This window comes from Labrys sp. (in: a-proteobacteria) (assembly GCF_047605565.1).
Lineage (GTDB): Bacteria > Pseudomonadota > Alphaproteobacteria > Rhizobiales > Labraceae > Labrys > Labrys neptuniae.
This window is the reverse complement of sequence record NZ_JASGFM010000012.1, coordinates 113,401-156,536: the sequence shown is the minus strand read 5'-3', so window position 1 is coordinate 156,536 and position 43,136 is coordinate 113,401. Positions and strand designations below refer to the sequence as shown.

Genomic DNA, 43,136 nt, shown 5'->3' with positions numbered 1-43,136 from the left:
CCACCGGCGACGGCCTGGTCGCCGCCTTGCAGGTGCTGGCGGTGCTCAAGAAGGCAGACCGTCCCGTCAGCGAGGTCTGCCACCGCTTCGACCCGCTGCCGCAGATCCTCAAGAATGTGCGCACGGGTGGCGGCAAGGTGCTTGATGATCCCAAGGTCGCCAAGGCAATCGAGGGCGCGCGCAAGCAGCTCGGAGACAGCGGCCGCCTGGTCATCCGTCCTTCCGGCACCGAACCGGTCATCCGCGTCATGGCCGAAGGCGACGACCGCGTCAGCGTCGAGACTGCCGTGGACGAGGTGATCGAGGCCATTACCAAGGCAGCGTGAGTCGGGGAGCGGGTCTTCCGACCCGCTCGAAACATCGCGTTCACGAAACATCGCGTTCACCGGAAAGGCGGGTCAGAAGACCCGCCCCCAAAGCGCCTTCAGGACCGGACCTGCTCCTCTTCGATGGGCAGGAACAGGCTCGACAGCAGAGTAAGCCCGGCGATCACCATGAAGAGCAGCGACAGCGGCAGCCACTGCACGCCATAGGTCTTGACCAGCCAGACCCCGACGACGGGCGTCAGGCCGCTGAAGATGGCACCGCTCAGCGACGAGCTCAGGGAAATGCCGGTATAGCGCAGATGCACCGGGAAGGCGCGTGTCAGGAAAGGCGCCATCACGGCATAATGGGCGGCGACGAAGAAGGTGCCGACCAGGATGCCGATGCGAATATTGCCGAGATCGCCGGTGACGATCAGCATCATCATCGGGATGGCGAAGACGAAGGCAGCGGCCGACATCGCCACCAGCAAAAAGCGTTCGTTGAACCGGGTGGCGATCCAGGAGCCGAACGGAAAGGCGATGAGCTCGAGCACGCCGACCCAGAAGATCACGTTCAGGATGTCGGATTTGGAGATGCCGAGCGACTCGGTGGTGAAGGTCGTCATCAGCGTGGTCAGGAAGTAGAAGCCGGCGACCCCGAGCAGGCACAGGCCCATGCCGAGCAGGAGCGTATAACCGCGCGTGCGGAAGATCTCCTTGGCCGGCACGATGTCGTCCTGCGGCGCTTCCTGCAGCCGCTTGATCAGTTCCGGGCTCTCTTTGATGCCGGCGCGGATGGCGAAGGCCACGATGATCAGCACGGCGCTGGCCAGGAAGGGAATGCGCCAGCCCCAGGCGAGAAAATCCTCGCGCGGCAGATCCGAGACCGTGCGAAAGGCGAGCGCGGCCAGCATCAGGCCGATCGGGCTGCCATATTGCGGGGCCGAGGCCAGGAAAGTCTTCCATTTCGGCGGTGCATGCTCGGCGGCGATCAGCACCGCACCGCCCCATTCGCCGCCAACCGCAACGCCCTGGATCAGGCGAAGCGCGATGAGCAGGATGGCGGCGCTGATGCCGATCGAATTATAGCCGGGCAAGAGGCCGATCAGCACGGTTGCCCCGCCCATGAGCAGGAGCGTGATGATCAGCGAGTTCTTGCGCCCGACCTTGTCGCCGAAATGGCCGAACAGCAGGGCGCCGACCGGACGGGCCACGAAGCCGATGGCGAAGGTGCCGAGCGAGGCGATGATGCCCATGAAGCGATCTTCGGACTTGAAGAAGACATCGCCGAAGACCAGCGCCGCGGCCGTGCCGTAGACGTAGAAATCGTACCATTCGATCATGGTACCGACGAAGGCGCCGAGTGCGGCACGGATCGGCTGGCGCTCGGGCGCCTGTTGGGCGCCGGCTGTCACAGTCTGTGTCATGATGGTCCTCGTCTCGATTTCTGGATCAGCGTGACGGCCGGGCCGTGCGGAACGCCGAGACGAAGCGCGGCGCAGCTTCCGACACCGCACTGAGCGAATAGCCGCCCTCCTGTACGATCACGACGGGAAGGGGCAGCGCACCCCAGACGGAACCGATCGCCTCATAGGCGGCGGTGGTCACGGCCAGCTTGGACAGCGGATCCTCGCGATGGGCATCCCAGCCGGCGGACACCACCAGCGCCTCGGCCCCGAACGCCGTCACGGCAGCGGCCAGCGCCCGGTTGGCTTCGACGAAGGCCTCGTCGCCGCTGCCTTCGGCCAAGGGCAGGTTGAGGTTGGTTCCCACGCCCGCGCCCTCACCCGTCTCGTCGGCATAGCCGGTGTAATGGGGGTAGTAGCTGGATGGGTCCGTATGGGTCGAGCCAAAGAAGACGTCGCCGCGGCTGTAGAAGATCGCCTGCGTGCCATCGCCATGATGGGTATCGAAATCGATGATGGCCACGCGCTGATAGCGGGCGCGCAGCCGCTCGGCGACGATGGCGGCATTGTTGAAGAAACAGAATCCGGCCGCGCGATCGACATAGGCGTGATGCCCCGGCGGGCGGCAAAGCGCGAAGCTGTCGAAGGCGCCGGCGATGAGATCGTCGGCGGCCGCCACGGCGCTCTGGGCCGACAGATAGGCGGAGGAGAAGGTGTGCTCCGTCATCGCATTGGACAGGCCGTTGATGTACCAGCCCGTCTGCCCGAGAATGCCCTTCGGGCGCGGGGCAGGACGCGGGCGGAAGGCCGCGTCGGCGCCCTGATAGGGGCTGACGGCCGGCAGGACTTCGGGCCCGGCATTGGGCAGTTCCTGGAAGCGCCGATAGGCCGTCTCCAGGAAGTCGACATAATGGCCGGCATGTACGGCCTCGATCGGCGCCCGACCCGCATCTTTCGGCTCCTCGAGCGTCAGACCGAGCGCCGTGAGAGACCCGACCAGGGTTTGCGCGCGCTCGGGATTTTCAAGGGCGCTGCCGATACGACCATTGATCATGTATTGGGTCGGCCGATGGGCCATCTGCCTGTCGGAAAAGAACAATTTCATCGAGCAACACTCCGGGCAACGAATGCGAGGCCCCAAAGCATTTTCCAGAAAAGCCGGCCGATCTTTCGGCTGAGAAAATGCGTCAGAACAATAAGTCAGAGGAAAAATACGATTCGGATGAATCGAACTTTGCCCCAATCTTGCAGAAGCTGGCGAGAATGCCACCCATCCGGCTGCCGGTCCTGTGAATTGGACTGGCGAAAGGAATATGCCGGAATTGCAGTCGGTGGTTCCACATTCACCGACGCCCTCGTGAATGCTGCGAGAGAGGAGCGCTGTTCTGCAGGACCTTCAATTTGCAACATTGGCGTGGTTAGCTGGCGGCGTCACAGGCAGCGGGGAACGACGATGGCCGAGATTCTGCTGTTTCACCATGCCCAGGGCCTGACCGCTGGCGTGCGAGCATTCGCCGACGCATTGCGTGCCGCCGGCCATCGCGTGCATGCACCGGACCTGTTCGGCGGGCGCATCTTCGCCAGCATCGAGGAAGGCCTCGCTCATATCAATGAGGTCGGCTTCGACGCCATGCGGGCTCGTGCCGAGCATTGCGCCGACGGCCTACCTTCGGACCTGGTCTATGCCGGCTTTTCCTTCGGCGTGGTGCCGGCCCAGAAGCTCGCGCAGACGCGCCCGGGCGCCCGAGGCGCCCTGTTCTTCTATTCCTGCCTGCCGATCAGCGGCGAATGGGCGTTCGGCCCCTGGCCGCAGGGCGTTCCGGTACAGATCCACGGCATGGACCGGGATCCCATCTTCGTCGGCGAAGGCGACATCCAGGCGGCGCGCGAGATCGTCGGGAAAGCCGAGGATGCGGAACTGTTCCTCTATGCGGGGGACCAGCATTACTTCGCCGACAATTCGCTGCCATCCTTCGACGCGGATGCAACGCGGCTGCTCACTCGGCGGGTGCTCGATTTCCTCGACCGCATCTAGAGCAAGGCGCGCCAATGGGAACGCGCCCTGCTCCAGAACCGGCCAAACCGCATCTCAGCGGGTCAGCAGCTGCTCGCTTTCCGTGATGGCCTCGCCGACATTGGGGCGACCCGCGCCGGTGGCAATCAGGTCCCGCAGGCTGCCACTGACATAAGTGTGCCAGCCGTCCGAACAGGCGTCATAACATTCATAGTCGGGCACGAGCCCCAGATGAGTGAAGGTGACCTCGGTCTGCTCGCCCTTCCTGGCGATCTCGAAAAGGATGTCGGTGCCTTTCCACTCGGACCTGTCCTGCGTGAAGCTGAAATAATTGTCGAGGACGTGCCAGACGACCCTGCGGTTCGGGATCAACTCTCGCACCTGGATCTCGCAGCGATGCAGATCCTCGTAGCGATATTTGAATTTCTCGCCGACCCGGCTGGTCTCGCCTTCGATGGTCTCCGACCACCAGCCGCGCACATTGCTGATGGCGGCGAATGCCTGCGCCGGCGTCTGGTCGACCGTGAAACTGGTGGTGTAGCTGCGATCCGTCATGGCTGTCTCCCGTTGCTTGGTTCGATGACGGGATTGTAGGAAGGCCCGGCGAACGGCGTGAGTTACAAGCATGGCGGGATTCGGCGCGTTTCAGCCCACACCCCTTCCAACGCCATGCCCGCCATTCAGGATCGGCCTGTGAAGCCCGGGTCAATCCTGGACGGCCGGCGGACAAGATGTATCGAACCGTGCGGTCATCCGATCCTAGCTATCCCACAGTGAATGGTGTACAACTCCAAAAATTGGAGCGGAGCCAGTGCGTGAGATGCTGGCCTGATTGAGACACGCTCCACGATCGGCGGATTGACCGAAGCTCTTGCAGCATCCTGCCTGCAGGCTGCGATTTTTCCAGGAAACTGCAACTCTTCTCCCGGCCCCGCCGTAGCGCGCCGTGGGATGGGTAAGTCCGTGGCTGGCAATAGGGAAAGGTGCCCGCCGCCTTCAGTCCCGACCGATCAGAACGGTTGATTGGTGCAAGACGGTTACGATTCATCTTTGGGCCGGCGATGCGTTCGGCCCTTTTGTTTTTGGTATTTGGAGTTCGTATGCTGATACTCGTTCGTGAGAACAATATTGAACAGGCGCTCAAGGCCCTGAAGCGCAAGCTGGCGCGCGAAGGCGTCCTTCGTGAGCTGAAGCTGCGCAGGGCTTATGAAAAGCCGTCCGAGCGCAAGGTGCGCGAGAAGGCGGAGGCAGTCCGCCGCGCGCGCAAGCTCGCTCGCAAGCAAGCCCAGCGCGAGGGCCTTCTGCCCGCCCCCAAACCCAAAGCTCAGTCGCGAGGACGAGGCGGCCCACCCAGAAGTGCGGCCCCGACCGTCACCAGGACCTGATTGTCGCCGGCTCGACGCGTCGCGGATCGCGATATTGGCGGCACGGCGAGCGCCTCCCGACACCTCCAGAACATCCAAGGAGGAGTGAGTGATGAAGCATGCGTTTGAGGTCGGCGATATCGTCACCCTTCATTCGTCCATCTCAAGGCACGAGGAAGGCCCTTATCAAGTAACCCGGCAAATGCCCGCAGACGGCCCCGAGCCCGCTTACAGGCTCAAGGGCGTGGCGGATTCCCGCGAAAGAGTGGCTCGGGAACATGAACTGCGGGCTTCCAGGCAAGGCGCGGGTGCGATGGCGGAGCCGGGTCAAAGTTCCTTGAGGCCCACGCGGACGAGGCCGACGCGGCGATCGCCATGAGGTAGGCTGGGAAGGGGTGCAAATCTCGGATGGTCCTCCAGGTGGAGGGCTGGCCGTCTGTGGTCTGGGCGCCGGGTCCGCGCCGAGTCCCCGAAAGAACAGGCCTCGGGCGCAGATGCCGGTATAGGCAAGGTTGGTGGCCTCACAATCCTCCACAGCCGAGATTCGGGCCCACGACCTTGATGCGTCGCCGCGACATTCGGTCGAACCGGCGATATCGGTTACGATGATGGTAAATTTGTCAGATATATCCAACGTGATCCCGTCGGAAACAGGGCGCAGCTGGCGCAACACCAAGCACGCCGCCGAATATATCCTGCTGCGCGGCCTTGTGGGCCTGCTTCACCTCTTGCCACTCGATTTCGGTTCCTGGGCCATGGGGTCCCTATGGCGCCTGGTCGCGCCGCGACTGCGCCGCCACGAGCGCGCCTTGCAGCACCTCGCCGCGGCGTATCCGGCAAAGAGCGCCGCCGAGATCGACGCATTGGCGCGTGCCATGTGGATGGATCTGGGACGAACATTCGCCGAAAGCCTGATGGTGGATCGCATCGTCAAGGCCGGACGGGTCGAGGATGCGAGCGGCCCGTTGATCGAGGCGGTGAAGGCCAGCGGCAAGGGCGTGGTTTTCGTCTCGCTCCATACCGGCAATTGGGAACTCGTGGTCATCCCGACGGTGACGAATGGCATCAAGGTCGCCGGCGTCTATCAGCGCATGAAAAATCCGAAAGTCGACGATTATGTCGCGCTGGTGCGCCGCGACCGCTATCCGCGCGGGCTTTTCGTCAAGGGCGCGGATACCGGCAAGAAGCTGCTGCGCATCGTGCGTGGCGGGGGTGCTATCGCATTGCTGGCCGATCTGCGCGACCGCAATGGGCTCTCCGTGCCATTCTTCGATCGGCCCGCCCCTTCGACCACCTTTCCGGCCTTGCTTGCCAGGGGAAGCGATGCGCTGCTGGTCGCGGCCCGCGTCATCCGTACGCGCGGCGTGCGCTTTCGGATCGAGGCCGAGATTCTCGACATGCCCCGCACCGCCGATCGGAATGCCGATATCGACGCGGCAACGCACCAGATTCATCGGCTCTTCGAAAAATGGGTGCGTGAATATCCCGAGCAATGGATGTGGGCGCACCGCCGCTGGGGCTAGACACCTGGCGCTCCTTCATCGAGGGCGGTCGCAATTGGTAGGATGGTGCAGACGCTCAATATTTCAAAGAAACCGTAAATTTATCCCGCCGCCATTCTATCTTAATTTTAGATATATAATGACAAATCTGGAATTTAGTGATAGTTTGACATATGTCAAAATTGGATTTTTGCATTCCTTCTGAGCTTTTTGTAAAATCAAAGTCCACTGGATGGACTCGAAATTCTGTAAAATATCGCCGGTTTGACAGCCTCGCCTCTGCCGTAAAATTTGCCGTGGACGAGTATGGGGCCAATCTTAACGGGGTCTCTATTCACACAGACACGAGCGAATACACAGGCTCCGCCATTCGCTCTCTCTATGACGATGAACACTATCCTCTGAAGGGAAAGCATGCCGTTCAAGCCGGTGCCAAAAACACCTCGCGTTCGGCTAGTGGGGAGCCCGGCCCGACATGTCACAAATTCGGGATCGGTGACACCGTCGTCTATTTGCGTCCCGGCCTGGTGGGGCAGAGTGGGTATTACGAGATCGTCAATATCCTTCCCGTTGAAAATGCCGAGCCGGCCTATCGCATCAGGAGCAAGAGTGAGCGGCATCTGCGCGCAGTCAAAGAGCATGAGATAGCGCGCGCCTGACGGCTTGATCCTGAACGGCCAAATCCGATCGACACAACACCGAATAGATCGAGCTTTTGGAGCAATGAACGATGTTCGAGATTGCTCCCATGTCTACCCAACCAAAAAGGAGATGACTCATTGCAGGTGCTGGTGCGGGACAACAACGTCGAACAGGCCTTACGCGTACTCAAAAAGAAGCTGCAGCGAGAGGGCCTCTTTCGCGAGATGAAGCGCCGCCGGGCCTATGAGAAACCGTCCGAAAGGAAGACTCGGGAAAAGGCCGAAGCGGTGCGCCGGGCTCGCAAGCTCGCGCGCAAACAAGCTCAGCGCGAGGGGCTTCTCCCGCCTCCGAAACCGCGTGAAAATGCGGCTAAGCGCAGCGGTCCAGCGAGAGCCCCTTCACCGGCGAAGCCCGCTCAGGTTTCCTGACATCTTTCAGTTTCCCCCTTGCGATGAACCGCGCTGTCATTGCAAGGGAATGTTTCGCAACGATTATATCGCTTTGGGCAAGTGGATCGCAGATGGCTGTTCCACTTCCCAATTCAGGCAACGCCCAGGGAAAGGCGACGGCGAAGCCTGTTACCCCTGTCGCGTGTATTGGCCATGCCCACCGCTATCGTGCCAACTGGAAGACTGGTCCTTTGATGGCAGCCTGATCGGGGAATCCTATCGGAGCGAAGCGATGGTGATCTTATGGGCTCTCGAGGAGAGAGATTGGCCGCCGGTCGGGCTCGTGGTGAGGAACGATGATCGCTACTCGATCCAATGGCCTTGCACGGGCAATGAAGCGAGCATGCACTTGGCCAAGCTCAAAGTACCCGTGACGACCGACATTCTGCTTGGCGTGGCTTATGACCAAACCAATGATGCTACCGGATGGCGGATGAGGCGCCGAGGGAGTTGATGGTCATTTTACTGGCCGATGCAAAAAAGGCCGGGTGTGAACCCGGCCTCTTCAGAGCGCCTCAACAGACCATGCCGGTACATCCGTGGTCAAAAGACTGCAGACGCTGGTTCTACACGGTCTGCAGGTTGTCTGCAGAGGCCTTGCCGCTGCGGCTGTCCGTGACGACGTCGAAACTGACTTTCTGGCCTTCGCGAAGGTCCGACATGCCAGCCCGCTCGACGGCGCTGATATGGACGAAAATGTCCCGGCTGCCATCTTCAGGAGCGATGAAGCCATATCCCTTCTGGGAGTTGAACCATTTGACAGTACCCGTGCTCACGACGATTTCCTTTCAATCGACATAGATAAACCTGCCGCGTTGATGCAGCAGGCGCTAAATTTCTACCGAAATTGTCGGAGGGAATCGTCAAAGGCAATTTGAAATTGCCTGGGAATTCATCAGCAAGATCGATAATTCTCTATATATATTGTAAATTTTCAAAAAAATATAGGCGTAAATTTATTTTTTTATTGAAAGGCCGCATGAAGGAATTATCTTGCTTTTTCGGCATGATCATCTGATTGCGGTGATCGGGCGCCCTCGCGCTATTCACCTGCCCTGCGGAAGGCAGCAAAGGCCGGCAGCCCTGCGATGTCCTTGCCAGGATTACCGCGCATGTTCGCGATGAAGCCCCAAGCACTTTTGGCATTGAAACTGGAAGGCCGATACAGGGAATGACCGTCATACAAGGGTAGCTCCGGCCAGAGGCTCAGTGGTTCGCATCCCCCTGGCCGGCTCCCACCGGGAGAGAGCGAATCCCTGCGACCAGTCCAAATACATCCATCGGATATGCGGCAGCGCGTCCGATAAATCGAGGGATTCGCTGAATGGCATTGAAATGCCCCCAGCAGGTCTATTTGGCGCGGCTGGCCCAATGGATCAGGGGGACGGCAATACGCTGAGTCGATTGACGATCTTCATGGCGCTCAATTCGGACTCCCGGACCCTCCGCTCAAAAGGCTCCCCTATGCTCTTGATCCTGTAGATGGGCTCCGATCCATCAGCTGGTAACAGCCGGATAATTTCATAAGCCTTGTCTTGCTGACGGATGGGAGCAAGCTTCAAGATAACAAGATCGCCAATTCCGAAAGTGTGTATACCCATCCCCTGTCCTTTGTTTCGGTCGTGTTCTGGAATGGATTCGACGCTGACGCCCCATCTTCTCTTGAATCGGATTTCGGCGTGCGACGAAGTAGGTCAGGAAAGTGGAATGCCTTGAGTTTTGGGGTAGAAAGACTTGCGGACGAGCTTAAGGCCCGCCGCATCATGTCTGCCTCTATTTTGATACTTTCATGCGACCGACATTCCTCGTCGCCAATGACGATGAGCAAGAATTCTCACTTGGGATGCTAGGCCTGATGAGCAATTGTCGAAGGCAATGTCATCAAGCACCCGCAGCAACCTACCGGGTTCAGCCTACCCTAAGGTCGCCGGCCGAAGATTTTCCCGTCTTGCGGTCACGAACCAACTCGAAGCTAATCTTTTGGCCTTCCGCCAATTCCCGCAAACCCGCACGCTCCACAGCGCTCACATGTACGAAAACGTCTGGTGTTCCATCGTCCGGCTGGATAAATCCATATCCCTTGGTGGAATTGAACCACTTCACAGTACCTGTGCTCATATCGTGCCCTTCTTAACTTCCTTCGCACCTTCCAGGTGGAAGACCATGCCAAATCACGTCGGTGAAAGGCTGGTTGATTCAAGGGCTTATTGGCCGCTGAAGATCGAGGTCACCGGCCATAATCGACTTCATCAGTGTGCGCCGCACGTCGGAGCCCGTCAAGCCGCAAGTGACAATGGCTTCTCACCGCACCTGAACCTGCGGCATCCATGCCCCCTTTGATCAAGAGCCTGGAAAAGGCAAGATGGCCGCTCTGCTGCCGTCGTCGCCCCGACGGCCGTGACACCCGGGAGTTTGCCATGCCCAAGGTCGACCTTGCCACCGTCCCCAAGCACCAAGGCTCAGGCTATCCGTCGCCCTTCGATGCTCCCTGCGTGGAACGGGTCCGCCAACGCCTCGGCAATGCCGGCGGTCTCCAGGACTTCGGCATCAACCTCATGCAGCTGCCGCCGGGCAACTGGTCGAGCCAGCGCCACTGGCACACGGCCGAGGACGAATTCGTCTATGTGCTGCAAGGCGAGTTGACTCTCGTCGAGGATGGCGGCGAGACGATCCTGCGTGCCGGCGATTGCGCCGCCTTTCCCAAGGACTCGGGCAATGGCCATCACATGATCAACAGATCCGGTGCCGTGGCGCACTATCTCGAAATCGGCTCCCGCTCACCCGCCGACGTGATCCATTGCTCCGACATCGACATGATGAGCCCCAGTTCGGACGGTCGCTTCCTGCACAAGGACGGCACGCCCTATGCCGAGACCTGAAAGCAATCCCAGCCGCCGGTATCGATCAACGCCCTGTGGCAGGCGCCTCATCCGCCTGACGCAAGGCGATATGCTCGGCAAATTCGGCGATCAGGGGTTGGTACATCTCGGGCGCCGGATAGTGCTCGAAACTATGACGGGCCGGCGTCGAGGCCCAGGACAGCTTCTCCGCAGTGAAGGTTTCGATGAACGGCTCCGTCCATACCGCTTCGGCCAGCATGGTCGGGCGGACATTGACGAAGAAATCCATGCCCTCGGGCCTGGTGAACAACCAGCTCTTGCAGTGGCCGCAGTAGAAATGCCTCGTCGGTCCATGCAGGGCGCCGATCACGGGCTCGCCGCGGGTGACCCGAAAGCCTTCAGAAGGAATTGCCGCGCTGAGGGAATAGGCGCTCCCGGTCATCTTCTGGCAGCCGCGGCAATGGCAGGCCATGGTCATCAAGGGCGCAGCAGCAACCTCGAACTCGACCTGCCCGCAGCGGCAGCTTCCCGTCATCGGTGGGTTGATTCGGCATGCTTGCACCTTCCCGGCCATGGCTGTGATCGTTACGCCCCTGCTACTGCGCCGCCGTTGGAATGTCGAGCCGGGGTATCGGTCTCACCCAGCCAGCCCTCGAACAGCGTAACGACAGAATTATGATAGGTGACGTCCGGGCCGGCCTCGAGACCGAGCTTTTGGGCGATCCGGATCGAAGCAGTGTTCTCAGGCGCAATGATCGCCGTGACCCTGCGGCCGGGATGCATGCCGCGCGCCCAGTCGAAGGCGGCCTGGCCTGCCTCGAAAGCGATGCCCCGGCCATGGGCGTGGGAGGCGAACACCCAGCCCGCCTCCAGCGAGCCTACCAGGCTTGGCTCGATGTCGCGCATGGCATCCTGGAAGCCGGTCATGCCGAGATAGCGCCCGCTCGCCTTCTCGATCACCGAGAAATAGCCGAAGCCGAAGAAATGCCAGGTGCCATGGGCCTGGAGAAAACGCTGCCACATGTCCTCGCGGCTGCGCCTACTGCCCGAGATGTGCCGGTAGACTTCCGGCTCCGCCCACATCGCGGCATGGGGCTCGAAATCGTCGAGAATGGGTTTGCGCAGGAGAAGGCGCGGTGTTTCGATCATTATTTCAAATCTCGCTTTGCCATGAAATCGCCGCCCGCTGCGAGACGGCTCCTGGAAGCTTCGCTCACACCTTGATCCGCCAACCCGTGCGGAAGATCAGCGCGATCACGGCCAGGCACAGCAGCATGAAGACCAGCGTCATGCCCAGGCTCTGCCCGAAATCGACATCGGAAGCGGAGGCCCCATAGAAGGCCCAGCGAAAGCCGCTCACCAGATAGAGAACCGGGTTGACGTAGCTGACGCCCTGCCAGAAGTCGGGCAGCATCTTGATCGAATAGAAGCTGCCGCCCAGGAAGGTCAGCGGCGTGATGATCAGGGTCGGCACGATCTGCAGTTTTTCCCAGCCATCGGCCCAGATGCCGATCAGAAACCCGAACAGGCTGAAGGTCACCGAAGTGAGTACCAGGAAAGCCAGCATCCAGAACGGATGCTCGATGGAATAATGCGAAAAGGGCCAGGCGGTGATGAGGATGATGAACCCGAGCAATATGGATTTGGAGGCGGCCGCGCCGACATAGCCGATGACGATCTCCACCACCGAGACCGGAGCCGACAGCACTTCGTAGATGGTGCCGATGAATTTCGGCATGTAGATGCCGAAGGAGGCATTGGAAATGCTCTCGGTCAGGATCGCCAGCATGACCAGGCCGGGCACGATGAAGGCGCCGTAGTTCACGCCGCCGACCGTGGGCATGTGGTTGCCGATGGCCGAGCCGAACACGATGAAATAGAGCGAGGTCGAGATCACCGGCGAGGCGATCGACTGCAGGAGCGTGCGGAAGGTCCGCGACATCTCGAAGACGTAGATCGCGCGAATGGCGTGGATGTTCATCAATGCGCCCCTACCAGGCTGACGAAGATGTCCTCGAGCGAGGATTGGCTGGTCTGCAGGTCCTTGAAGCCGATACCGGCTTCGCCGACATCGTGGAGCAGGCGCGAGAGCACTTCCGGATCGTCCTTGGCATCGAAGGTGTAGACGAGCTGGTTGCCGTTGTCGGCGATATCCAGCCGATAAGCGGCAAGCGCCGTCGGCACCGCTTCGAGGGGCTGCTGCAGGCTGAGCGTGAGCTGCTTCTTGCCGAGCTTGCGCATCAGCTCGGTCTTGTCCTCGACCAGGATGATCTCACCCTTGTTGATCACGCCGATGCGGTCGGCCATCTCCTCGGCTTCCTCGATATAGTGGGTGGTGAGGATAATGGTCACGCCGTTCTCGCGCAGCCCGCGCACCATCTCCCACATGTCGCGACGCAATTCGACGTCGACGCCCGCCGTCGGCTCGTCGAGGAAGAGAATGGTCGGCTCGTGCGACAAGGCCTTGGCGATCATCACGCGGCGCTTCATGCCGCCCGACAGCGCCATGATCTTCGAGTCCCGCTTCTCCCAAAGCGAGAGGTCGCGCAGGATCTTTTCGAGAAAGGCCGGATTGGGCGGCTTGCCGAACAGGCCGCGCGAGAAATTCACCGTCGCCCATACCGTCTCGAAGGCATCGGTCGACAATTCCTGCGGCACCAGCCCGATCTTGGTGCGGGCGGCCCGGTAATCCCTGACGATGTCGGAGCCGTCAGCACGGATCGTACCGCTGGAGGGATTGACGATGCCGCAGATGATCGAGATCAGCGTGGTCTTGCCGGCCCCGTTCGGCCCGAGCAAAGCGAAGATCTCGCCGCGACGCAGGGTGAGATCGATCTGTTTCAGGGCCTGGAAGCCCGTCTTGTAGGTCTTGCTGACGCCGGACACCGCGACGATGACGTCCTCGGCGGACGGTGAATTGTTGGCTTTCATGCGTGCCTCCCTGCGGGGAAATGGCGTCTTTCCAAACCAAGTGCAACCATGTTTCTTCAAAGACGCTGGAGACCGGGAGGGGTCTTAGGGGGAATGAAGATGATTAGCCACAGCCTGAAGGCAGGCTTGTTCTGTATGGCCTTCACCGCAATCTCGGCACTCGGTTCAGCCGGCGCCAATGCCCAGGAGAGCAGACCTGCCGATACGGTTTACCTCAACGGCCCGATCTATACGGCCGACAGCAAGGACAGCATGGCCGAAGCCCTGGCCGTGCGCGAAGGACGGATCGTCTTCGTCGGTACGGGCGCGGATGCCAAGTCCCATATCGGCCCCAAGACCAAGGTGGTCGATCTCGGCGGTCGCATGGCCATGCCCGGCCTCATCGACGGCCATATGCACCCCCTCGGCGGCGGCAAGAGCCTGACGGGATGCAATCTCAACTATGCGGCCCTGACCCTCGACCAAACCCTGGCCGCCATCCAGGCCTGTCTCGACGCGGAGCCGAACGCCTCCGCCGACGCCTTCCTGATCGTCAACAACTGGTTCCGCCAGAAGATGCTGCCGGCGGGCACCGACATGGCCCGCGGCGAGCTCGACAAGCTCAAGACCAAGCGCCCCATCCTGGTGATCAATTTCGACTACCACTCCAAGCTCGCCAACAGCCGAGCCCTGGCGCTCGCGGGTGTCACCAGGGACACCCCCGATCCCAAGGACGGCAAGATCGTGCGCGACACCGCTGGCGAGCCGACGGGCATGCTGGAGGATGGCGGTGACGCACTGGTGATGGCGGCGATGCCCAAGCTCTCGCCCGAACAGGAGGCCGAGCAGAACCTCACCTTCGGGCGCACTGCGCTGGAGGCGCTGCGCAAGGGCGGCATCACCAGCTTCCTCGAAGCGGCCGCCGACGAGGGCGAGATGACCGCCTGGGCGACCCTGCAAAAGCGAGGCGAGTTGACGGCGCGTGCCCATCTGGCGCCGAAGCTGGCCACCGACACCGACCAGAGTGCCGACGCCCACGTCCAGCGGGTCCGTACGCTCGCCGCCCGCTTCGATCAGGGGCCGCTGCGGGCCGAACCCGGCATCACGCTGCGCAACGCCAAGATCTTCATGGACGGCGTCATCCAGGCACCGGCGCAGACCGGCTATACGCTAGCTCCCTATTTCGTCAACAAGGGCAGTGTCGACAAGCCGGACTGGCAGCCGGGCACGGAGCGCGGCGCGCTCTACGTCCAGCCCGACCGCCTTACCCCGCTGCTGATCGGGCTCGCCGAGGCGGGCATCGATCCCCATCTGCACACGGATGGCGACGGTGCCGTCCATGTCACGCTCGATGCGATCGAGGCCATGCGCGCCAAGGTACCGGGCAAGGACATCCGGCCCGCACTGGCGCATAACGAGATGGTGGATCCGGCCGACCTGCCGCGCTTCGCCAAGCTAGGCGCCATTCCCGTGCTCTCCTTCCAATGGGGCGCGGCCTCGCCCGACCAGGTGGCGGCCATCAAGGAGCAGGCCGGACCGAAGCGCCTGCCCTTCGTCGAGCCCTATGGCCAGATCTTCAAGGCTGGCGCGCGAGTGGCTTTCGGCAGCGACTGGCCGGTGGATCCGCTCAACGAATGGTATGCCTTCCAGATCGCCGTCACCCGCAGCGACCCGAGCAATCCGGGCAAGCTCAACGCCGATCCCGGCCTGACCATCAGCCAGGCGCTCAGGGCCGCCACAATCGACGCCGCCTATGAGCTGCATCAGGACGAGGTCACCGGTTCGCTGGAGCCCGGCAAATTCGCCGATCTGATCGTGCTGGACCGCAACCCGCTCAAGATCCCCGTGGAGGAGGTTTCCAAGACCGAGGTGCTGCTGACGGTGGTGGGCGGCAAGGAGGTCTACCGCGCCGAAGGGTTCAAATAGGAGAAGTCATCCCGCACGCATTGCAGCGCGAAGCGATGTGATGCAGATGCGGGACCGCCCTCAAGAGAAGGCGCCTTTCTCCTCTCGCGGTCCCGTGTCTGCGCCGCACCGCTTCGCTCTGCAGCGCGCACGGGATGACCATAGCCCTACCCTTGCCGAACAGCGAAGCATTCGGCTACCAATCCTCGTCCGACAAATCCAGTCAGAGGGAACCTCGCCGCATGGCCTCAGTCGATGTCGTCGACGTCAAGAAATCCTATGGCGCCCAGAAGGTGATTCATGGCGTGTCGATCAATATCGAGGATGGCGAGTTCGTCACGCTGGTCGGGCCTTCGGGCTGCGGCAAGTCCACACTGCTACGCATGATCGCCGGTCTGGAACCGATCACCGAGGGAACCCTCAAGATCGGCGACCGCCTCGTCAACGACCTGCCGCCGCGCGATCGCGACATCGCCATGGTGTTCCAGAGCTACGCGCTCTATCCGCACAAGACCGTGGCCGAGAACATGGGCTTCGCGCTCAAGATCCGGAAGACGCCGAAGGCCGAGATCGACGAGCGGGTAAAGCGGGCGGCCGAGATCCTCGACCTCGGCCCCTATCTGGCGCGCTATCCCCGCCAGCTTTCCGGTGGCCAGCGCCAGCGCGTCGCCATGGGCCGGGCCATCGTGCGGGCGCCGCAGGTGTTCCTGTTCGACGAACCGCTCTCCAATCTCGACGCCAAGCTGCGCGTGCAGATGCGTGCCGAGATCAAGGAACTGCATCAGCGCCTGAAGACCACCACCATCTATGTCACCCACGACCAGATCGAGGCCATGACCATGGCCGATCGCATCGTGGTGCTGCATGACGGCATCATCGAGCAGATCGGCTCGCCGCTGCAGCTCTACGACCGCCCGGCCAATCTGTTCGTCGCGGGCTTCATCGGTTCGCCGGCCATGAATTTCATCAAGGGCCGGCTGGAAACCAGCCCCGCGCCGCGTTTCGTCACCGATGACGGCGTGGAATTGCCTGTCCCTTCAGCGCCGGCCGGCAGCGAGGGCCGGCGCGTCGTCTACGGTATCCGCCCCGAGCACTTTTCCCTCGGCGGCAACCTGCAGGCCAGGATCACCGTGGTGGAACCCACCGGGGCCGAAACCCAGGTCTTCGCCCAGCTCGGCGAGCAGAGGGTGCTGGGCGTCTTCCGCGAGCGGGTTACCGCCGGCTCGGGCGAGACCCTGGCGCTTCAGCCCGATCTTGCCGCCGTGCATCTTTTCGATGCCGAGACGGGTTTGCGGTTGAACTGAGATTTCCGGATGCACGGACGTCCCGTTCGTTCTTGGAATCATCGCGCGCGTTGCAAAAAGAACCGCCAGGATGCCCGTGCACCGGAATGGTCTGACCTTTTTGTTGACGGGAAAACAAGGCCTTCCTAGCATCCTGCCGCTCCGCCACAACCACGCGTTGTCGGAGCGGTTCGAAGAAACATCCCTGCTGCCAGACAGCCAAGAACAAGACGAGCCATCCAGACCGGGAGAATCGACGTGAAAACGGAAGACTACAACCATCTTCTCGCCCTGCAGGCGAGCCGCCGCGGGCTGCTCAAGAGCGCCGCAAGCGTCGGTGCATTGGCCGCGATGGGCAGCCTGGGCGTCACCGCCACCATCGAGCCGGCCATGGCGGACGAAGCCAGCGACCTCAGGGCCAAAATCCTGCAGATCCCCGGCGTCGGCAAGGGTTCGCCCACCGATGCGGACTGGCAGAAGGTCGGCGAACTCTGCCTCGGCGCCACCAAGGCCTCCATCAAGGAAGGCGAGTTCAAGGGCGTCGAACTCTCCTTCATGGGGCTCAACAACCAGAACCTGCACAACCTGCTGTTCCGCGGCTTCCTCAAACCCTGGGAGGCCTATACCGGCGCCAAGATCAACTGGATCGATCTCGCCCAGGCCGACTACAATCCCCGCCTGCAGCAAGCCATCGCCACCGGCACGGTCGATTTCGACCTGCTCGAGATGGGCGCCCCCTTCGAGGGCGACGTCTGCGGCAAGGGTCTGGCGTCGGAAATGCCGGACTGGGTCAAGAAGCAGATCGACATGGACGATCTGGTCTCCTACCTCAAGCCGCCCGTCGGCACCTGGGACGGCAAGCAGTATCGCGTCACCATCGACGGCGACACCCACAATTTCAACTACCGCACCGACTATTTCAAGGACGAGGTCCTGGCCAAAGCCTGGAAGGAAGCCGGCAACAGCACCGAATGGGCGGTGCCGCGCACCTGGCAGCAGGTGCAGGCGGTGACCAAATTCCTCAAGGGCAAGCAGGTCGACGGCCAGGACGCCTATGGCTATCTCGACGCCTGCAAGGCCTGGGGCGGTTTCGGCTTCTACTTCCTCGGCAGCCGCGCCACCGCCTATGCCAAGCATCCCGACGACAAGGCCTGGCTGTTCGACGTCGACACCATGAAGCCGCGCATCAACAACCCGGCCTGGGTGCGCGCCATCCAGGACGTGCTCGACGCCCTGCCCTCCGAGCCCGCCGACCAGCTCAACGCCGACCCCAACACCACCGGCTTCCAGCAATTCCTCGGCGGCACCGGCTCGATGTGCGTGTGGTGGGGCGACATCGGTTCCAACGCCAAGACCAACGACTCCTCGGTCATCGGCGACAAATGCGGCTTCGACATCCTGCCCGGCTCCGACGACGTCTACAATTCGAAGACCGGCAAGTGGGACAAGCTCGCCAGCGGCCCGAACTTCGCGCCGAATCTGGCCTATCTCGGCTGGGGCGTCTATGTGATGGCCCGCGTCGACAAGGACGAGAAGAAACACAAAGCCGCCTGGAGTGCCGCCGCCCATCTCGGTGGCAAGGACCTGGCGCTGTGGACGGCGGTCTATCCCTCAGGCTTCCAGTGCTATCGCAACAGCCAGCACAATATCGACGAGTGGGTGGCGGCCGGCTACGACAAGGCCTTCATCTCCAACTATCTCGACTCGCAGTTCAACTCCTACAACCACCCCAACGGAGCGATCGAGCCGCGTATCCCCGGCATCTTCCAATATTACAGCCTGGCCGAGGACATCCTCGCCAAGATCTATGCGGGCCAGCTCAAGGCCCAGGAAGGCGCCGACCAGATCGCCGCCGCCTGGGAGAAGCTGACCGACCAGATCGGCCGCGAGAAGCAGATCAAGCTCTACAAGGCCTCGCTGGGGCTGTAGTCTAGTCCAGTCGAAAACACGTTCCCTTGCTAGGAGAATCTCCTTCTCCCCTTGCGGGAGAAGGTCCCGGCAGGGGGATGAGGGGTCTTGCGACCTATCCTGAGTCTGCCGCAGCCACCCCTCATCCGGCGCTTCGCGCCACCTTCTCCCACAAGGGGAGAAGGCGGGCGCCGCGCTTTTCAATCCTGTTTCGCGTCCTGGGGACCAGATGCCGCCGACCTCGTCTGCAACCGCTACACACATCCCAAGCTCCGTCCCGAGCGGCCGCATCCTCCTGGGCCGCGTCCTGATCGGCCTGGCCTCCGTACTCCTCGTCGTTGCCGCCCTGGTGCAGTTCCTGCACGAGAACCAGGGCCTGGCCCTCGGCTTCGACAATTGGCGTCCCGTGCTCTACGCCTTCGTGCTGTGGTCGGTGGCGCTCGGCGTCGGGCAGGTGCTGATGCGCGGGGAAGCGGGCGAGCGGGCGCTGTTCATCCTGCCGGCCGTGCTGTTCACCGTGGCGATGGTGATCTTCCCCACCATTTTCGGCTTCTATATCGCCCTGACCGACTGGAATCTCTCCTCCTTCGCCGGCCAGCGCTTCAACGGGCTCGACAACCTCGTCGCGCTCTTCCACGACCCCGATTTCTGGAACGCCCTCGCCAACATGGTGTTCTACGTGCTGATGGTGCTGGTGGAATACGCCATCGCCTTCGGCCTCGCCCTCCTGCTCAACGCCGAGATCAGGGCCCGCAAATTCTTCCGCGTCGCCTTCCTCCTGCCCTTCATGCTCAGCCCCGTGGCGGTGAGCTGGATGGTCGGCAAATCGATGATGGAATATCGCTACGGGCCGGTGGCGCGGCTGATGCGGGAGCTGGGCTGGTCGCAGCCGACCTTCTTTACCCAGCCCTGGATCGCCCGCCTCTCGATCGAAGCGATGGATGCCTGGGTCTCGATCCCCTTCCTGATGATCCTGCTGCTCGCCGGCCTGCAAGCTTTGCCCAAGGAGGTGATGGAAGCCTCCAAGATCGACGGCGCCTCGGGCTGGCAGCAGTTCAAGGAGATGATCTTCCCCCTGATGCTGCCCGTCTCGATCACGGCGATCGTGCTGCGCATCATCTTCAAGCTCAAGCTCGCAGACATCGTGATCAACACCACCTCCGGCGGCCCGGGCGGGGCGACGGACACCGTGTCGAGCTTCATCTATCGCGAGTATAGGGACCGCTCGAATGTCGGCTACGGCACCATGCTGGCGATGTTCTATCTGGTGGCGATCATCGTCTTCGTCACAGTGCTCCTGAACATCGCCAACCGCTTCATGCAGCGCAGCAGCTGATCGGGAAGGGATCGACATGACGACGACAACCATCCCGACCGCCGTGCCCCGCGACACCGCCTTTCGCCTGACCACCGTGCTGAGCCGCGTGCTGATCTATGGCGCGCTGGTCGCCTGGGCCTTCATCTGCCTGTTTCCGATCTACTGGACACTGACCACCTCGATGAAATCGGCGGTCGACGTCACCCAGGGCCATCTCATTCCGTGGCTCGACTTCCAGCCCGACTGGAAGGGCTGGCGCTCGCTCGGCCTGTCGCCCGATACGCTCGGCTCGACCTCGACGGTGCGCTCGGAATTCCTGTCGCGCTTCCTGAACAGCGTGATCACCTCGCTCGGTTCCTCGCTGCTCGCCGTGGTGATCGGCTCGCTCGCCGCCTATGGCCTCAGCCGCTTCCAGTACAAATTCGGCTGGATGCGCAACCGCGACATCTCCTTCTTCTTCCTGTCGCAGTTGATCCTGCCACCGGTGGTGCTGGCTTTGCCCTTCCTGGTGCTCTACCGCGAGCTCGCTTTGCTCGACACCCGCATCGGCCTGATCCTACTCTACACCCTCACCGTGCTGCCGATCGTGATCTGGATCATGCGCGACCAGTTCGACACCATCCCCACCGAGCTCGACGAGGCCGCTTTGGTCGACGGATTGTCACTCTGGGGCGCCTTCTGGCACATCATCCTGCCGATCGCCCTGCCCGGCATGGTCGCGGCCTTCATCCTGGCGCTGGTGCTGACCTGGAACGAATATTTCTTCGCTGCCCTGCTGACCTCCTCGGATGCCAAGACGTTGCCGGTGATGGTGGCCAGCCAGACCGGCTCGCAGGGCATCAACTGGTGGTCGATGGCGGCGCTCGCCACCACGGCGATCGCCCCGCTCGCTCTGATCGGCATCTTCCTGGAGCGCTACATCGTCAAGGGCCTGACGGCCGGCTCGGTGAAGTGACGGGGAGTACCAGGGTGGCCGTGGCGTTTCTGCCACGGCCGCGCGATCGAAAGGCTTACGCCAAAGTTTCCTCTATCCGACCATCAAAAGTCTCTTGACGCCATCCCCGCCGCAGCGCATACGGGCTGCGGGACATTCCTCCCCAACGAGGAACGCCCATCTGCGAGGATGGAGACATCGCGATGACACTGCCAATGCCAGCGGCCAAGCCCGCTGTTGTCAACTTTTCGTCCGGCCCCTGCGCCAAGCGCCCCGGATGGACCCCCGAAGCCCTGAAATCCGCCGCCCTCGGCCGCTCGCATCGTGCGAAGCTTGGCAAGACCAAGCTTGAGCAGGCAATCGAGCTGACCCGTGACGTGCTGGGCGTGCCGGCGGACTACCGCATCGGCATCGTGCCGGCTTCCGACACGGGCGCCGTCGAGATGGCGCTGTGGTCGCTGCTCGGCGCCCGCGGCGTCGACGTGCTGGCCTGGGAATCCTTCGGCGCCGAATGGGTCACCGACGTCGTCAAGCAGCTGAAGCTCACCGATGCCCGCATCTTCAAGGCCGGCTATGGCGACATCGTCGATATCAGCGAGATCGACGCCAAGAACCGCGACATCGTCTTCACCTGGAACGGCACCACTTCCGGCGTGCGCGTGCCCAACGCCGACTGGATCCCGGCCGATCGCGAAGGCCTGACCATCTGCGATGCCACCTCGGCCGCCTTCGCCCAGCGTCTCGACTGGGCCAAGCTCGACGTCACGACCTTCTCCTGGCAGAAGGCCCTCGGCGGCGAAGCGGCCCATGGCATGCTCGTCCTTTCCCCTCGCGCCGTCGCCCGGCTGGAAAGCTATACGCCGGCCTGGCCGTTGCCCAAGATCTTCCGTCTGACCAAGGGCGGCAAGCTGATCGAAGGCATCTTCAAGGGCGAGACCATCAACACGCCGTCGATGCTCTGCGTGGAGGACTATCTCGACGCGCTGAACTGGGCCAAGGCCACGGGCAGCCTCGACGGGCTGATCGCCCGCGCCGACGCCAATCTCGCCGCCATCGAGCGCTTCGTCGAGAAGACGCCCTGGATCGACTTCCTGGCCAAGGATCCGGCGACCCGCTCCAACACCTCGGTCTGCCTGAAGGTGGTGGACGAGAGGGTGGCGGCCCTTGCTCCCGACGGGCAGGCTGCCTTCGCCAAGGCGCTCTCCTCCGCCATCGAGGCTGAGAAGGCGGGGCTCGACATCGGTTCCTATCGCGATGCCCCTCCGGGCCTGCGCATCTGGTGCGGCGCCACGGTGGAGACCGCCGATGTCGAGGCCCTGATGCCCTGGCTCGACTGGTCGTTCCACAAGGCAATTGCCACGCTCGGCTGAATTCTTCCCTGGGACCGCCGGCATCCTGCCGGCTCTTCGGAAACACGACGTTTCCGGAATGAGGCCGACAAGAGATCGGCGGCCCCAGCAGCATCATCTTCTGCAAAGAATCCCGTTTCCATAAGCGGGCAGATGCCCGCGCTCCAGGAGAGCTTCCATGACTGCTCCCAAAGTCCTGATTTCCGACGCCCTCTCCCCCGCCGCCGTCCAGATCTTCAAGGATCGCGGCATCGAGGTCGATTTCCAGCCTGCCCTCGGCAAGGACAAGGACAAGCTCGCCGAGATCATCGGCAATTATGACGGCCTTGCCATCCGCTCGGCCACCAAAGTCACCTCTGCCATCCTCGCCAAGGCCACCAACCTCAAGGTGATCGGCCGTGCCGGCATCGGCGTCGACAATGTCGACATCCCGGCCGCCACCGCCCGCGGCGTGATCGTGATGAACACGCCCTTCGGCAATTCCATCACCACGGCCGAGCACGCCATCGCCATGATGTTCGCGCTGGCCCGCGAGATCCCCGCCGCCGACGCCTCCACCCAGGCCGGCAAGTGGGAGAAGAACCGCTTCATGGGCGTCGAGATCACCGGCAAGGTGCTCGGCATCATCGGCTGCGGCAATATCGGCTCGATCGTCGCCGACCGCGCGGTGGGGCTGAAGATGCGCGTCATCGCCTTCGACCCGTTCCTGAGCGCCGAACGCGCGCTGGAACTCGGCGTCGAGAAGGTCGAACTCGACGATTTGCTCGCCCGGGCCGAGATCATCACCCTGCACACGCCGATGACGCCGCAGACCCGCAACATCCTGTCGCGCGAGGCGCTGGCCAAGACGCGCCCGGGCGTGCGCATCATCAACTGCGCCCGCGGCGGCCTGGTCGACGAGGAAGCCCTCGCCGAGCTCCTGAGATCCGGACATGTCGCCGGCGCCGCCCTCGATGTCTTCGTCGAGGAGCCGGCGACGGCGAACCCGCTATTCGGCCTGCCCAATGTCGTCTGCACGCCGCATCTGGGTGCCTCGACCACGGAAGCCCAGGAGAACGTCGCCCTGCAGGTCGCCGAGCAGATGTCGGACTACCTCCTGCGCGGCGCCATCTCCAATGCCGTCAACTTCCCCTCGATCACGGCGGAAGAGGCCCCGCGCCTCAAGCCCTATATCTCGCTTGCCGAGAAGCTCGGCTCCTTTGCCGGCCAGCTCACCGAGACCGACATCAAGACCATCCGCATCGTCTATGAGGGCGATGTCGCCCACATGAAGATCAAGGCACTGACGTCGGCCGCGGTGGCGGGCCTGCTGCGCCCGGCCCTGGCCGACATCAACATCGTGGCCGCCCCCAGCGTCGCGCGCGAGCGCGGCATCGTCATCGAGGAGACCACGCGCGAGAAGACGGGCGACCACGACAGCCTGATCACGCTGGAGGTCGAGACCGAGAACCTGACCCGGGCCGTGGCCGGCACCATCATCGCCGGCACCAAGCCGCGTATCGTGCAGATCAAGGGCATCAATGTGGAGGCGGACCTGCTGCCACGCATGCTCTACATCACCAACCACGATCGCCCCGGCTTCATCGGCCGCATCGGCACGCTGCTCGGCGAGAACGGCATCAACATCGCCCATATGCAGTTCGGCCGCGATTTCGAAGGCGGCAATGCCATCGCCCTGGTCGGCATCGACCAGGTGGTGGGCGAAACCCTGCTCAAGGAAATCAACACCATCCCGAACGTGGTGCAGGTGAAGGCGCTGACTTTCTGAGACAGCGATCATCATTGACAAGGCGCCGGTGCCTGCTGTCGTCGACAGGGCGCCGGCAAAGGGAGGATGTGATATGGACGGCGTAACACTCTGGCGTCCAGTCGGTCCGGCGGAGTTGGCGCTGATCCAAGCGAGCGGAATGAAGGCGTTTCCGCCACGCCTGCCGGACCAGCCCATCTTCTACCCCGTCACGACGCACGCTTACGCGGTGAAGATTGCGCGAGACTGGAATGTACCGGCCAGCGGCTCCGGTTTCGTGACCCGTTTTGACGTCGATCAGGCCTTCCTTGAGCGCTATGCGGTCCAGGATGCCGGTGGCAAGGATCACCAGGAATACTGGATCCCGGCCGAAGATCTTCCCGCCTTCAATGCCGCGATCATCGGCGAGATAAAGATCGTCGATTCATTTCCCTGAGCGGAACCTTGCTCCGGCGGGTTTGCGCCGAAAAATCTCCCAAGGGCGCATACCAAACGCTTCATTTTGCCGCCCCGGCCCCCATCTTGTACGGATCGTTACTCTTCACCCTTTCCCGCCGGCTCGCGGACTGCTAAACCCGGTCGCGGCAAAATGTGATCACAGGTGAGCAATGCGTCTCCTCGTCGTCGAAGGCAATGTCCGTGCAGCGCGTGAACGTCACCGCGCGACCTACGGCCTCACGCCGTCGGAATCCTATGCGGCGGTACTGAAGAGCCTGGCGCCGGATGCGATCTGCGACATCGCCCTGCCCGCCGACGAAGGTGCCAACCTGCCGGATGCCGCCGGCCTCGAAAGCTATGACGGTGTCGTCATCACCGGCTCCGGCCTCAACATCTGGAAGGCCGAGCCCGAATCGATGCGCCAGGTCGAGCTGGCCCGCGAGGTCTACAAGTCCGGCACGCCCTTCTTCGGTTCCTGCTGGGGCCTGCAGGTGGCGACCGTGGCCGCCGGCGGCTCGGTACGATCAAATCCCAAGGGCCGCGAAGTTGGCATCGCGCGCGACATCACGCTGACGGCCGAGGGACGCGACCACCCGCTCTACGCTGGCAAGGCGCCCATCTTCACCAGCCCTTGCGTGCATGGCGACGAGGTCGAGGCGCTGCCGGAAGGTGCCATCGTGCTTGCCAGCAACACGGTGAGCGACGTACAGGCGGTCGATATCAGCCATGATGGCGGACGTTTCTGGGGCATCCAGTACCATCCCGAATTCTCGCTCAACGAGTTGACGGTGATCATGCGGCGCTACAAGCCGACCTTGCTCGCCGAAGGCTTCTTCCGCGAAGAAAGGGCTGCCGATGGCTGGATTGCCGACCTCGAGGCGCTGGTCGCCGACGTCAGGCGCACCGACATCTCCTGGCGCTACGGCATCGGTCCCGACATCCTCGACGCCCGCCGCCGGCTGAGGGAAATCGAGAATTTCATCGAGCTGCGCGTGAAGCCGGTGATTTCCGAACGCGGGCGCGGCTGATCCCAAATTGCCCCATGCGATCGGCGCCACCCCGCCGGTCGCAATGCGGTTTTGACGTGCCGATCTTCCGGCCCCCTCGCCGGCAAGGCCGGCGCTCTCTGTTCCCCCCGATACAGCTCGAGGTTGCGGTCGCCATCACGCCGCAATCCTGCCTTCCCATGGCGGTCCCGCAACGGAGATCCGTCATGTCCCCCGTCCCTCGCCTCGCTCTTACTGCCTTTCTGCTCCTGGGTACCACGCCGGTCTTTGCAGCGGATCTGGGGGTGCAGTCGAAGATCGATGCCGTTTCTGTCTATCCCGACGGCGCCACGGTCACCCGGGTGATCGAATTCGACATACCGGCGGGCGAGAATGTGCTGGTCGCCAAGGATCTGCCCGCAGGTCTCGACGCAGCCTCGATCCGGGTCGACATGCGTGAGGCCTCTGGCGTCTCCCTGGCGGGAACCGACATCGCCAATGCCCTGAGCGACGGCCCCGTACCCGATGCTGCGGCGAACAAGACCCTGCAGGATCTCAAGGATCAGCGCGACGGCCTGGCCGGGATCGGCAAGGCCCTGCTCGCCAAGCGCGGTCTGATCGAACGCTTCGCCAATGGCGCCACCTTCAACGCGGCCAAGGAGGGCAGCAACGTCGCCGCCCTGCGCGGCGCCTGGAACGCCGTCGGCGACGACATGGCAGAGGTCAATGAGGCACTGCGCCAGAATGCGCTCAAGATTCGCGATCTCGACGAGGACATCGCCAGGCTGCAGAGCCAGCGCGATGGTCGGCCCGAGGGCCAGAAGCGCACGCAGCTCCGCCTCTCCGTCAATGCCGAGCAGGCCGTGAAAGGCCGCATCGCCGTCTCCTACCTGATCGGCAATGCCGGCTGGTCACCGCTCTACGATGCCCGCCTCGACAGCGAGAAGGGTGAACTCGAACTCGTACGGCGGGCCAAGATCACGCAAGCGACCGGCGAGGACTGGAGCGACGTCGCCCTCACCATCTCGACCGCCCGCGCCACCACGGGCGCCGCGCCTCCCAAGCTTGCCAGCTATGTCCTCAATTTCCAGCCCGACTATGACGTGCTGCCGGCCGATGCTCTGGCGCGCAGCCGTGCCGAAGAGAGCGCAGCGCCCCCGGCACCGAAAGCTTCCGCAGCGGCGCAGGCCCAGCCAAGGCCGGGGCGAGAGACCGAGGCAAAGCTCAACACGGCCGGCTACCAGAGCGTGTGGGCCCTTCCGGCCCGCGCCAGCGTGCCCTCGGGGCCGGGTTCCAAGGCATTGCGCCTCGCCTCGGCCACGCTCACGCCGGAAATCGTGGCGCGTGCCGTCCCCTCCCTGCAGCAGACGGCCTTCCTCGAGGCCAGCTTCAGCAATGGCGAGGATACGCCGCTTTTTCCGGGTTCCGTCTCGATCTATCGTGACGGCCTCTATGCCGGCCAGACCGCCATGCCGCTCGCCACCAGGGGAGAACCCGTGCGCCTCGGCTTCGGCGCCGATGATCGCATCAAGGTGGAACGGGCAGTGACGCGCAAGCTGGAAAGCAACACCGGCATCGCTCGCCCCACCACCAGCGAAAGGCGCGACTACAAGATCAGCCTGCGCAATGGCCGCGCCAATGCCATCAAGCTGTCGATCGAGGAAGCCCTGCCGGTCGCCGAGAACAAGGACATCAAAGTGGAATCCTCCGCCCAGATGACCCCACCGACCCAGCGCGACGCCGACAATCGCCGTGGCGTGCTGGTCTGGACGGTGGATCTCGCCCCCGGCGCCAGCAAGGACATCAATTTCGGCTACAAGGTCACCTGGCCGGGCGCCGAGACGATCAACCTGGATTGAGGCTTGTCAGGATGGAGGGCGACGGCCTTCTCCCTTGCGGTGCCACGCGCCTGAGCTAGAGTTGGGAACCGGTGGTTGGTCGAAAGGGTCGCCAGTGGGATGGGAGGCACTCAGCCAGTGGGGTGCGGACGTCGCTCGCATCGAACCGCTTTCCGGCGGCGTTGCCAATGATGTGTGGAGCGTACGTGTCCGCGGGCACCTTGCAGTCGGTCGTTTGGGTACCAGGAGCGATGCCGATCTGGCTTGGGAGACCGAACTCCTCTGCTACCTCGACCGTGAAGGTCTGACCGTGCCGGTGCCGATTCCCACGACAGACGGCCGTCTGTTCGCAGATGGTCTGGTGGTGATGACCCATGTGGAAGGCGGACCGCCGGAGACGCAGGCCGAGTGGCGTCGCGTCGCCGACGTGCTTCGCCGGTTGCATCGGGTGACACAGGGGTGGCCGCAGCGTCCAGGCTGGCGATCGTCGATCGACCTCCTGAGCGCCGAGACCGGGACGAGGATCGATCTCACCGCGATGCCGTCGGAGGGCGTTGCCCGATGCCGGGCTGCATGGGCACGGCTGATCGGGTGTGGGACCTGCGTCGTCCATGGTGATCCCAATCCGCGCAACATCCGCATGACCGCGGATCGGGTCGCGCTGATCGACTGGGACGAGTCGCATGTCGACGTCCCCGACCTCGACCTGGCTCTGCCTCACAACGCCGCCGGCCTCGACGGCAACGCCTATGACATCGCTGCGCAGGCGTCCGCCGCATGGGAAGCCGCCGTCTGCTGGGATGACGAGCATGCCGTCAGGCGGCTTACCGAAGTTCGGGCAGTCTGAGCAACGGCCATGAAACGGGAGGCCGATCGAATGCCGGATTCTCCGGCGCTACTACTCCATCGGCTCATGCCGCCCGCAAGGTGACCTCCCCCCGAGGGGAAGGGAGCGCGCTGCACCCCCGCTCCTCACGCCGTCTCGACCAGCAGCGCCGCCAGGGTCTGGCCCGCCGAGGTCGCCTGGATGGAGGCGACATAGCCGGCATAGAACTTGGCGAATTCCATATGCTCGGCGAGGCCGAGCTTGGCGAAGGGGCTGGTGCGCAGCAGGTCGAGTGGATTGCCGCCGCGGACGAGCTCCCAGTCTTGCTCGCTGAGGCGCGGCTCGACCACATCGAACGCCTCGCCCCTGTCGTCCTTGCCGGTCAGATAGGCGCCGAAACAGGCGAGGAAGAAGGCCTCGCGCCGAAGATCCCCACCGTCCGCCAGCAGCATTTCCAGGGTCTTGGAGTGGAAGACCGGGATCTTGGCCGTGGTGTCGAAGGCGATGCGCAGCAGCTGGTCGTTGATGGCCGGGTTCGAGAAGCGCTCGAGCACCGCGTTCTTGTACTCTTCCAGCGAAACACCCTTCGGCCCCTCGATGCGCGGAATGGCGTCGCGGTCGAGAAAGGTTTCCAGGAGCCGATGCAGGCGGGTGTCGGCGAGCGCCTCGTGCACGATGCGGTAGCCCATGAGAATACCGGGCATGGCCAGCAGGATGTGGGAGGCATTGAGCATGCGCCCCTTCATGAACTCGAAGGCCGGCACATCGTCGCGCATCTCGACCCCGACCTCTTCGAAGGGCGGGCGCCCGGCCCGGAAATCGTCCTCCAGCACCCATTGGCTGAAGGTTTCGCCCAAAGCGGGCACGGCGTCATCGATGTCGCTGCGCTTGTTGAGGCGCTCCTTCACCTCGGGCGGAATCTGCGGCGCGATGCGGTCGACCATTGAATTGGGGAAATCGACCTCGGCTTCGATCCAGGCCGCAAGCCCCGCGTCGCGGGCGCGGGCAAAGGAGACGATGGCCTTGCGCGCCGTGCCGCCATTGTGACGGAGATTGTCGCAGGACATCACCGTGAACGGTTTCGTGCCCTGTTCGCGTCGACGCCGCAGCGCCTCGACGATGTAGCCGAAGGCCGTGCGCGGCAGACCGCCGGCCAGATCGAGCGCCACCTCCGGCGTATCGAGCTTGAACACGCCAGTGGTCTCGTCGAGATTGTAGCCGCCTTCGGTGATCGTCAGGGAGACGACGCGGGTATCGGCGTGGCTGAGGCGGGCCAGCACGGCTTCCGGATCATCAGGCGCATGCAGATAATCCACCATGGCGCCGATCACCCGCGTGCTGGCCGCACCATCCGGCGCATATTCGGTGACGGTGTAGAGGCAATCCTGGGCGCGGTAGGCCTCGGTCTTGGCCCGGGTGGCGGGGACGTCGATCAGTTCGACGCCGCAGATGCCCCAGCCTTCGTTACCGGGCTTGTGCAGGCAGCGATCGACATAGACGGCCTGGTGAACGCGATGGAAATTGCCGAGGCCGAAATGCACGATGCCAGGGCGCACGGCGGAACGATCATACCCGGGAACGGCGATGGCAGCGCCGAGGCTTCCGAGGGTCTTCGAGGAAAGCTTCTTCAAGATCGTCTCCATGATGGTAGCGGCAGCGGCGATCCGGCGCCGTCGGTCGCGAAAGCGTTTTGCAATCTGACGCATCATCAAGAATCACAAAGACGCGTCAAAACAAGGAGTTAGAGCAATCGAGCGTTTACGTTCAAACGCGTTTTGCTCTAGCTCGAGCCGGCAGAACGGGCCTGCCCGAGCCTCCATGCCTGGGTGATGGATGCCGGACCGGGAACGGGGCTGCCCCTCCTGTTCTCGTCCGGCTGAAAGCGGCGACGCCTGACCGCAATTCGAAGGCGTGCCTGCAATAGCTGCATACTTGGCCCTGCTTCCGACATTTTGGCAAGGACTTGTTGCAGAGGGTCATTTTTTGGCGCGCAAAATTCGTTTGCACACTAACGAGTTTTGCCTAAAATCAGGACGTCCACCGTGGATCGGTTCTAATTCACGCAATTCCTTGTTTATTTATTTGATTGCCAGATTATTTGCGGATATCTCCTCGGTGAGAATGAGTGACGACCTGAACGGAGTGCCCTGGCGAGGCCCATGGACGAGCCTCGCCAAGACACTCTGGAAAGTTTGATATCCTGCAGGTTCCTCCTGATCGGACCGCGGCCCGATCAGGAGGAACCTGCCTAGTGGCAAGGCGGCCAGCATGAGCAATTTCAACGAGGAACGGGTTCTGAGCGTCCATCATTGGACCGACAGGCTGTTCAGTTTCACCACCACGCGTGATCCGGGATTCCGCTTCGAGAACGGCCAGTTCACCATGATCGGCCTGCCGGTCAATGGCCGCCCCCTGCTGCGCGCCTACAGCCTGGTCAGTGCCAATCATGAAGAGACGCTCGAATTCTTCTCCATCAAGGTGCAGGATGGGCCACTGACCTCGCGGCTGCAGCATCTGAAGGAAGGCGATGCCATCATCGTCGGGCGCAAGGCCACCGGCACACTGCTGCTCGACAACCTCAAGCCCGGCCGCTACCTCTACCTGGTCGGTACCGGTACGGGCCTGGCTCCCTTCCTCAGCCTGATCAAGGATCCGGAGACCTATGCCCGCTTCGAGAAGATCGTGCTGATCCATGGTTGCCGCCAGGTCCAGGAACTGGCCTATGGCGAGCGCATCACCCACGAGCTTCCCGCCCATGAATTCCTGGGCGAGGCCGTGCGCGAGCAGCTCATCTATTATCCGACGGTGACGCGCGAGGCCTTCCGCAACACCGGCCGCATCACCGACCTGATCAAGTCCGAGAAGCTGTTCGAGGATATCGGCCTGCCGCCGCTCGACATCGAGCAGGACCGCGTGATGATCTGCGGCAGCCCCGAAATGCTGCGCGACCTCAAGGCCCTTTTGGAGGAACGCGGGGCCGTCGAGGGCAATCATGGTGAGCCGGGCGATTTCGTGATCGAAAAGGCCTTCGTGGACAAGTAGGCTCGGCGTCCACGTCTCGATTCGCCTCCAGGCAGATTCCTCCCGATCGAACCACGGGCTCGATCGGGAGGAATCTGCAGAATTTCAAACGCTTGCAGAATTTCTCGATATCGCCCATTCGTGGGCAATATCGAGAAATCCTGCTTGGAATGCCATGACCGATTACAGACTGGACGATCAGATTGGCTTCATTCTGAGGCAGGTCTACCAGCGGCATGCCGTCCTGTTCTCCGACGGGCTCGGCGAGGACCTGACGCCGATGCAATGGGCGGTGCTGGCCAAGCTTGCCGAACTCGGCACCTCCTCCCAGAATCTCTTGGGCCGGCTCACGGCCATGGACGTCGCTACCGTCAAGGGCGTGGTCGAGCGGCTGTCGCGCCGCGGCCTGATCGAAACCCGGCCCGATGCCGAGGATCGCCGCCGCCTCGTCGTCTCCCTCTCCGCCTCGGGCGAAGCGCTTTACGTCCAATTAGTGGCCAAGGCTTCCGCCGTCACGGACCTGACCCTGGCGCCGCTGAGCGAGACAGAGCGCGGCACGCTGCGGGCGCTGCTGGACAAGCTGCGCTGACGCCGTTCTGACAACAATGCCGGAATTGTCCCCAACGAGGCCTGTCCCGAGCGCCGCAGGACTAAAATCGTACCGTCGCTCGATGCTGAGGCTTGCGCCGCTACCCGATGAATGCATTCTAGGTTATAAAACTGGGCGTTCGCAACCAGCCTGGGCAAATACTCAGAGGGATGGGATATCATGAGCGACCTCGCAGACCTGCAGAACCGCAAGCTCGATCTCGCCACCCGCGCCGCCTGGCTCTACTACATCGACGGGGCGACCCAGGATGAGATCGCCGCCCAGTTCGATATTTCGCGCCAGAGCGTGCAGCGCCTGGTCGCTCTGGCCGTCTCGGAACGCGTGATCGAGTTCCGCATCCAGAGCCCCATCGCCGAATGCACGGCCCTGGCCAAGCAATTGCGCGACAGCTACGGCCTGACCATCTGCGAAGTCGTACCGAACGGCCTGCACGACCCGCTCGCAGCCGTGGGACTGGCCGCCGCGCAGATCCTCGAGACCCAGTTCGGCCAGCGCGGCTCGGGCGTGTTCGGCTTTTCGACCGGACGCACCCTGCTGCGCATGGTCCGCGAGATCTCGGCCAAGCCGCGCCCCGACCTCAAGATGGTCTCGATCGTCGGCAATGCCGCGCGCGACGGCTGCGTCAGCCCCTTCGAGATCGCGATGCGCCTGGCCGATAAGCTCGACGCCAAATGCTACCCGCTGCAAATGCCGGTGCTCGCCGACACCGTCGAGCATTGCCAGGCTCTGAGAAGCCAGCCGGTACACACTTTGCTGCAGGATCTGGTGGAGACGGCACGGGCCGTCTATGTCGGCGTCAGCGACGTCAGCTACGGCTCTCCAATCCACCAGGACGGCTTCGTGCTGGAGCAGGAAATGCATTATCTCATCGAGAATGGCGCCATCGGCGAGATCGCCGCCTGGCCCTTCGACCGCAACGGCCGCATCCTGCAGAACGATTATACCGAGCGCCTGCCCGGCTTCCGCCCGGACCGGCTGGCGCGTCTCGTGCCTGTGGTCGGCGTCGCCGCCGGCCAGCGCAAGATCGCCCCGATCCGCGCCGCCCTGAAGGGCGACCTGCTTTCCGGTCTGATCACCGACGAACAGACGGCCATCGCTCTGCTCGAATAGACCCACCCCTGCCCAGAACCGAAAATCGCCCGACGCGCGGCCCCTCTTCCGCGCGCGCTGGCGCTTGCCTGCCCAGCAGGCGCGATCCCGGCGCATGACTCAGCTTGACATTAAGCCACGCCGCTGAGAATATGCTCTTGTATTGGGCGTCTGCCCACGCCCACAAGCCGTGACAAGCGGTGCGCATTTTTGACGGGAGGTTCTGGTGCAAACGGCAAAATCACTGATTTCGCTTGCAGGCGCGCTTGCCTGCGGCGTTTCCCTCGCCTGGTCTACGGTGGCCGGAGCCGCCGAGACGTTGACGATCGCCACGGTGAACAATGGCGACATGGTCCGGATGCAGAAGCTTTCGGAGGATTTCACCAAGGCCAATCCGGACATCACGCTGAACTGGGTCACCCTCGAGGAGAATGCCCTGCGCGAGAAGGTGACGACCGACATCGCGACCAAGGCCGGCCAGTTCGACATCCTCACCATCGGTACCTATGAAGTGCCGATCTGGGCCAAGAAGGGGTGGCTGGTCTCGCTCGACAAGCTCGGCGACAACTATGACACCAATGACCTGATCAAGCCGATCCGCGACGGCCTGACCTATGAAGGCAAGCTCTACGCCGCTCCGTTCTACGGCGAGTCCTCGATGATCATGTATCGCAAGGACCTGTTCGAGAAGGCCGGGCTGAAGATGCCCGACAGCCCGACCTGGGACTTCGTGGCGGATGCCGCCAAGAAGCTGAAGACCGCCGACACCTATGGCATCTGCCTGCGCGGCAAGGCCGGCTGGGGCGAGAACATGGCCTTCCTCACCGCCATGTCGAACTCGTTCGGCGCCCGCTGGTTCGACGAAAGCTGGAAGCCCCAGTTCGACCAGCCCGAATGGAAGGCCACGCTCACCTTCTATGTGAACCTGCTCAAGGAAGCCGGCCCGCCGGATGCTTCCTCCAACGGCTTCAACGAGAACCTCACCCTGTTCAACCAGGGCAAATGCGCCATGTGGATCGACGCTACGGTAGCGGCCGGCTTCGTGACCGACCCCAAGCAGTCGACTGTGTCCGACAAGGTCGGCTTCGCCCTCGCCCCTAATACCGGCCAGGGCAAGAACGCCAACTGGCTGTGGGCCTGGTCGCTCGCGGTCCCCGCCGGCTCTCAGAAGGTGGAAGCCGCCGAGAAGTTCATCGCCTGGGCCACCAGCAAGGACTATTCGGCCCTGGTTGCCAAGACCGAGGGCAACTGGGCTGCGGCACCTCCCGGGACCCGCACCTCGCTCTACAACAATCCCGACTACCAGAAGGCTGCGCCCTTCGCCAAGCTGACGCTGGATTCGATCATGTCGGCTGATCCGACCCATCCCACCGTCAAGCCGGTGCCCTATGTCGGCGTGCAGTTCGTCGCCATTCCCGAGTTCCAGGGCATGGGCACCTCGGTGGGCCAGCAATTCTCCTCGGCCCTGGCCGGCTCGGCTTCGATCGACGATGCCCTGGCCGCATCGCAGAAGCTGGTGACCCGCACCATGACCAAGGCCGGCTACATCAAGTGACCCCTTCCTCCCGGGACGGGGCTCATCGCCCCTCCTGAAACTTGGCTGTCCCGGCTCTTCATCACCGGGACAGCCCCCTTTCGAAGACTAGAACGAACGCTTTTTGGGGATTCGAAGGGGTCGCCAAAGAAGCCAAGACGCGTCGAAGCAAAGATTGGGCTCACATACGGGGGTCGAGCCTGAACGCGCTTTGCTCGGAAACATTCAAGATTTGGTCTGTGGGGAGGACCTCAAGATGGCAACGCAGCAGACGCGTGTGCTCGCCAGGGTGGCCGTCGCGCCCTCGGTCATCATGCTCTTCATCTGGATGATCGTTCCGCTCGTTCTGACGATCTATTATTCGTTGAACAACTATACGCTCGACGATCCGACGAATTTCTACTGGAACAGCTTCGGGAACTATACCTACTTTCTGACGGACCCCACCTTCTTCAAGTCGCTGGGCGTCTCGCTGCTGATCGTGGGCTCCGTGCTTGCCATCACCATCGTCGGGGGCATCCTGATCGCCCTGCTGATGGATCAGCCCTTCGCCGGCCAGGGCATCGTGCGCCTGATGGTGTTGGCGCCGTTCTTCGTGATGCCGACAGTGGCCGCGCTGATCTGGAAGAACCTGTTCATGAATGCCGACGGCGGCATGCTGACCTGGGTCTCGCAGGTGCTCCACCTGCCGGTGGTCGTCTGGTTCACCAACTGGCCGCTGCTGTCGATCATCATCATCGTAGCCTGGCAATGGCTGCCCTTCGCCACCCTGATCCTGCTCACCGCCATCCAGTCGCTGGACGAGGAACAGAAGGAAGCCTCCCAGCTCGACGGCGCCAAGCCGATCTCCTACTTCTTCTACATCGTGCTGCCGCATCTCTCGCGCGCCATCACGGTGGTGATCCTGATCGAGACCATCTTCCTCCTCAACATCTTCGCCGAGATCAAGGTCACGACCAATGGCAGCTTGAACACGGCCAATCTGCCCTTCCTGGTCTATCTCACCGAAGCGGGCGACCACGATATCGGAGCGGCCTCGGCCGGCGCGCTGGTCGCCGTGGTGCTGGCCAATATCGTCGCCTTCTTCCTCGTCCGCATGATCGGCAAGAATCTGGAGGCCTGAGCCATGGCACGCGCAGTTTCCACCCGGCGCAAGGTCGTCGTGACAGCCGCCGCCTGGATCGTCGGCTTCCTGATCTTCTTCCCGATCCTCTGGATGGTGATCACCAGCTTCAAGACGGAAGGCGAGGCAGGCATCCTGCCGCCAAAATTCGTCTTCTTCGAATGGACGCTGGAGAACTATCGCAACATCTTTACGGAATCCAACTATGGCAGGGCCGCGCTCAACTCGATCTTCCTGTCGGTCGGCTCCACCCTGCTCGGCCTGATCTTCGCGGTTCCGGCCGCCTGGGCCATGGCCTTCGCGCCCGGCAAGCGCACCAAGGATCTCTTGATGTGGATGCTCTCCACCAAGATGATGCCGGCGGTGGGCGCCCTGATGCCGATCTTCCTGCTCTTCAACCGCTGGGGCCTGCTCGACAGCCGCTGGAGCGTGATGGTCGTCCTGTTCCTACTGAACCTGCCGATCGTGGTGTGGATGCTCTACACCTATTTCAAGGAGATCCCCGGCGAGATCCTGGAAGCGGCCCGCATGGACGGCGCCTCGCTCTGGCGCGAGATCGTCTATGTGCTGACGCCGATGGCCGTCCCCGGCATCGCCTCCACGCTTTTGCTCAACACGATCCTGGCCTGGAACGAGGCGTTCTGGACCCTGAACCTGACCACTTTCGACGCCGCGCCGCTGCCGCAGTTCATCGCGGGCTACTCGGCCAAGATGGGGTTGTTCTGGGCCACGTTGTCGGCCGCCTCGACCCTCGCCATCCTGCCGATCGTGGTGCTCGGCTGGTTCTCGCAAAAACAACTCGTCCGCGGCCTGACCTTCGGCGCCGTGAAATGACGAACAACAACATGTCAGAATGGGGAGCTGCGTAAATGGGCCGCTTCAATCTTCGCAATGTGCGCAAGGCCTTCGGTGAAGTCGTGATCATTCCCGATCTCGACCTCGACATCGAGGATGGCGAGTTCGTGGTCTTCGTCGGTCCGTCGGGCTGCGGCAAGTCCACTTTGCTGCGCCTGATCGCCGGCCTGGAGGACACCACCTCGGGCGAGATCAAGATCGACGGCGTCGACATGGCACAGGCCCCGCCGTCCAAGCGAGGGCTGGCCATGGTGTTCCAGTCCTACGCGCTCTACCCGCATATGAGCGTGCGCAACAACATCGCCTTCGCCTTGAAGATGGCGGGCGAGAGCAAGGACGTCATCGACCAGAAGGTCGCCAAGGCCGCCGCCTCGCTCAACCTCACCAATTATCTCGACCGCAAGCCGCGCCAGCTCTCGGGCGGCCAGCGCCAGCGCGTCGCCATCGGCCGCGCCATCGTGCGTTCGCCCAAGGCCTTCCTGTTCGACGAGCCCTTGTCGAACCTCGACGCGGCGCTGCGCGTCAACATGCGCATCGAGATCTCGCAGCTCCACAAGGATCTGAAGACCACGATGATCTACGTCACCCACGACCAGGTCGAGGCCATGACCATGGCCGACAAGATCGTGGTGCTCAATGCCGGCAATGTCGAGCAGGTCGGCTCGCCGCTCCAGCTCTACAACAAGCCCAGGAACCTGTTCGTCGCCGGCTTCATCGGTTCGCCCAAGATGAACTTCCTCAAGGATGGCGCGGCGGCAAACTACAACGCCACCACCATCGGCATCCGTCCCGAGCATCTCAACCTGTCCCCGAGCGAGGGGCAATGGAAGGGCAAGATCTCGATCTCCGAGCATCTGGGCTCGGACACCTTCTTCTATGTCGATCTCGACGAGGGCACCCGCGTCACCGCGCGAGCACCCGGCGAGTTCAGCCTCACCACCGGCGATACCATCTATCTCACGCCGCAGCCCGACCGCCTGCATCGCTTCGACGACAAGGGCCTGTCCCTCGCCTGATTCTGGAGGGCAGGTCTCCAGAGACGGACTCAAAATTCGCGACGGAACCGGAAAGGGCTCCAACTTTTGTCATGCCCGGGGCTTGTCCCGGGCATCCGGCTTGGCGCAACCCGTCGAGATTGTGGCCCCTGGATCTACACCGGACACCTCGTCCGGTGGAGGACGAGATGTCCGGTGATGACGAAGGTCGAGCTTCCTGTGACGTTCGATTCGGCTTTGAAGACAGCCCACGAAATGCCCGTCCAATTGTAGGGCCAATGCAGGATTGACTTCGTCGAATCGGCATGCCGCATTAGATTGATCCGTAACTGCACGGGCTTTTGTCCCGTTTGCAAAATCGATGCAGCAAACGGGAGCGACGCATGGAAAGGATCCGCGATGTATAAGAAGAAACTCGATCTCACTGGCCGGCATGCCCTCGTCACGGGCGGCGGGCGTGGCATAGGCCTGGCCTGCGCCGAAGCCCTGGCCGAGTTCGGGGCCGAAGTGGTCATCGCCGATTTCGACATGAAGGTCGCGGCAGAGGGGCAGGCCGCCCTCGCAGCCAAGGGCTACAAGGCCGAGACGGTGAAGATGGACGTCACCAATTCGGCGGAAGTGACCGCCGTGGCCGACGACCTCGCCGCCAAGGGCCGCACCGTCGAGATCCTGGTCAACAATGCCGGCATCGCCCGCTCGATGACCCCGGCCGAGGACGTCGCCGACGAGCATTGGCTCAACGTGCTCGACGTCAATCTGAATGGCGTGTTCTGGTGCTGCCGCGCCTTCGGCAAGCACATGCTGGCCGCCAGAAAGGGCTCGATCATCAATATCGGCTCGATGTCCGGCATCATCGTCAACAAACCGCAGGAGCAGTCCTACTACAACGCCTCCAAGGCCGGTGTGCATCACCTCACCAAGTCCCTGGCGGCGGAATGGGGCCTGCGCGGCGTACGCGTCAACTCGGTGGCGCCGACCTATATCAACACGCCGCTGACTGCCTATGCCGCGACGGACCCGGCCAATGCGGCAATGTTCAAGACCTGGTTGGAGATGACACCGCAGGGGCGGATGGGCGAGCCGGAGGAAATCGCCTCCGCCGTGCAGTTCCTGGCTTCCGATGCCGCCAGCCTGATGACCGGCTCGATCGTCACCGTCGATGGCGGCTACACCTGCTGGTAGGGGCAGCACGCAAAGGCGCTACCCTAACCTTCTCCCCTTGCGGGAGAAGGTGTCCCGAAGGGACGGATGAGGGGTTTTGCGACCCATCTAGGTCACCTCCGGAGAGGTCACCAAGAATTGTTAGGTTCCATCAACCCCTCATCCGGCGCTGCGCGCCACCTTCTCCCACAAGGGGAGAAGGTTTATTGGCGCCTCAGGACGCGGCGCGATTGTAGATGTCCTCGATGCGGATGATGTCGTCCTCGCCGAGATAGGAACCGGTCTGCACTTCGATCAGTTCGAGCTCGATCTTGCCGGGATTCTCCAGCCGATGGGTCGAGCCGATCGGGATATAGATCGACTCGTTCTCATGCAGCGTCTTGATCTGGCCGTTGATGCTGACATTGGCGACGCCGCGCACCACGATCCAGTGCTCGGAACGGTGATGGTGCTTCTGCAGGGAGAGCTGGCCGCCGGGCTTGACCACGATGCGCTTGACCTGGTGGCGCGCACCGAGATCGAGCGACTTGTAGTGCCCCCACGGACGGTAGGACTGCAGATGGTCCTGGGTCAGGCCGTTATGGCTCTGCTTGAGCTTCTCGACCAGCGCCTTGATGCCGGCGGCATCGTCGCGGCGGGCCACCAGCACGGCATCGCCGGTGGTGATGACGGCAAGGTCGTCCAGGCCGACGACGCAGACGAGCTGGCGCTCCGAAGACACCAGATTGTTGCGGGCATTGACGAACAGCGCTTCGCCCAGCTTGGCGTTGCCGGCCTCGTCCTGCGGCGAGAGCTCGCGCACCGCCCCCCAGGAGCCGACATCCGACCAGTCGAAGCTCGCCGGCACCACGGCGGCGGCCTGGGTCTTCTCCATCACGGCATAGTCGACCGAGCGCTTGCCGCAACGGGCAAAGGCCTCGGCATCGAGGCGCAGGAAGCCGAGGTCGAGCTTGGCCTTGGCGACCGCCTCGTTCACCGCCTCGATGGTATCGGGCTCGCAGCGGGCATATTCAGAGAGGAAGAAACCGGCCTCGAACAGGAAATTGCCGGAGTTCCACAGATAGCCTTCGCGCACATAGCGCGTGGCGGTCTCGGCATCGGGCTTTTCGACGAAGCGGCGCACCTTCATGACGCCGTCGACCAGGGGCTCGCCGGCCTCGATATAGCCATAGCCGGTGGCGGGCTGGTTGGGCACCACGCCGAAAGTGACGATGCTCTTCTTGGCAGCACCACGACGCGCCGCCACGCAGGCGGCGCGGAAGCCTTCGATATCGCGCACGCGGTGGTCGGCGGCCAGCGTCAGAACCGGGGTCTTGGCGCCGTCGCGCGCAGCGATGAAAGCCGCGCCGGCAGCAATGGCCGGGCCGGAATCGCGCGCCTCGGGCTCGAGCACGATATCGGCCTCGACGCCGATGGACAGCAACTGGTCGGCCACCAGGAAGCGGTGGTCCTGGTTGGTGACGATGACGGGCCGGCCGAACAGCTCGGCGCCGCTTACACGCCGCATCGTTTCCTGGAAGGTCGAGAGATCACCGAATAAAGGCAGGAACTGCTTGGGTCGGCTGGCCCGCGAGGCCGGCCACAACCGCGTTCCGGAGCCGCCGCAAACGATCAGGGGAACGATCTGGGTAGACATCATCCGCTCATATTTGAATTGGAGGAGCCATCAACCGATTAGCTCTATGCCACGATTATATCGACAGAGTCAGATGAATTTCAGGCCTGCTTTGGTTTATTACGCTCATCCTAGGGGGCTTTTGGTCATCGCCACACTAATGCTTCCGGATAGTACGAGGTCTCCTGCGGCTGATGCAGGAGCCGTCGTCACTCGGCGGCGGCTAGGCCATCCCTGTCGAGCGCAGGGCCATTGGGATCGCCGGGCGCAGTCTCCCAGCCAAGATCGGGAATCACGGCGATGCGCGCGCCACGCATGTCGACGCGAGTCATCACGAAGTCCGCATTCTGCAGATGGCGGATCTGGCTGCGGGCACGGCCCGCCGAATGGCTGCCGCAGCGCCTGGCGATTTCGGCGTCCGGAGGGCATGGCAGCCCCGTCATCGCCGCCGCCGCGAGAATCAGGAACACGGCCTGGAGGTCAGCCGGCACAAGGCGGGCGTGATCGAGCGCACGCTGCCATTGCTCCTGGTCGATACCGTCGGGATCGAGACCGGCGCGGGCTGCGCTGAGCAGGAATTTGAACTCGGCCATGGCGGGCGGCGAGCCGCCAAGCCGCTCGATGCGGCAGCGCACGATGAAATCCTGATAGAGCACGGCATCGGTGCGGAAACTCGCATCCGGCTCCTGCATGATCGCAAAGGCGATGCGGGCATGGGCCTGCTGCAGCTCGGCAGGCAGCATGGCAGGCAAGGCTTCCTCGCCGATGGCTTCCGCAGGCCTCTCGCGCACGAGCTGCTCGAGGATCTCGGTGGTCGACATCGGCGGCGGTGTCACCACGCGGCGCTCGGGGCGCGGACGCGGCGCCGCCATCGGCACGGGCGCCAGGATGAGATCGCGCGCCGCCTCGCCCCCTTCCGGCAGCGGCGTCAGCTTGGGCGTCGCCACCTTGGGGCGCGTCTCCACCGGGCCGACCTTGATGGGAAGCGGACGGCGTGACAAGGCCGGGCCGAGCGCCACGAACTGGCCGCGCTGCAGTTCCCGGAAAGTCTCGGCCTGGCGCCGATCGAGGCCGAGCAGGTCGGCGGCGCGCGCCATGTCGATGTCGAGAAAGGTGCGCCCCATCAGGAAGTTGGACGCCTCGGCGGCGACGTTCTTGGCCAGCTTGGCTAGGCGCTGGGTGGCGATGATGCCGGCAAGGCCGCGCTTGCGGCCGCGGCACATCAGGTTGGTCATGGCGCCGAGCGAGACCTTGCGCGCCTCCTCCCCGACATCGCCGGAAGCGGCGGGCGCAAAAAGCTGGGCCTCGTCGACGACCACCAGCATCGGGAACCAGAAGTCGCGCTCGGCGTCGAACAGGGCGTTGAGGAAGGCGGCGGCCGCCTTCATCTGCATCTCGGCGTCGAGGCTCTCCAAGACCAGCACCGCCGAGACCCGGTGCTGGCGCACGCGCTGGGCGATGTGCTCGAGTTCGGCCAGGCTGCGTTCGCCGTCGATGACGACATGGCCGTAGCGATCCGACAGGCTGGCGAACTCGCCCTCGGGGTCGATGATGACCTGCTGGACATGCGGAGCGCTCTGCTCGAGCAGCCGGCGCAGGAGATGCGATTTGCCGGAACCCGAATTGCCCTGCACGAGCAGGCGCGTGGCCAGCAATTCCTCGATGTCGAGCATTGCAGGCGCACTGCCGGCGGCAGACGCGACGCCCATCTCGATTTCGATCTTCATCTCAAGCAGTGATTCCGGTTTCGTCCTAGAGCAAAGCGCGTTTACACGTAACCGCCGCTTTACTCTAACTCATTGTTTTGACGCGTCTTTGCGATTCTTGGTGATTCCGTCAAATCGCAAAACGCCATAGCCATAGCGCCCCTGAGGGGCTGCTCACAACCCCCGGCCGCCTTCGTCCGCCGGTTTCCACATCTCCCTTATTCACCGATGCGGTATTCGGCGAGCTTGCGCTTCATCGCCTGGAAGCGCCGGACATGGGCCTCGTCGCGGCGTAGTGCCACCGCGGTCGACAGCACGTCGATCACCACCAGGGCGGCGATGCGCGAGGTGGTGGGGGTGTAGATGTTCGTGTTGTCGAGCGTCTCCACCAGCAAGGCCACGTCGCAATGGCTGGCGAGCGAGGTCTCGAACCCGGTCAGGCCGATGACCTTGGCCCCGTTCTCGCGCGCAGTGCGGGCTACCTCGATGATCGAGCGCGAACGCCCGGTGTGGGAGATCACCACCGCCACATCGCCCGGCTTCATCATCGAGGCGACCATGATCTGCTGGTGGGTATCGTGCTGGGCCCCGCAGGGCACACCGAACAGCGGGAATTTCTGCTGGGCATCGCGCGCCACCACGCCCGAAGCGCCCAGGCCGAAGAATTCGATGGCCGTCGCCTTCTCCAGGATGTCGATCGCCCGGGCCAAAGCCGCCTTGTCGAGATGATGGCGCGCCCAATCCAGGCTGGTGATGGTGTAGTCGAAGATCTTCTCGACCACGGTTTCCGGCGTATCGGTGCCGAGCAGCACCGAATGGGTGGCCGGCGTGCCCAACGCCAGGCTCTGGGCCAGGCGCAGCTTGAAATCCTGGAAGCCGTTGCAGCCGATGGCGGCACAGAAACGGATGACCGTGGGCTCGCTCACCCCGGCGGCGAGCGCCGTCTCCGCCACCGTGGCGTTGAGGATGCGCTGGGGATCGGCCAGGATGAGGTCGGCGACCTTGCGGTCGGACTTGCGCAGTTCGCCCAAGGTCAGCCGGATCACCTCCAGCACGTTCTGGATCGTGGTCCGGGGTCCGGGCTGCGATGAGGTCTGATCCGGCAAGGTCATGAACGGCTTCCCTTTCTGGCTCCCTCTTCGGATCGGAGGGCTCAATCCGTCGTCTCGGACGGAGCTGTCAGCCTATACTCGATTCCAATCCCGGCTCGAAGCAGCCGGGGCGGCCCCGTCATCGCGGCGGCCTTCGCGTCGATCCGCTCTGGCGCAAGCGTATTGAAGGCAAAGAGGCCGTAATGATGGGCGAGCACGGCCCCGATGCCTCCGGACGAGGCCAGTTCGACCGCCTCATCCAGGGTAAGATTGCCGGCGATGCCGGCAGCGGCAAGCTCCGGTGAGCGGCCGTTCACCGGCAGCAGCGCCAGGTCGGGCGCCAGGGCCCTCACCTCATCCACCTGCCCGGCA

At 63.1% G+C, this 43,136-nt stretch carries 39 protein-coding genes and 1 pseudogene (1 of these 40 running past the window's edge); 26 read left to right on the top strand and 14 right to left on the bottom strand.

From position 1 onward, the window contains the following. Positions 1-326 (top strand): annotated as a pseudogene (gene glmM, locus QM672_RS13615) (phosphoglucosamine mutase); the annotation flags it as partial. A 98-nt stretch (positions 327-424) separates the two neighbouring features. On the opposite strand, the gene QM672_RS13610 reads toward glmM, so the two are convergent. Both QM672_RS13610 and QM672_RS13605 read right to left on the bottom strand, forming a co-directional pair. Beyond that, positions 425-1,732: an MFS transporter gene (locus QM672_RS13610; RefSeq protein ID WP_311932890.1), complete on the bottom strand. Its 1,308-nt coding sequence runs from the start codon at positions 1,730-1,732 to the stop codon at positions 425-427. 25 nt (positions 1,733-1,757) lie between these two features. After that, entirely contained in the window at positions 1,758-2,816 is a 1,059-nt protein-coding gene (locus QM672_RS13605) for a histone deacetylase family protein (RefSeq protein ID WP_311932891.1), read from the bottom strand. Between the two features lie 348 nt (positions 2,817-3,164). On the opposite strand from QM672_RS13605, the gene QM672_RS13600 reads away from it, so the two are divergent. Beyond that, positions 3,165-3,746, top strand: a complete 582-nt coding sequence (locus QM672_RS13600) for a dienelactone hydrolase family protein (protein ID WP_311932892.1) — start codon at positions 3,165-3,167, stop codon at positions 3,744-3,746. Positions 3,747-3,800: 54 nt separating this feature from the next. Here QM672_RS13600 and QM672_RS13595 read toward each other — a convergent pair whose 3' ends face one another. After that, entirely contained in the window at positions 3,801-4,280 is a 480-nt protein-coding gene (locus QM672_RS13595; protein ID WP_311932893.1) for an SRPBCC domain-containing protein, read from the bottom strand. Between the two features lie 545 nt (positions 4,281-4,825). On the opposite strand from QM672_RS13595, the gene rpsU (QM672_RS13590) reads away from it, so the two are divergent. The 4 genes from rpsU (QM672_RS13590) (at position 4,826) to rpsU (QM672_RS13575) (ending at position 7,661) form a co-directional block, all read left to right on the top strand. Further along, the gene (gene rpsU, locus QM672_RS13590; RefSeq protein ID WP_415083155.1) at positions 4,826-5,110 is read left to right on the top strand and encodes a 30S ribosomal protein S21; all 285 of its coding nucleotides are present in this window, start codon (positions 4,826-4,828) and stop codon (positions 5,108-5,110) included. A gap of 596 nt (positions 5,111-5,706) precedes the next feature. Continuing rightward, a complete protein-coding gene (locus QM672_RS13585) occupies positions 5,707-6,612 on the top strand; it encodes a lauroyl acyltransferase (RefSeq protein ID WP_311932896.1) in 906 nt (301 codons plus the stop codon). A gap of 152 nt (positions 6,613-6,764) precedes the next feature. Beyond that, entirely contained in the window at positions 6,765-7,250 is a 486-nt protein-coding gene (locus QM672_RS13580; RefSeq protein ID WP_367625049.1) for a hypothetical protein, read from the top strand. Positions 7,251-7,370: 120 nt separating this feature from the next. Continuing rightward, entirely contained in the window at positions 7,371-7,661 is a 291-nt protein-coding gene (gene rpsU / locus QM672_RS13575) for a 30S ribosomal protein S21 (protein WP_311932898.1), read from the top strand. Between the two features lie 587 nt (positions 7,662-8,248). Here the strand turns inward: rpsU (QM672_RS13575) and QM672_RS13570 are convergent. Both QM672_RS13570 and QM672_RS13565 read right to left on the bottom strand, forming a co-directional pair. Further along, positions 8,249-8,458 carry a cold-shock protein gene (locus QM672_RS13570; RefSeq protein ID WP_311932900.1) on the bottom strand — a complete coding sequence of 70 codons (210 nt, stop codon included), beginning with the start codon at positions 8,456-8,458 and terminating at the stop codon, positions 8,249-8,251. A 1,132-nt stretch (positions 8,459-9,590) separates the two neighbouring features. Then, positions 9,591-9,800, bottom strand: coding sequence for a cold-shock protein (locus QM672_RS13565; protein ID WP_149250444.1), 210 nt, complete (start codon positions 9,798-9,800; stop codon positions 9,591-9,593). Positions 9,801-10,099: 299 nt separating this feature from the next. On the opposite strand from QM672_RS13565, the gene QM672_RS13560 reads away from it, so the two are divergent. Next, the gene (locus tag QM672_RS13560) at positions 10,100-10,561 is read left to right on the top strand and encodes a cupin domain-containing protein (protein WP_415083151.1); all 462 of its coding nucleotides are present in this window, start codon (positions 10,100-10,102) and stop codon (positions 10,559-10,561) included. 25 nt (positions 10,562-10,586) lie between these two features. Here QM672_RS13560 and QM672_RS13555 read toward each other — a convergent pair whose 3' ends face one another. The 4 genes from QM672_RS13555 to QM672_RS13540 all read right to left on the bottom strand — a co-directional run bounded on the left by QM672_RS13555 (position 10,587) and on the right by QM672_RS13540 (position 13,453). Continuing rightward, positions 10,587-11,057 (bottom strand): GFA family protein, encoded by a 471-nt coding sequence (locus QM672_RS13555; RefSeq protein ID WP_415083150.1) that lies wholly within the window; start codon positions 11,055-11,057, stop codon positions 10,587-10,589. A 50-nt stretch (positions 11,058-11,107) separates the two neighbouring features. Continuing rightward, the gene (locus QM672_RS13550) at positions 11,108-11,671 is read right to left on the bottom strand and encodes a GNAT family N-acetyltransferase (protein WP_415083148.1); all 564 of its coding nucleotides are present in this window, start codon (positions 11,669-11,671) and stop codon (positions 11,108-11,110) included. A gap of 64 nt (positions 11,672-11,735) precedes the next feature. Beyond that, positions 11,736-12,503: an ABC transporter permease gene (locus QM672_RS13545; RefSeq protein ID WP_311932908.1), complete on the bottom strand. Its 768-nt coding sequence runs from the start codon at positions 12,501-12,503 to the stop codon at positions 11,736-11,738. Next, the gene (locus QM672_RS13540; RefSeq protein ID WP_367625045.1) at positions 12,503-13,453 is read right to left on the bottom strand and encodes an ABC transporter ATP-binding protein; all 951 of its coding nucleotides are present in this window, start codon (positions 13,451-13,453) and stop codon (positions 12,503-12,505) included. Before QM672_RS13540 ends, QM672_RS13545 begins: the two co-directional genes overlap by 1 nt. A gap of 99 nt (positions 13,454-13,552) precedes the next feature. On the opposite strand from QM672_RS13540, the gene QM672_RS13535 reads away from it, so the two are divergent. From QM672_RS13535 to QM672_RS13485, 11 genes are all read left to right on the top strand, one after another. Further along, on the top strand, positions 13,553-15,358 hold the full coding sequence (locus QM672_RS13535) for an amidohydrolase (protein ID WP_415083145.1): 1,806 nt from the start codon (positions 13,553-13,555) through the stop codon (positions 15,356-15,358). Between the two features lie 221 nt (positions 15,359-15,579). Continuing rightward, the gene (locus QM672_RS13530; RefSeq protein WP_311932912.1) at positions 15,580-16,641 is read left to right on the top strand and encodes a sn-glycerol-3-phosphate ABC transporter ATP-binding protein UgpC; all 1,062 of its coding nucleotides are present in this window, start codon (positions 15,580-15,582) and stop codon (positions 16,639-16,641) included. A 237-nt stretch (positions 16,642-16,878) separates the two neighbouring features. Next, complete coding sequence (locus QM672_RS13525) at positions 16,879-18,549, top strand: sugar ABC transporter substrate-binding protein (RefSeq protein WP_415083142.1); 1,671 nt, start codon at positions 16,879-16,881, stop codon at positions 18,547-18,549. A 208-nt stretch (positions 18,550-18,757) separates the two neighbouring features. Further along, positions 18,758-19,864, top strand: coding sequence for a carbohydrate ABC transporter permease (locus tag QM672_RS13520; protein ID WP_415083140.1), 1,107 nt, complete (start codon positions 18,758-18,760; stop codon positions 19,862-19,864). A 16-nt stretch (positions 19,865-19,880) separates the two neighbouring features. Next, positions 19,881-20,801 carry a carbohydrate ABC transporter permease gene (locus tag QM672_RS13515; RefSeq protein ID WP_311932916.1) on the top strand — a complete coding sequence of 307 codons (921 nt, stop codon included), beginning with the start codon at positions 19,881-19,883 and terminating at the stop codon, positions 20,799-20,801. 182 nt (positions 20,802-20,983) lie between these two features. Next, positions 20,984-22,150, top strand: coding sequence for a phosphoserine transaminase (locus tag QM672_RS13510; protein ID WP_311932917.1), 1,167 nt, complete (start codon positions 20,984-20,986; stop codon positions 22,148-22,150). Positions 22,151-22,307: 157 nt separating this feature from the next. Beyond that, the gene (gene serA / locus QM672_RS13505; RefSeq protein ID WP_311932918.1) at positions 22,308-23,897 is read left to right on the top strand and encodes a phosphoglycerate dehydrogenase; all 1,590 of its coding nucleotides are present in this window, start codon (positions 22,308-22,310) and stop codon (positions 23,895-23,897) included. 73 nt (positions 23,898-23,970) lie between these two features. After that, positions 23,971-24,312, top strand: coding sequence for an ADP-ribosylation/crystallin J1 (locus tag QM672_RS13500; protein ID WP_311932919.1), 342 nt, complete (start codon positions 23,971-23,973; stop codon positions 24,310-24,312). A gap of 172 nt (positions 24,313-24,484) precedes the next feature. After that, positions 24,485-25,342 carry a type 1 glutamine amidotransferase gene (locus QM672_RS13495; protein WP_311932921.1) on the top strand — a complete coding sequence of 286 codons (858 nt, stop codon included), beginning with the start codon at positions 24,485-24,487 and terminating at the stop codon, positions 25,340-25,342. Positions 25,343-25,527: 185 nt separating this feature from the next. Then, entirely contained in the window at positions 25,528-27,159 is a 1,632-nt protein-coding gene (locus QM672_RS13490; RefSeq protein WP_415083137.1) for a mucoidy inhibitor MuiA family protein, read from the top strand. A gap of 94 nt (positions 27,160-27,253) precedes the next feature. Beyond that, positions 27,254-27,985, top strand: coding sequence for a phosphotransferase enzyme family protein (locus QM672_RS13485; protein ID WP_415083163.1), 732 nt, complete (start codon positions 27,254-27,256; stop codon positions 27,983-27,985). Between the two features lie 125 nt (positions 27,986-28,110). Here the strand turns inward: QM672_RS13485 and QM672_RS13480 are convergent, their stop codons facing one another. Continuing rightward, on the bottom strand, positions 28,111-29,595 hold the full coding sequence (locus QM672_RS13480; RefSeq protein ID WP_415083135.1) for a mannitol dehydrogenase family protein: 1,485 nt from the start codon (positions 29,593-29,595) through the stop codon (positions 28,111-28,113). Between the two features lie 637 nt (positions 29,596-30,232). Between QM672_RS13480 and QM672_RS13475 the strand changes: the two genes are divergently transcribed. The 8 genes from QM672_RS13475 (at position 30,233) to QM672_RS13440 (ending at position 38,373) form a co-directional block, all read left to right on the top strand. After that, the gene (locus tag QM672_RS13475) at positions 30,233-31,006 is read left to right on the top strand and encodes a ferredoxin--NADP reductase (protein WP_311944756.1); all 774 of its coding nucleotides are present in this window, start codon (positions 30,233-30,235) and stop codon (positions 31,004-31,006) included. 154 nt (positions 31,007-31,160) lie between these two features. After that, the gene (locus tag QM672_RS13470; RefSeq protein ID WP_311944758.1) at positions 31,161-31,574 is read left to right on the top strand and encodes a MarR family winged helix-turn-helix transcriptional regulator; all 414 of its coding nucleotides are present in this window, start codon (positions 31,161-31,163) and stop codon (positions 31,572-31,574) included. A gap of 180 nt (positions 31,575-31,754) precedes the next feature. Then, on the top strand, positions 31,755-32,705 hold the full coding sequence (locus tag QM672_RS13465) for a sugar-binding transcriptional regulator (protein WP_311944759.1): 951 nt from the start codon (positions 31,755-31,757) through the stop codon (positions 32,703-32,705). A gap of 226 nt (positions 32,706-32,931) precedes the next feature. After that, on the top strand, positions 32,932-34,239 hold the full coding sequence (locus QM672_RS13460; protein ID WP_376717795.1) for an ABC transporter substrate-binding protein: 1,308 nt from the start codon (positions 32,932-32,934) through the stop codon (positions 34,237-34,239). Positions 34,240-34,474: 235 nt separating this feature from the next. After that, complete coding sequence (locus QM672_RS13455; protein ID WP_311944760.1) at positions 34,475-35,341, top strand: carbohydrate ABC transporter permease; 867 nt, start codon at positions 34,475-34,477, stop codon at positions 35,339-35,341. Between the two features lie 3 nt (positions 35,342-35,344). Continuing rightward, positions 35,345-36,175 (top strand): carbohydrate ABC transporter permease, encoded by an 831-nt coding sequence (locus QM672_RS13450; RefSeq protein WP_311944762.1) that lies wholly within the window; start codon positions 35,345-35,347, stop codon positions 36,173-36,175. 35 nt (positions 36,176-36,210) lie between these two features. Then, a complete protein-coding gene (locus QM672_RS13445; protein WP_311944764.1) occupies positions 36,211-37,212 on the top strand; it encodes an ABC transporter ATP-binding protein in 1,002 nt (333 codons plus the stop codon). A 378-nt stretch (positions 37,213-37,590) separates the two neighbouring features. After that, entirely contained in the window at positions 37,591-38,373 is a 783-nt protein-coding gene (locus tag QM672_RS13440; protein ID WP_311944767.1) for an SDR family NAD(P)-dependent oxidoreductase, read from the top strand. Between the two features lie 193 nt (positions 38,374-38,566). Here QM672_RS13440 and QM672_RS13435 read toward each other — a convergent pair whose 3' ends face one another. The 4 genes from QM672_RS13435 to QM672_RS13420 all read right to left on the bottom strand — a co-directional run. Further along, a complete protein-coding gene (locus QM672_RS13435) occupies positions 38,567-39,988 on the bottom strand; it encodes a mannose-1-phosphate guanylyltransferase/mannose-6-phosphate isomerase (protein WP_311944768.1) in 1,422 nt (473 codons plus the stop codon). A 188-nt stretch (positions 39,989-40,176) separates the two neighbouring features. Then, a complete protein-coding gene (locus QM672_RS13430) occupies positions 40,177-41,694 on the bottom strand; it encodes a helicase HerA domain-containing protein (protein WP_415083130.1) in 1,518 nt (505 codons plus the stop codon). 197 nt (positions 41,695-41,891) lie between these two features. Further along, positions 41,892-42,785 carry an SIS domain-containing protein gene (locus QM672_RS13425; RefSeq protein ID WP_415083128.1) on the bottom strand — a complete coding sequence of 298 codons (894 nt, stop codon included), beginning with the start codon at positions 42,783-42,785 and terminating at the stop codon, positions 41,892-41,894. A 41-nt stretch (positions 42,786-42,826) separates the two neighbouring features. After that, positions 42,827-43,136: the 3' end of an MBL fold metallo-hydrolase gene (locus QM672_RS13420; RefSeq protein ID WP_415083126.1), read on the bottom strand. Its footprint extends 563 nt past the window's final position; the window shows 310 of its 873 coding nt (coding positions 564-873); its start codon lies beyond the right edge, outside the window; its stop codon occupies positions 42,827-42,829.

Excerpts from the sequence above, each read along its gene's own strand:
- QM672_RS13610 (WP_311932890.1), bottom strand. The coding sequence starts at position 1,732 with ATGACACAGACTGTGACAGCCGGCGCCCAACAGGCGCCCGAGCGCCAG.
- QM672_RS13605 (WP_311932891.1), bottom strand. The coding sequence starts at position 2,816 with ATGAAATTGTTCTTTTCCGACAGGCAGATGGCCCATCGGCCGACCCAA.
- QM672_RS13600 (WP_311932892.1), top strand. The coding sequence starts at position 3,165 with ATGGCCGAGATTCTGCTGTTTCACCATGCCCAGGGCCTGACCGCTGGC.
- QM672_RS13595 (WP_311932893.1), bottom strand. The coding sequence starts at position 4,280 with ATGACGGATCGCAGCTACACCACCAGTTTCACGGTCGACCAGACGCCG.
- rpsU (WP_415083155.1), top strand. The coding sequence starts at position 4,826 with ATGCTGATACTCGTTCGTGAGAACAATATTGAACAGGCGCTCAAGGCC.
- QM672_RS13580 (WP_367625049.1), top strand. The coding sequence starts at position 6,765 with ATGTCAAAATTGGATTTTTGCATTCCTTCTGAGCTTTTTGTAAAATCA.
- QM672_RS13565 (WP_149250444.1), bottom strand. The coding sequence starts at position 9,800 with ATGAGCACAGGTACTGTGAAGTGGTTCAATTCCACCAAGGGATATGGA.
- QM672_RS13560 (WP_415083151.1), top strand. The coding sequence starts at position 10,100 with ATGCCCAAGGTCGACCTTGCCACCGTCCCCAAGCACCAAGGCTCAGGC.
- QM672_RS13555 (WP_415083150.1), bottom strand. The coding sequence starts at position 11,057 with ATGACGGGAAGCTGCCGCTGCGGGCAGGTCGAGTTCGAGGTTGCTGCT.
- QM672_RS13550 (WP_415083148.1), bottom strand. The coding sequence starts at position 11,671 with ATGATCGAAACACCGCGCCTTCTCCTGCGCAAACCCATTCTCGACGAT.
- QM672_RS13545 (WP_311932908.1), bottom strand. The coding sequence starts at position 12,503 with ATGAACATCCACGCCATTCGCGCGATCTACGTCTTCGAGATGTCGCGG.
- QM672_RS13540 (WP_367625045.1), bottom strand. The coding sequence starts at position 13,453 with ATGAAAGCCAACAATTCACCGTCCGCCGAGGACGTCATCGTCGCGGTG.
- QM672_RS13535 (WP_415083145.1), top strand. The coding sequence starts at position 13,553 with ATGATTAGCCACAGCCTGAAGGCAGGCTTGTTCTGTATGGCCTTCACC.
- QM672_RS13530 (WP_311932912.1), top strand. The coding sequence starts at position 15,580 with ATGGCCTCAGTCGATGTCGTCGACGTCAAGAAATCCTATGGCGCCCAG.
- QM672_RS13520 (WP_415083140.1), top strand. The coding sequence starts at position 18,758 with ATGCCGCCGACCTCGTCTGCAACCGCTACACACATCCCAAGCTCCGTC.
- QM672_RS13515 (WP_311932916.1), top strand. The coding sequence starts at position 19,881 with ATGACGACGACAACCATCCCGACCGCCGTGCCCCGCGACACCGCCTTT.
- QM672_RS13510 (WP_311932917.1), top strand. The coding sequence starts at position 20,984 with ATGACACTGCCAATGCCAGCGGCCAAGCCCGCTGTTGTCAACTTTTCG.
- serA (WP_311932918.1), top strand. The coding sequence starts at position 22,308 with ATGACTGCTCCCAAAGTCCTGATTTCCGACGCCCTCTCCCCCGCCGCC.
- QM672_RS13500 (WP_311932919.1), top strand. The coding sequence starts at position 23,971 with ATGGACGGCGTAACACTCTGGCGTCCAGTCGGTCCGGCGGAGTTGGCG.
- QM672_RS13495 (WP_311932921.1), top strand. The coding sequence starts at position 24,485 with ATGCGTCTCCTCGTCGTCGAAGGCAATGTCCGTGCAGCGCGTGAACGT.
- QM672_RS13490 (WP_415083137.1), top strand. The coding sequence starts at position 25,528 with ATGTCCCCCGTCCCTCGCCTCGCTCTTACTGCCTTTCTGCTCCTGGGT.
- QM672_RS13475 (WP_311944756.1), top strand. The coding sequence starts at position 30,233 with ATGAGCAATTTCAACGAGGAACGGGTTCTGAGCGTCCATCATTGGACC.
- QM672_RS13470 (WP_311944758.1), top strand. The coding sequence starts at position 31,161 with ATGACCGATTACAGACTGGACGATCAGATTGGCTTCATTCTGAGGCAG.
- QM672_RS13465 (WP_311944759.1), top strand. The coding sequence starts at position 31,755 with ATGAGCGACCTCGCAGACCTGCAGAACCGCAAGCTCGATCTCGCCACC.
- QM672_RS13455 (WP_311944760.1), top strand. The coding sequence starts at position 34,475 with ATGGCAACGCAGCAGACGCGTGTGCTCGCCAGGGTGGCCGTCGCGCCC.
- QM672_RS13450 (WP_311944762.1), top strand. The coding sequence starts at position 35,345 with ATGGCACGCGCAGTTTCCACCCGGCGCAAGGTCGTCGTGACAGCCGCC.
- QM672_RS13445 (WP_311944764.1), top strand. The coding sequence starts at position 36,211 with ATGGGCCGCTTCAATCTTCGCAATGTGCGCAAGGCCTTCGGTGAAGTC.
- QM672_RS13440 (WP_311944767.1), top strand. The coding sequence starts at position 37,591 with ATGTATAAGAAGAAACTCGATCTCACTGGCCGGCATGCCCTCGTCACG.
- QM672_RS13435 (WP_311944768.1), bottom strand. The coding sequence starts at position 39,988 with ATGTCTACCCAGATCGTTCCCCTGATCGTTTGCGGCGGCTCCGGAACG.
- QM672_RS13430 (WP_415083130.1), bottom strand. The coding sequence starts at position 41,694 with ATGAAGATCGAAATCGAGATGGGCGTCGCGTCTGCCGCCGGCAGTGCG.
- QM672_RS13425 (WP_415083128.1), bottom strand. The coding sequence starts at position 42,785 with ATGACCTTGCCGGATCAGACCTCATCGCAGCCCGGACCCCGGACCACG.